The sequence below is a fragment of the Idiomarina ramblicola genome, from assembly GCF_003987255.1.
Lineage (GTDB): Bacteria > Pseudomonadota > Gammaproteobacteria > Enterobacterales > Alteromonadaceae > Idiomarina > Idiomarina ramblicola.
This window is the reverse complement of sequence record NZ_PIQC01000010.1, coordinates 1-57,176: the sequence shown is the minus strand read 5'-3', so window position 1 is coordinate 57,176 and position 57,176 is coordinate 1. Positions and strand designations below refer to the sequence as shown.

At 49.0% G+C, this 57,176-nt stretch carries 56 protein-coding genes (1 of these 56 running past the window's edge); 28 read left to right on the top strand and 28 right to left on the bottom strand.

Annotated elements, in window-relative coordinates:
- From CWI78_RS12415 to CWI78_RS12400, 4 genes are all read right to left on the bottom strand, one after another.
- On the bottom strand, positions 1-1,705 hold the 5' portion of the coding sequence (locus tag CWI78_RS12415) for a TonB-dependent receptor plug domain-containing protein (RefSeq protein WP_126783115.1). Its footprint begins 908 nt before the window's first position; 1,705 of the gene's 2,613 nt are visible here — the first part of the coding sequence; its start codon is at positions 1,703-1,705; its stop codon lies off the left edge, out of view.
- 156 nt (positions 1,706-1,861) lie between these two features.
- On the bottom strand, positions 1,862-2,047 hold the full coding sequence (locus CWI78_RS13005) for a YrhK family protein (protein WP_126783114.1): 186 nt from the start codon (positions 2,045-2,047) through the stop codon (positions 1,862-1,864).
- An 11-nt stretch (positions 2,048-2,058) separates the two neighbouring features.
- The gene (locus tag CWI78_RS12405; protein WP_126783113.1) at positions 2,059-2,511 is read right to left on the bottom strand and encodes a carboxymuconolactone decarboxylase family protein; all 453 of its coding nucleotides are present in this window, start codon (positions 2,509-2,511) and stop codon (positions 2,059-2,061) included.
- Between the two features lie 47 nt (positions 2,512-2,558).
- Positions 2,559-3,371 (bottom strand): helix-turn-helix domain-containing protein, encoded by an 813-nt coding sequence (locus tag CWI78_RS12400; RefSeq protein ID WP_126783112.1) that lies wholly within the window; start codon positions 3,369-3,371, stop codon positions 2,559-2,561.
- A gap of 224 nt (positions 3,372-3,595) precedes the next feature.
- Here CWI78_RS12400 and CWI78_RS12395 point away from each other — a divergent pair, with 224 nt between their 5' ends.
- From CWI78_RS12395 to CWI78_RS12375, 5 genes are all read left to right on the top strand, one after another.
- Positions 3,596-4,627 carry a helix-turn-helix domain-containing protein gene (locus tag CWI78_RS12395; protein WP_126783111.1) on the top strand — a complete coding sequence of 344 codons (1,032 nt, stop codon included), beginning with the start codon at positions 3,596-3,598 and terminating at the stop codon, positions 4,625-4,627.
- Positions 4,628-4,711: 84 nt separating this feature from the next.
- Positions 4,712-6,223: an amidohydrolase family protein gene (locus CWI78_RS12390; protein WP_126783110.1), complete on the top strand. Its 1,512-nt coding sequence runs from the start codon at positions 4,712-4,714 to the stop codon at positions 6,221-6,223.
- A 133-nt stretch (positions 6,224-6,356) separates the two neighbouring features.
- The gene (locus CWI78_RS12385) at positions 6,357-8,741 is read left to right on the top strand and encodes a TonB-dependent receptor (RefSeq protein WP_126783109.1); all 2,385 of its coding nucleotides are present in this window, start codon (positions 6,357-6,359) and stop codon (positions 8,739-8,741) included.
- A gap of 47 nt (positions 8,742-8,788) precedes the next feature.
- Complete coding sequence (locus tag CWI78_RS12380) at positions 8,789-9,469, top strand: response regulator transcription factor (RefSeq protein ID WP_476702815.1); 681 nt, start codon at positions 8,789-8,791, stop codon at positions 9,467-9,469.
- A 2-nt stretch (positions 9,470-9,471) separates the two neighbouring features.
- On the top strand, positions 9,472-10,704 hold the full coding sequence (locus tag CWI78_RS12375) for a sensor histidine kinase (RefSeq protein WP_126783108.1): 1,233 nt from the start codon (positions 9,472-9,474) through the stop codon (positions 10,702-10,704).
- Between the two features lie 13 nt (positions 10,705-10,717).
- Here CWI78_RS12375 and CWI78_RS12370 read toward each other — a convergent pair whose 3' ends face one another.
- Entirely contained in the window at positions 10,718-11,302 is a 585-nt protein-coding gene (locus CWI78_RS12370) for a LysE family translocator (RefSeq protein ID WP_126783107.1), read from the bottom strand.
- A 108-nt stretch (positions 11,303-11,410) separates the two neighbouring features.
- Between CWI78_RS12370 and CWI78_RS12365 the strand changes: the two genes are divergently transcribed.
- Positions 11,411-11,854 (top strand): Lrp/AsnC family transcriptional regulator, encoded by a 444-nt coding sequence (locus tag CWI78_RS12365; RefSeq protein ID WP_126783106.1) that lies wholly within the window; start codon positions 11,411-11,413, stop codon positions 11,852-11,854.
- A 511-nt stretch (positions 11,855-12,365) separates the two neighbouring features.
- Positions 12,366-12,683, top strand: coding sequence for a hypothetical protein (locus CWI78_RS12360; RefSeq protein WP_126783105.1), 318 nt, complete (start codon positions 12,366-12,368; stop codon positions 12,681-12,683).
- Positions 12,684-12,912: 229 nt separating this feature from the next.
- Here CWI78_RS12360 and CWI78_RS12355 read toward each other — a convergent pair whose 3' ends face one another.
- Positions 12,913-13,452: a DUF7010 family protein gene (locus CWI78_RS12355; RefSeq protein WP_126783104.1), complete on the bottom strand. Its 540-nt coding sequence runs from the start codon at positions 13,450-13,452 to the stop codon at positions 12,913-12,915.
- A gap of 271 nt (positions 13,453-13,723) precedes the next feature.
- On the opposite strand from CWI78_RS12355, the gene CWI78_RS12350 reads away from it, so the two are divergent.
- Positions 13,724-14,626: a DUF2971 domain-containing protein gene (locus CWI78_RS12350; protein ID WP_126783103.1), complete on the top strand. Its 903-nt coding sequence runs from the start codon at positions 13,724-13,726 to the stop codon at positions 14,624-14,626.
- 220 nt (positions 14,627-14,846) lie between these two features.
- Here CWI78_RS12350 and CWI78_RS12345 read toward each other — a convergent pair whose 3' ends face one another.
- The gene (locus tag CWI78_RS12345) at positions 14,847-15,353 is read right to left on the bottom strand and encodes a lactoylglutathione lyase family protein (protein ID WP_126783102.1); all 507 of its coding nucleotides are present in this window, start codon (positions 15,351-15,353) and stop codon (positions 14,847-14,849) included.
- Between the two features lie 93 nt (positions 15,354-15,446).
- On the opposite strand from CWI78_RS12345, the gene CWI78_RS12340 reads away from it, so the two are divergent.
- A complete protein-coding gene (locus tag CWI78_RS12340; protein ID WP_126783101.1) occupies positions 15,447-16,316 on the top strand; it encodes a LysR family transcriptional regulator in 870 nt (289 codons plus the stop codon).
- Between the two features lie 227 nt (positions 16,317-16,543).
- Here the strand turns inward: CWI78_RS12340 and CWI78_RS12335 are convergent, their stop codons facing one another.
- The 12 genes from CWI78_RS12335 to CWI78_RS12280 all read right to left on the bottom strand — a co-directional run bounded on the left by CWI78_RS12335 (position 16,544) and on the right by CWI78_RS12280 (position 27,240).
- A complete protein-coding gene (locus CWI78_RS12335) occupies positions 16,544-17,725 on the bottom strand; it encodes a BaiN/RdsA family NAD(P)/FAD-dependent oxidoreductase (protein ID WP_126783100.1) in 1,182 nt (393 codons plus the stop codon).
- Entirely contained in the window at positions 17,725-18,216 is a 492-nt protein-coding gene (locus tag CWI78_RS12330; RefSeq protein ID WP_126783099.1) for a peroxiredoxin, read from the bottom strand. Before CWI78_RS12330 ends, CWI78_RS12335 begins: the two co-directional genes overlap by 1 nt.
- Complete coding sequence (locus tag CWI78_RS12325) at positions 18,200-18,991, bottom strand: class I SAM-dependent methyltransferase (protein WP_126783098.1); 792 nt, start codon at positions 18,989-18,991, stop codon at positions 18,200-18,202. The genes CWI78_RS12330 and CWI78_RS12325 overlap by 17 nt, the downstream gene beginning before the upstream one ends.
- Positions 18,988-19,440 (bottom strand): GNAT family N-acetyltransferase, encoded by a 453-nt coding sequence (locus CWI78_RS12320; RefSeq protein ID WP_126783097.1) that lies wholly within the window; start codon positions 19,438-19,440, stop codon positions 18,988-18,990. Before CWI78_RS12320 ends, CWI78_RS12325 begins: the two co-directional genes overlap by 4 nt.
- The gene (locus CWI78_RS12315; RefSeq protein WP_126783096.1) at positions 19,437-20,309 is read right to left on the bottom strand and encodes a Dam family site-specific DNA-(adenine-N6)-methyltransferase; all 873 of its coding nucleotides are present in this window, start codon (positions 20,307-20,309) and stop codon (positions 19,437-19,439) included. The genes CWI78_RS12320 and CWI78_RS12315 overlap by 4 nt, the downstream gene beginning before the upstream one ends.
- 81 nt (positions 20,310-20,390) lie before the next feature.
- The gene (locus CWI78_RS12310; RefSeq protein ID WP_126783095.1) at positions 20,391-21,992 is read right to left on the bottom strand and encodes an AAA family ATPase; all 1,602 of its coding nucleotides are present in this window, start codon (positions 21,990-21,992) and stop codon (positions 20,391-20,393) included.
- A gap of 45 nt (positions 21,993-22,037) precedes the next feature.
- Positions 22,038-23,111 (bottom strand): 3-dehydroquinate synthase, encoded by a 1,074-nt coding sequence (gene aroB / locus CWI78_RS12305; protein WP_126783094.1) that lies wholly within the window; start codon positions 23,109-23,111, stop codon positions 22,038-22,040.
- Between the two features lie 18 nt (positions 23,112-23,129).
- A complete protein-coding gene (gene aroK, locus CWI78_RS12300; RefSeq protein WP_126783093.1) occupies positions 23,130-23,663 on the bottom strand; it encodes a shikimate kinase AroK in 534 nt (177 codons plus the stop codon).
- A gap of 137 nt (positions 23,664-23,800) precedes the next feature.
- On the bottom strand, positions 23,801-25,087 hold the full coding sequence (locus CWI78_RS12295) for a type IV pilus secretin PilQ (RefSeq protein WP_244213126.1): 1,287 nt from the start codon (positions 25,085-25,087) through the stop codon (positions 23,801-23,803).
- On the bottom strand, positions 25,084-25,911 hold the full coding sequence (locus CWI78_RS12290; RefSeq protein ID WP_126783092.1) for a hypothetical protein: 828 nt from the start codon (positions 25,909-25,911) through the stop codon (positions 25,084-25,086). Before CWI78_RS12290 ends, CWI78_RS12295 begins: the two co-directional genes overlap by 4 nt.
- Positions 25,904-26,428 (bottom strand): hypothetical protein, encoded by a 525-nt coding sequence (locus CWI78_RS12285; RefSeq protein ID WP_126783091.1) that lies wholly within the window; start codon positions 26,426-26,428, stop codon positions 25,904-25,906. The genes CWI78_RS12290 and CWI78_RS12285 overlap by 8 nt, the downstream gene beginning before the upstream one ends.
- The gene (locus tag CWI78_RS12280; RefSeq protein ID WP_126783090.1) at positions 26,416-27,240 is read right to left on the bottom strand and encodes a hypothetical protein; all 825 of its coding nucleotides are present in this window, start codon (positions 27,238-27,240) and stop codon (positions 26,416-26,418) included. The genes CWI78_RS12285 and CWI78_RS12280 overlap by 13 nt, the downstream gene beginning before the upstream one ends.
- A gap of 155 nt (positions 27,241-27,395) precedes the next feature.
- Between CWI78_RS12280 and CWI78_RS12275 the strand changes: the two genes are divergently transcribed.
- Positions 27,396-29,858: a penicillin-binding protein 1A gene (locus CWI78_RS12275; RefSeq protein ID WP_126783089.1), complete on the top strand. Its 2,463-nt coding sequence runs from the start codon at positions 27,396-27,398 to the stop codon at positions 29,856-29,858.
- Between the two features lie 25 nt (positions 29,859-29,883).
- On the opposite strand, the gene CWI78_RS12270 is transcribed toward CWI78_RS12275, so the two are convergent.
- Positions 29,884-32,325, bottom strand: a complete 2,442-nt coding sequence (locus CWI78_RS12270) for a bifunctional aspartate kinase/homoserine dehydrogenase II (protein WP_126783088.1) — start codon at positions 32,323-32,325, stop codon at positions 29,884-29,886.
- A 173-nt stretch (positions 32,326-32,498) separates the two neighbouring features.
- On the opposite strand from CWI78_RS12270, the gene metJ reads away from it, so the two are divergent.
- Complete coding sequence (gene metJ, locus CWI78_RS12265; protein ID WP_126783087.1) at positions 32,499-32,822, top strand: met regulon transcriptional regulator MetJ; 324 nt, start codon at positions 32,499-32,501, stop codon at positions 32,820-32,822.
- Here metJ and CWI78_RS12260 read toward each other — a convergent pair.
- A complete protein-coding gene (locus CWI78_RS12260) occupies positions 32,819-34,063 on the bottom strand; it encodes a malic enzyme-like NAD(P)-binding protein (RefSeq protein ID WP_126783086.1) in 1,245 nt (414 codons plus the stop codon). The two genes, metJ and CWI78_RS12260, sit on opposite strands and share 4 nt — an antisense overlap.
- Before the next feature lie 249 nt (positions 34,064-34,312).
- Positions 34,313-34,525, bottom strand: a complete 213-nt coding sequence (rpmE, locus tag CWI78_RS12255; RefSeq protein WP_054490333.1) for a 50S ribosomal protein L31 — start codon at positions 34,523-34,525, stop codon at positions 34,313-34,315.
- A 167-nt stretch (positions 34,526-34,692) separates the two neighbouring features.
- Here rpmE and priA point away from each other — a divergent pair, with 167 nt between their 5' ends.
- The 5 genes from priA to hslU all read left to right on the top strand — a co-directional run bounded on the left by priA (position 34,693) and on the right by hslU (position 41,315).
- On the top strand, positions 34,693-36,903 hold the full coding sequence (gene priA / locus CWI78_RS12250; protein WP_126783085.1) for a primosomal protein N': 2,211 nt from the start codon (positions 34,693-34,695) through the stop codon (positions 36,901-36,903).
- 92 nt (positions 36,904-36,995) lie between these two features.
- Positions 36,996-38,738 carry an arginine--tRNA ligase gene (gene argS, locus CWI78_RS12245; protein WP_126783084.1) on the top strand — a complete coding sequence of 581 codons (1,743 nt, stop codon included), beginning with the start codon at positions 36,996-36,998 and terminating at the stop codon, positions 38,736-38,738.
- Positions 38,739-38,744: 6 nt separating this feature from the next.
- On the top strand, positions 38,745-39,311 hold the full coding sequence (locus CWI78_RS12240; protein ID WP_126783083.1) for an SPOR domain-containing protein: 567 nt from the start codon (positions 38,745-38,747) through the stop codon (positions 39,309-39,311).
- Positions 39,312-39,394: 83 nt separating this feature from the next.
- The gene (gene hslV / locus CWI78_RS12235) at positions 39,395-39,952 is read left to right on the top strand and encodes an ATP-dependent protease subunit HslV (RefSeq protein WP_011235683.1); all 558 of its coding nucleotides are present in this window, start codon (positions 39,395-39,397) and stop codon (positions 39,950-39,952) included.
- Position 39,953: 1 nt separating this feature from the next.
- Positions 39,954-41,315 (top strand): ATP-dependent protease ATPase subunit HslU, encoded by a 1,362-nt coding sequence (hslU, locus tag CWI78_RS12230; protein WP_126783082.1) that lies wholly within the window; start codon positions 39,954-39,956, stop codon positions 41,313-41,315.
- 21 nt (positions 41,316-41,336) lie between these two features.
- Here hslU and CWI78_RS12225 read toward each other — a convergent pair whose 3' ends face one another.
- Positions 41,337-43,406 carry a putative bifunctional diguanylate cyclase/phosphodiesterase gene (locus CWI78_RS12225; protein WP_126783081.1) on the bottom strand — a complete coding sequence of 690 codons (2,070 nt, stop codon included), beginning with the start codon at positions 43,404-43,406 and terminating at the stop codon, positions 41,337-41,339.
- A gap of 161 nt (positions 43,407-43,567) precedes the next feature.
- Between CWI78_RS12225 and rraA the strand changes: the two genes are divergently transcribed.
- Both rraA and CWI78_RS12215 read left to right on the top strand, forming a co-directional pair.
- Positions 43,568-44,053, top strand: coding sequence for a ribonuclease E activity regulator RraA (gene rraA, locus CWI78_RS12220; RefSeq protein WP_126783080.1), 486 nt, complete (start codon positions 43,568-43,570; stop codon positions 44,051-44,053).
- On the top strand, positions 44,053-45,099 hold the full coding sequence (locus CWI78_RS12215) for a formimidoylglutamase (RefSeq protein ID WP_126783185.1): 1,047 nt from the start codon (positions 44,053-44,055) through the stop codon (positions 45,097-45,099). The genes rraA and CWI78_RS12215 overlap by 1 nt, the downstream gene beginning before the upstream one ends.
- On the opposite strand, the gene hutI is transcribed toward CWI78_RS12215, so the two are convergent.
- On the bottom strand, positions 45,050-46,276 hold the full coding sequence (gene hutI, locus CWI78_RS12210; protein WP_126783079.1) for an imidazolonepropionase: 1,227 nt from the start codon (positions 46,274-46,276) through the stop codon (positions 45,050-45,052). The genes CWI78_RS12215 and hutI overlap by 50 nt on opposite strands.
- 122 nt (positions 46,277-46,398) lie before the next feature.
- Between hutI and hutC the strand changes: the two genes are divergently transcribed.
- From hutC to hutH, 3 genes are read left to right on the top strand one after another with little or no spacing between them, the layout of a single operon-like run.
- The gene (gene hutC / locus CWI78_RS12205; protein WP_126783078.1) at positions 46,399-47,100 is read left to right on the top strand and encodes a histidine utilization repressor; all 702 of its coding nucleotides are present in this window, start codon (positions 46,399-46,401) and stop codon (positions 47,098-47,100) included.
- 3 nt (positions 47,101-47,103) lie between these two features.
- Complete coding sequence (gene hutU, locus CWI78_RS12200; RefSeq protein WP_126783077.1) at positions 47,104-48,780, top strand: urocanate hydratase; 1,677 nt, start codon at positions 47,104-47,106, stop codon at positions 48,778-48,780.
- A 9-nt stretch (positions 48,781-48,789) separates the two neighbouring features.
- Complete coding sequence (gene hutH / locus CWI78_RS12195; protein ID WP_126783076.1) at positions 48,790-50,325, top strand: histidine ammonia-lyase; 1,536 nt, start codon at positions 48,790-48,792, stop codon at positions 50,323-50,325.
- A gap of 9 nt (positions 50,326-50,334) precedes the next feature.
- On the opposite strand, the gene CWI78_RS12190 is transcribed toward hutH, so the two are convergent.
- The 3 genes from CWI78_RS12190 to CWI78_RS12180 are packed head-to-tail and all read right to left on the bottom strand — an operon-like array spanning position 50,335 to position 52,588.
- Positions 50,335-51,237, bottom strand: a complete 903-nt coding sequence (locus CWI78_RS12190) for a bifunctional GNAT family N-acetyltransferase/hotdog fold thioesterase (protein WP_126783075.1) — start codon at positions 51,235-51,237, stop codon at positions 50,335-50,337.
- A 4-nt stretch (positions 51,238-51,241) separates the two neighbouring features.
- Positions 51,242-51,679 carry a D-aminoacyl-tRNA deacylase gene (gene dtd, locus CWI78_RS12185; protein WP_126783074.1) on the bottom strand — a complete coding sequence of 146 codons (438 nt, stop codon included), beginning with the start codon at positions 51,677-51,679 and terminating at the stop codon, positions 51,242-51,244.
- 54 nt (positions 51,680-51,733) lie between these two features.
- Positions 51,734-52,588: a virulence factor BrkB family protein gene (locus tag CWI78_RS12180; RefSeq protein WP_126783073.1), complete on the bottom strand. Its 855-nt coding sequence runs from the start codon at positions 52,586-52,588 to the stop codon at positions 51,734-51,736.
- A 69-nt stretch (positions 52,589-52,657) separates the two neighbouring features.
- On the opposite strand from CWI78_RS12180, the gene CWI78_RS12175 reads away from it, so the two are divergent.
- The 5 genes from CWI78_RS12175 (at position 52,658) to CWI78_RS12155 (ending at position 55,369) form a co-directional block, all read left to right on the top strand.
- Complete coding sequence (locus CWI78_RS12175; protein WP_126783072.1) at positions 52,658-53,380, top strand: SDR family NAD(P)-dependent oxidoreductase; 723 nt, start codon at positions 52,658-52,660, stop codon at positions 53,378-53,380.
- A 70-nt stretch (positions 53,381-53,450) separates the two neighbouring features.
- Positions 53,451-53,690 carry a YqaE/Pmp3 family membrane protein gene (locus CWI78_RS12170; RefSeq protein WP_126783071.1) on the top strand — a complete coding sequence of 80 codons (240 nt, stop codon included), beginning with the start codon at positions 53,451-53,453 and terminating at the stop codon, positions 53,688-53,690.
- Positions 53,687-54,337: a DUF2959 domain-containing protein gene (locus CWI78_RS12165; protein WP_126783070.1), complete on the top strand. Its 651-nt coding sequence runs from the start codon at positions 53,687-53,689 to the stop codon at positions 54,335-54,337. Before CWI78_RS12170 ends, CWI78_RS12165 begins: the two co-directional genes overlap by 4 nt.
- Positions 54,338-54,349: 12 nt before the next feature.
- Positions 54,350-54,865: an NADPH-dependent FMN reductase gene (locus CWI78_RS12160; RefSeq protein WP_126783069.1), complete on the top strand. Its 516-nt coding sequence runs from the start codon at positions 54,350-54,352 to the stop codon at positions 54,863-54,865.
- A gap of 3 nt (positions 54,866-54,868) precedes the next feature.
- On the top strand, positions 54,869-55,369 hold the full coding sequence (locus CWI78_RS12155) for an MgtC/SapB family protein (protein WP_126783068.1): 501 nt from the start codon (positions 54,869-54,871) through the stop codon (positions 55,367-55,369).
- Here CWI78_RS12155 and CWI78_RS12150 read toward each other — a convergent pair.
- Positions 55,366-55,980, bottom strand: a complete 615-nt coding sequence (locus tag CWI78_RS12150) for a TetR family transcriptional regulator (RefSeq protein ID WP_126783067.1) — start codon at positions 55,978-55,980, stop codon at positions 55,366-55,368. The two genes, CWI78_RS12155 and CWI78_RS12150, sit on opposite strands and share 4 nt — an antisense overlap.
- A 179-nt stretch (positions 55,981-56,159) precedes the next feature.
- On the opposite strand from CWI78_RS12150, the gene CWI78_RS12145 reads away from it, so the two are divergent.
- Together CWI78_RS12145 and trhA are read left to right on the top strand one after the other, a co-directional pair.
- Complete coding sequence (locus CWI78_RS12145; protein ID WP_126783066.1) at positions 56,160-56,441, top strand: DUF3081 domain-containing protein; 282 nt, start codon at positions 56,160-56,162, stop codon at positions 56,439-56,441.
- Positions 56,438-57,103 carry a PAQR family membrane homeostasis protein TrhA gene (gene trhA / locus CWI78_RS12140; protein ID WP_126783065.1) on the top strand — a complete coding sequence of 222 codons (666 nt, stop codon included), beginning with the start codon at positions 56,438-56,440 and terminating at the stop codon, positions 57,101-57,103. The genes CWI78_RS12145 and trhA overlap by 4 nt, the downstream gene beginning before the upstream one ends.
- The last annotated feature ends 73 nt before the right edge of the window (positions 57,104-57,176 follow it).

Here is a 57,176-nt window from a genome sequence, read left to right as displayed (position 1 = left end):
CTTTAGGTGACCAGGCTGAACCAAAATCATCATAATGGTCATAACGGCCGGCCAGGTTTACGTTCAGGTTCTCGACAACAGGAACGTCTAGCTCAACAAAGCCTGCGGCAACTTGTCGCTTTCCTTTAACCAGGTTGATTGCCGGGCGCAGCTCGGTACCCGATAACACTTCCGGCGAAGTTCCCGCATCCATTTCTTCTTCACGCCAGTCGACCCCAAAGGCAACGCTTAGCGGCCCGTTATCCAGCTCTTTTAAAATGGTGCTGGCATTGGCGTTAATACTGTTTAACTCGTAAAAGCCCGGACGACGCGTATCAATGCGCAATGCCTCAATGGTTTCTGCGTCGTTATTGCCGTTAAAAAAGTCATACTCGCCGTTGGCCAGCACATTTTCAAAAGTGTAACGGTTTATAAAGTTATCAACGTACTCGCGCTGGCGGCTTTGTGAGTTCAGCACATTGACCGACCAGTCCCAGTCTAAGCCGCGGTAATTTACGCCGGCCAGAAAGCGATGAAAGTCCTGTTTATTGGCTTTTACGCGCTCGCCCACGTCAAAAAACGTGTATTCAAAAGGTAAAGGCTCTGAGCCCGGGTTGTCTGGATGCCCCACAGGTAATTCAACCGGAATATCGACTAAACTGCCGGTTTCCTGATTGTAAGCCCGCAGCCCGGCACCGACGCTTAGCGGTGCGCCAAACACATGGCTTGAACGGTTATTGCTGTACAGAAAGTCACTATACGCCTGTATGTCGTCGGTAAGCTGCAAAGTGCCCTGTAGTGAGAACTGATGTCGCTCAACTTCCGGCTGCAGCGTATTGTATGGCTGAGCGTTAAAGGCACACACCTGCCCGTCTGCCCCAGGGGTGAAATCGCTTCGGTCTCTTTTTTCAGACAGGCCCGGGCAGTTCTCAAAAGCCTGAGGGTTTTGCGGATCACTTAAATAATTACCGCCCTGAGACGACCAGCCGGCCAAGCGCCCGCCGGGCTTGTCGCGAAAGTCTCCGGAACGGGTAAAGTCGCGGTCATCGGCGTTTAAGCGCTCGCGGGTCAGATAATCGTAGCTGAATGTCAGGTTATAGCCGTCGTCTGCTACGTCGCCTAACCCACTGATAACGCCCGCGCTGTATTGCGTTAACGAACCTTCGCTGGCACCGCCGACACCCGCGCGGAACTGAGTGCTTTGTACGTTGTTGCGCAAAATAATGTTGATAACCCCGGCAATAGCGTCCGAGCCATATACTGCGGAAGCGCCGTCTTTCAGTACCTCTATTCGCTCTACCGCGCCTAAAGGTAACGCGTTTAAGTCAACGAAGGTGTCCTGAGTGCCCAGCGCAAAACCGTAGTTAGAGACCCGCTGACCATTCACCAGAATTAGCGTATTTTTCGGGCTTAAGCCGCGTAAGCCAACCGACGCCGACCCCGCCGAAAAGCTGCTGGTGTATTGCTCGTCGTAACTGTTACCGGTATTCACCGTTAAGTCACGCAGCAAGTCTGTCAGCGTAATTTCACCGCTGGCCGATATGTCGCTGGCATCAATAATTTGCAACGGTGTGGCGTCTTCATTCTGGGCCCGTTTAATGTAGGAACCCGTAACACTAATGCGTTCCAACTCGGAGCTAGCATCATTGGCTAACAGAGCTGGGGATGCCGATGCAGCGATAAGCCCAGCGGCAACAGTTGATAACGTAAAGAACTTTGATTTCATTAAATACCTCACAAAATGAACAAATAAGCCGTTTAGACGTCTAAACGGCCATTTAGCATAAGCGAGATGAGTGGTGGAGGTAAAGGGGAAATTATTGTTTAGGGGAAAGTTTATTTGGCTCTAAAGAAGAGCGCTAGGCGGATAGCTATTCACCCACTAATCATTTAGCGGGCGAATAATATCGATAAACATCAAGGCTGATCCGGTCATGAAGAGCCAAACACCTACTGTTGCATAGCTCGCGAAAGTGGGTAGAAAGAGCATACTTCCAAAAAAGAACGACAAGCTAGCTAATACCCCTAACGTGTTTTTTTGAAGGCGCTGTAAGAAAGTTGCTTTCATACTACGACCCATTACTTTATGTCGGGTTGGAAACGGAAACTTACCGCAATACGATTCCAGCTATTTATCTGTACTATGACCGTGGTCAATTCAATTAACCCACTTTCTCCAAAAGCGTCTAGTGCCGACTGAAAGACAGCATCTGTGATTTCTACTTGGTTGATTAGCGTTAGTGCTTCGGTCCATGCCAACGCAGCCCGCTCTTCTGCGGTAAAACACGATAATTCCCTCCATGCCGGAAGCACATCTAGCCTTGACTGAAGTTCACCATCAGCTCGGGCTTCATCGGCATGCATTTTCTGACAAAAGCCACAGTGGTTTAGTTGTGATGCGCGCAGTCTGACGAGGTGCAGAAGTTGCGGGGACAGATTTACTGATTCCGGTACATCGCCTAACGCGGTTAAATGAGTCACCAGGCGCGGGCATTGTTTATAAAGTGAAGATTGTGAAATTCGGTGTTGCATAATGTCCTCCAAAGATTAACTCAGGATACTTTAGGAACATTCGCTAGCTATCGATTGGAGATTTGCGACATTTTTCTTTGGCGGTATTGCAGTGGCGTTTCCAGGGTTTGCTCACGGAAAGCATTCGTAAAGTGCGCTTGATCGAAGTAGCCACAGGCAAGAGCAATGTCGCTGAGACTGTCTGGTGTCAAAATCAAATATTGTCGGGCGGCTCGAATTTGAGCAAAGCCGTGCAGCTGATTTGGTGTAAAACCTAAGTATTTGCGCAATTGCCTTTCCAGTGTGCGTCGACTAAATCCATTCTGTAACGCCAGTTGCTGAGGCGGTATTAAATCAGCAGACGCATGAGCCAATAAAGTCGACCACTTACGATTCGGTTCTTGAGCACGATAACTCAGCGTCAGTAACCAGTTTTGTACCGCCTGTACTTGCTGGTCTGCCGAGAGAGTAAGCAGCATGTCCATTAATGGCTGTAAACTGAGTTGTTGAGAAACGGGTGTGTCGAATAAATCTATTTCGATGTTCTGCGAATCATCGATATCCAGCCCCAGCAGTGCTTTCGCGCCTCCCGGGCGGAATCGTACGCTAATGTACCTTGTTGATATATCCCAACGGTGAGTAACGACTCGAGTATGGTGAAAATAACGTGCATTGATCCGAGTATTACGTATTTCAAAAGTTAAACTGGACCCAGCATCGGGATAGAGTTTTTCTTCAACATGGCGCGAACTGTTTTTTAAGTCATTATTAACCCACAAGCACTGAACCCAACTGGAGAGGCTTGGAAATGGCGGAATCATTTCTAACCCAATATTAGAAAAGCTGGCAGCAGGTATAATGTCAAATTTGCTGTGTGACATGCAGGCGACCTTCGAAGTGTACGTGAATAAATAATAACCGATTGGAACAAATAGCCCAAGCAGACAGCAACTACTGGCAATTACCGAATAGCTTTACACAGTCTGGACGGTGAGCTGATTTGGGAAGATAAAGCCGGGTTAGATTAATTTTCAGATTTTATCTCAAGGCTGGTTATAATCTAACTAAAGATACTGGCTTTCAGGACAGCCCAAGGCACAGGCTTATGTTATTGATTGACGCGTTTATCCGGTTTTCCGCACTGGGCTTGTTGCTGCTTATGACTGTGCTGACCATTAAAGACCAGCCGCGTTCCAGGCGTTGTACTTTAATGGTGGCTACAAACCTCTGCCTGGCAAGCTTTCTGCTTGGTTCTATGCCTGCTGAATTTGCGCTTCCTATGGTGTGGCAAGTTCCCTTTCGGTTACTGGATACTTTGCTTTTGCCGGTCACCTGGGTATTTGTGTTAACCCTTTTTCATCGAGATTTCAGGCCCGGGAAACTCCATTGGCTGACTTTAATTGCAGTTAGTGGCTCTATGCTGGCGGAGCGGGCTGTTTGGTTGGGCTGGTTGAATGAGCTGCCTGCGTGGTGGCCTGTTGTTATTATTACGCTGGCACTTTGTCTGGTGGCACATATGATGTTTGTTACGCTAAAAGGTCGTAATGACGACTTAATTGAAGCCCGGCGTACCTATCGACTTTATTTTTTGTTTATTATTTCAGCGTCTGTTTTGGTCGCGGTTTTGGTGGGCTCTGTTTGGTTGCAAAGCGCCCAGTCTACAATTAACGCGCTGAGCGTCTGGCTTCCCATTTTCTCCATGAGCCTTTGGGTATTAAAGGGCGACACGTCGGCGCTGATTTTTTATCGGAACGCGTCTTATAAAAAGCAATTGTCAGCAGCGGATAAAAGAATACTGGCCGAACTCGACAAGCTAATGACACAAGACAGAATGTATTTAGAAGAAGCTCTGACCATTGCTGATTTGGCCAAAAAGCTGGGGGTAGCAGAGCATAAATTGAGAACCTTGATAAACACCCAAACGGGCTTCACTAACTTCAGCCATTACATTAACTCTTTCCGGCTTAGAGGCGTGATGGACTGCTTCTCAAAACGAGAGAACGATCACCTTCCCATTTTAACCATTGCATTGAATAACGGTTTTAACTCTTTACCGCCTTTTAATCGTGCCTTCAAAAAAGAAACCGGAGTGACGCCGTCTCAATTTCGCAAAAACCTTCAGAATTTTCGAAATTGACGCGATATTTTTCATAATCGACCAGCTTTTGTTGGGTTGCCTTTCTATTCTGAATGCACTTATCAGAACCAAAGGTCGTTACCTATGAAAGCGTTAAACTTAAAGAAACTCGGTTTGTGGTTAATTGTTTTATTGCTTGTTCTCAGCGCGACTACTTTCGGTGTTATGTACTACCAGGTGAATAAAGCCTGGGGAGAATACGTTCCTGTTGTAGACCCCGCGCTTTATGCAAAAACTCAGGGTGCTTACGCCATTACCAACGCCAACGTTTTGTCTACTAACGGACAGAACATGCTGCCTAATCAGACGGTATTGATTCAAGAAGACAAAATAACAAAAGTGGGGAGCGAATTCTCGTTACCTGAGGATGCACAAGTCATCGATGGCACAGGCAAGTTTATAATCCCCGGCCTTATTGATGCGCATGTACACTTATGGCAAAGCCCGAATGACTTGTTGTTGTATCTGGCTAATGGCGTCACCCATGTACGTGAGCTCAATGGTAGTGAAGAGCAGCTGCAATGGCGTGCTGAAATTGCAGCAGGAAGACCGGGACCGGACTTATTTGTGGCAACTCGACGTCATAATAGCTCAAGTGGTATTGCTGGCTTGTTCGACCGTTGGGCAGCAAAAATAAACCCAGTAACCGATATCGACGAGATACCTGAGCGGGTAAATGAAATTAAAGCGACGGGCTACGATGCCATAAAAATTTATACGCTTTTAAGCAATGACCACTTCTTTGCTTTTAACCAGGAGGCCGGTAATAGCGATATACAAATTTTAGGGCATATTCCATATAACCTGCCACTTTCAGAGCTTTGGTCATCGAACCTGAAAGAAATAGCTCATGTTGAAGAGTTTGTTAAAGCCCTGGATCGAGAGTTTGGTGGCTATAACCGCGATAACACAGAGGCCTTTCTGGAATTTGTAGAAAAACGTAGTACCGACATAGCGAGCCGTCTGGCAGCGAATGATATGGCGGTGGCTTCTACTCTGGCGCTTGTCGAGAGCTTTCCTGTACAGAAAAAGAGCGTAGAAAATGCACTGAGTCATGTTCACGTAGAGCATGTAAACCGCGGAATTGCGGAGTCTCTACACCCAAGTATTAAAGTCATGGGGTGGCTGCCGGAGGTAAACATTTATCGCTTACCGGAGGACTATCCTAAAGAGCGCGTTCCTGGTAATCAGCGTTATTGGAAAGCTTACGCAAAAGCGAACCAGATACTTTTGCAGGCTATGCGCGATAATAGGGTCAAGGTTCTGGCCGGTACTGATGCAAATGTGCCGGTGATGGTGCCCGGATTTTCCATGCATGATGAGCTTGCCGCGCTGGTTCGTACCGGCTATACCCCAGCCGATGCGTTGAAAAGTGCGACGGTTGAAACCGCGCAGTGGATGGGGCTGCAAACTGGCGTAGTTGCCGCAGGCTACCAGGCAGACCTTGTGGTACTGGATAGTAACCCGCTAATGGATATTCACAATACGAGAGCAATTTCGGGTGTTATGTCTAACGGACGTTGGTATTCACCGAAAGACACTCAAGCTATGTTAAAAGCGGTTCGGGACGCAAACGAAGGGATTAATGTACAGTGATAGTAAATGAGCCAATGCAGAACAATGCCTTCGATGTAGCTTTCACATTACAGCGACTTTTTAGTCACATTAGCTTTGCTAACCTCGCAGCAATCCATCAAAAAATGACAGTGGATTTTTAGAGGGCAACAAAATGAGTAGACAATTCAAACAGGTATCGTGGTTAGCTCTGTGGACATTTCTGGTTAGCTTTCCATTTTTTACCCACGCAGCAGAGGCGCCCGGTGCGCTGACCGTTATAGTTAAAGATCAGAATACTGACCGGCCACTCTCAAACGTGCAGATCACGATCACTGAACGGGAAACCGATTCCACACAATCTGTAGAAACCGATGCACAGGGTCGCATCGTTGTTGAACAGCTCGACCCCGGTCTCTACTCGGTAAACGTTGCCAAAAGCGGGTTCGCTTCATTGTATGAGCCAAGCGTACGCGTGGTCACGCGCAAAAACATCAAGGTTGAATTCGAACTGACAGAAGTGGAAATTGAGAGAATGGTTGTTTTAGGACAGCAAACCGATGCATTTGCATCTGCTTCTAGCACCTATCTCGATAGAGAAGCGTTGCGAAGTGCTGTGGGCGGTGGCGCAGATCCACTCCTCTCGCTGGACGGTTTACCTGGCCTGGCGTCTGCCAGTGAATTCGCAAGCTTTAGTGTACGCGGCCGTGGTCCACGAGATAATTTGTTATTTGTTGATGACTTTCCCTTTGATAAAGCGGTGCACTTTGATGCTTCACTAGGTGAAGAGGAAGACGTGGGTGGTGGTGGCCGCTTCTCGATTTTCGCACCGAACGTTATCAGCGGCGCAGAATTCTCACCAGGTGGCTGGGGACCAGCTTATGGTGGCCGTGCCGCATCGCTACTCAAACTCGATGTCGCCGATGGCAATCCAAGCCCTTCAGCGAGTTTCCGCTACGACCTTGCCGGTTATGAAGTGGGTTACGACGGTCCTGCCGGTATTACCGAGGACTCGACTTTACTCGTTTCTGCTCGACGACTGGACTTCGGCGCTTTGTTTGAAACGATTGATGAGCTAGACATTGGGGAGCCTGTTTTAAGAGATGTCATCGTAAAGTCGGTCATACCAGTCAATCAAGATAACACATTTGAAATTCTACTGATCGATACACACGAGGACTACACTCGCGACGTGACTCACGTTTTTGAATCGCCGAACTTCGAAGATGCTTCGCTTCAATATTCTGAACAAGACAGTGATTTATATGGCCTGACATTGCGATCATTAGTCGGCGAAACAGGGGTCTGGACCAACAAGGTTTACTACCGCAAAAGCGACAAAATTAGTTCAGAGGGTGAAGCCTTTCCTGATCAAGCACCAGAAGGAGCGCCTGCGTCTAGTATTCCGGTGCGCGAGGACATTATTACCATCGGTGAAGGTGAAACGGAGATCGGCTGGCGCAGCGATTTTGAAGAAATAAATCAATGGGGTATGTTCAGTGCGGGTGTTCGTGTCACGCAAATAGACCTGGACTACAATACGGTTTTAGATGGTGATTGGAACCGGTTTGTCTACGACGACGATGATTTTAGACCAGACCCTGAACAGCGTTACATTGTGCTGACGCCCGAGAGTATCAATTCTTCGATAAGCCAGAAAGAAACCAGTTATGCTGGTTACGTCGATCAAGTTTTTGAGTTCGGGGAGTGGGATTTTAGTACGGGCTTAAGGCTCGAACGAGACGGTTTTGCTGACGAAAGCCTCGTCTCGCCCAGATTCAGCGTTAACTGGCAGCCAACTAAAACGGTTAGATATTTTGCGACCGCAGGGATTTTTCATCAGTCGCCACGGTATTTAGAGCTTGCCGCTAACGAGTCCAACGACCTAAAAAACGAAAAAATAACGCATGGGAGTGTTGGTTTAAAATTTTTCCCGAACAACAATTGGTCGGTGCTAACAGAGGTCTATTATCAAAACCTCGACGACCTAGTGGTCGACCTTGACCGGACAAACGGTACCTTTGCCAACATTGGTGACGGCACATCGTATGGCGCCGACATCGTGACTATGGGAACAATTAGCGATGGCCTTTACGCTACCGCAACCTACTCTTACAACGACGCTGAAGTCGACCGCAAAGATGGTCGCGGTGACGTAGCCGCTGAATTCAGTCGCGAGCATGTCGCTACCCTTGGTCTGACTTGGGAAATCAACGATCGCTGGAAAGTCGCTGGGCGCTACAAATATCTTTCGGGAACACCTGACGACAACTTTATTATTCACGAAGACGTACTGGGACCCGGGCAACCGTTACGCTACTCGAAAGAGATCACTGAGCGTAATATCGGTCGCAAAAGCGGCACCGGCTTGGTAAACCTTCGGGTTGACTATCGGCGCGCGATTGGACCTGTCGATGTCACGGCTTTTCTTGATGTCATCAACGTAACGTCTGCGGCCTCGGGTGACGAAGCCGAGTTTGACTACCGCCGTGGCGTTGAAGTGAAAGATGATGGCGAGGCAGAGCCACTGATTGGTTTACGATTCGATTATGCCTGGTAAATAGGTCTGGTAAGGGAGAGCAATAAATGGCAAATGGGCTTGGCGCAGTGCCGATTAGAGTCTTGATTGTCGAAGATAACCGCGACATTTGCGCGAATATCGCCGCGTACCTTGAAAAGCATAGCTATGTTTTGGATTTTGCCTATGACGGTATCAGCGCCATGCACCTGGCGCTGACAAACCCGTTCGACGTTATTGTTCTGGACCTGATGCTTCCACGGATGGATGGCTTAAGTTTCTGCCAAAAACTCAGAATGGATGCCGAAATAGCAACGCCGATACTGATGCTAACGGCGCGAGACACGCTTGACGATAAACTCAAAGGCTTCGCGGCAGGCGCCGATGACTATTTGATCAAACCTTTCGAGCTACAAGAGCTGCATGCGCGACTGCAAGCGCTTTACAAGCGCAGCCACGGCAAAACCGACAACCTGCTGACGGTTGGTGAGCTGACTCTGAATAAGTCCACGCTGCAAGTGCATCGGGCGGGCCAGCGCGTCGATCTCAACCCAGCAGGCATGAAACTACTGCAACGATTGATGGAACAGGCACCATCTGTGGTGACTCGCGATGCTCTCGAAACCTTGTTGTGGGCTGACGAGCGCCCCGATGGTGATGCGCTTCGTTCGCACATGTACAAGCTGCGGCAGGCTATCGACAGGCCATTTGATAGCCCGCTCATTCATACGGTGCATCGCATCGGCTATCGAATTTCAGAGGACGCATAGTTATGTACCGACACAGTTTGCGCAAGCGTGTCGCAATTGCCTTTGCGATCTGTGTTGCGGTACTCAGCGTGGTCTGGGGATTCGCCTTCTTAGCTGCGGTCAGGTTGAGTGAAGACCGTGTGCTAACGCAGCAGTTACAGCACGCTGCCGACAACTATCCTGCGCTGGAGACCAACTTACGCGGCTACGATAATGCTGAGAACTTGCCGGAATCACTGCGGGAATGGGCGCAGACAAACCCCGCCGAGGGGTTGCACGAATTCGAGGCCGAAGAGTTACATGTTGCGGTAATACCGACCGACAATGAACAGCGACCCGCCTTTGTGGTTTTCGACGTTGCCGGAATTGAGGCTCCATCGTCCGAAGATTGGTGGTACCTGCTGATTATTACCGGTGTCGTGGGCACGCTCGGTGTGCTTGGTTTCGGGCTGGGGGTTTTGGTGATGCGTCGAGCAATCGCCCCTGTAACGCAGCTTGCCAAAGCGGTTGAGAGCATCGACTTAGAGCATCTATCCGCCGAGGATTATAAACGCATTGAATCGAGCCGGTTTGGTGATGATGAGGTTGGTCTGCTCGCCGAAGCTATTGAAAAAACACTGGAGCGTATCAGTGCCTTTGTCGATCGGGAGCGATACTTTACCAGTTCTGCCAGTCATGAGTTACGCACACCAATCACGGTCATAACAGGGGCGCTTGAGCTTCTGGAACAAAGCGACCTGTCCGCGGCCGACGTGAAAACCTTAGATCGCGTGAGGCGTGCAACGCTCGACATGAAAAATACGATTGAAATGTTCTTGTGTCTTGTTCGCGAAACCGACGATGGGTTGTATGACGAGCAGTTTTTAGTGACGCCGCTGGTGAGCCAGGCCATAGATCAGCAGCGCTACCTGCTGAGTCGCAAATTCGTCGATGTTGATATCGACGAACTCGCAAAACCCGAAATCAGCGGACATCCACAGGCTTTTTATATTGTGGTCAATAATCTGGTGCGAAATGCGTTCGAACACACGCTCGACCGACAGGGACCCATCACGATTCGTATTAAAGAGCACGAGCTCTTGGTTACCAATGAGGTGAGTAGTGACGCCGATGAGCGGCACACGCCGACCGAGGCGTCATCGTCTCATGGGTATGGCCTGGGTCTGGGTATCGTGCAACGCCTGTGTGAACGCAATGGTTGGTCGTTCTCGCTGCTAGCTGACGAGAAGCGTGTAGTCGCCCGTCTTTCGTGGTGACGACGGCAGACCATTAAACCAGCATCGGCAAAGTAGAGCCGACCAAGATCAACGCCATACTCCAGTTAAAAAGCCGCATGTGCAATTCCTGTTTTAACACTCGACTGATTTTTTTGCCTGCGTATGCCCAAATAGAGGCGGAAGGCATATTAACGAATATAAACGCCAGTGTGACCAAAGTCAGTCCAAACAAACTTGCTGTCGGGTTATAAAGGCTCACCGCTGATAAAGCCATCGTCCAACCTTTTGGGTTTATCCATTGAAACAAAACAGCGGCCGAGAACGTCATCGGCTGATATGAAGCGCTCTCCACTTGCGGACGACTACGCGCAATTTTTAATGCAATGTAAACTAGAAACACGCCACAAATCACGCGCAGCACATCATGGATCCTGGGGAAAGTCTTAAAAACCTCGGCTAAACCCAGTCCCACTAAAAAAATCATAAGGCCAAAGCCAAAGATGACGCCCAACATATGGGGGATAGTCCGTCTAAAGCCTACGTTGGCACCCGAAGCCATGAGCATCATGTTATTAGGGCCCGGTGTAAAGGTAGAAACAAAAGCGAACAGCACAAGCGCCAGTAATGACTGATCCATGATAGCAACCTTTTTCAGTAAAACATGGCGCATAGAATAACTGGAATGCTATGAAATTTTGTGCTTTTATTGCCAATAATGCAGTAAATTAAGAAACGATATTCTCTTATGGATAAATTTGACGAAAAGATATTGCAAGAACTGAAAAACGACGGACGAATTTCCAATATCAAACTGTCAGAGCGTATTGGATTATCGCCGTCGGCAACATTTCGGCGAGTACAGGAACTTGAACGTAAGCGCGTTATCAAAGGCTATCGCGTAATTTTAGACCCTGAGCAGCTCCAAATCGGTTTTGTCGCATTCGTCACCATTGGCTTAAGTGATCACCGCAGAAGCTCGCAGCTAGCGTTTGAGCAACACGTTGCAGATGTACCCGAAGTCGTTGAGTGTCACAACGTAACAGGAACCCATGAATATCTGTTACGCGTTGAGGCAACTGACCTCAAACATTTTCAACGTATACACTCCAACGTGCTGGGTGAGTGCCCGCATGTCAATGCCATCACCACAATGGTTGTGATGGAGTCATCAAAAGATCAGCGCAGTTGAATTAGGTAGAAATCCGAGGTCCGTTGTTCGCTCTGAGCGAACTATCTGCATTCGCTAATTGTCGAGTGAAACTCGAAAGTCGTCCAGGTTGGCGATAGTATTAATGAAGTCACTGAAGATATTTAGTAAGGAGAATATATGAAAAGGCGGGATGGTGGAGACGCTGCTAATTATACCCTCGGAGTCACTGGCACCTCGACTCTCATTGCATTGTTTCAGTCTATAACTCGGTCAAAAGCTTTAACTATCATGTTTGCCTTAGGCTTAGTCGCTGTTATTAGCTTCCTATATTTTCTCATGGCAGGTTGAGGAGTTTTCTCTGAGGCAGTAACGCACTGAAAAGCTAATAACCTGGTATCACATAAACCTAATCCTAACCACATACACGTCCACAATGAGCGAACGGCGGAAGTTCGATTTATCCATCGCTTAAAAATTCAGTTCGTTGCGTCAGGCAAATGTGTCGATTAATATCAGGCTTTACCAGTCAACATTTGCCTGCGAGGTTGTAATGGAAATAGAAGTAATAAGACCAAAACAATATGCTGATATGGCTCGAGACTATCATTTGCTAGCGGACGGCGAAGAGGTGGCTGTTATAAAGCGTGGTGCAACACAAACAATAACTTTGCCTGAAGGTAGTAAGACGCTGAAGGCTGTAGTTGATTGGTGTTCGAGTCCTGACTTTGATGTTAGTGATATTTGCTCTGGAAAAGTTGTAGTGAAGAACTCATTTGGGTCTAACTTTTTCAAGTCTATATTTATGCCGCTGTATTACATTTCTTTAGGCAAGGAAAGATACTTAAAGATCGAGACCGGCCTAAAATAAACTCAGCACATCTTGCCTGTGTGACTGGTTCCAACGTGGGAACTAACCCGTATAAACGCTCTCCCTGACAATTATTTGTGAAGTGACAATAAAGTTTCCAGAAAACGTCCAGAGTGACAACGTGACAGTAGTTTGTACACTGAGTGGAGAGTAACACTAACTTCTTTGTTGACTGTTAAGCGCCAAGAGTGGACGCAAAAGTGAGCATCTCAGGTGCTTGCATTCATTCTCAACTAGCCGAGCATTCTTTACTTTGCCTATAAATAATTAGTGCAAACGCTATCTCAATAAACCCACCCACAAAAGCTGCAAGAGTAAAAGCCGAGGGGAAAATAGCAAGATAAAATCCAGAAATCATGAGTACACTACCCAGAGCCCAGTACACTTTCAAACCATAAAGTGTTTGAAAGGTTAAGTACCTGGCACCAATAATCACTAACATGATTGGATAAAACAGTAAGCCATTAAGCTGTGCCACAATGACAGCAATAAATAGGCCACCGAATAAAATACCCAGATTTTCTATAGCCAGTTTACCAAGCACATTAGTCGCCCCATGTTTACCGGTGGCCCCTAATAATCTTGAAAGTAAAAGGGATATGGGAAATATAAACATACCCCCAATAAGCAATGCTAGCATGCTGTTAAAGGGAGACGAATAAAGGCCAATCAGTCCAGCTGATAACCAAACTATTCCAGAAGCCAACGCTCCGGTTGCACCGCCATAATAAGCACGAGACATATCTTTTTGTGATTCATTGAAATCCATTTTCTTTGCAATCCGCTTTTTTAACATCTGACTGAGTGTCTTCGATGATAGCCGAGTCGCGCGAAGATGCGAAGAGATAAACGGTCCGCTCATCGCTCATAGCAGCCTGCGGTCTACCCCGTTATCACGGCAGTTTAAAATCGCACTGAACCAGCCAATATATTTACCTATACTAATTAAAATGACATATCACATTTCTTTGATACAGTTGTATTCTAAACAATCAAGCCTGATCAAAGAAATGCGCTCTCATATAAGGAAATAAAAGACTGTGGAGAGAATAGTTAGGTTTTTAGACTTAGTGCAATATAATGGCGACGAGCCAGATTACCAGTTCGCTCAAGACCTTATTGATGGGTTGTTGTTTTTTAAAGCGCCCAATCAGCTTAATGATCCCTTTGAAGTTTCTCCTGTCTTGGATGGGAGAGGTCTTGATAAAGCGACGACAAACCAGCTTATAAGTGTCGTTCGAGGCATGTTAAGCCTATCCTATGGCATAACTCCAGCGGAAGCAGAAAGAGAATTGCTAGAACGAATCTCTAAAATGGGTATTGAAGAGTATGCTCAGGTCCATAGAAAACAGCTAAAAACATTATATTTTGATTTGATGCGGCAGAATATGGAGTCTAACGGAGTATGCTGTTTTGTTCAGCCAAATGGCTCTTCTGAAAGTTTAGCCCATGAAAAGTTGATGTGGAGTTTGTATACGAATAAAGCGTCGGGCGTAAGGTTAGAGTTCGATAGAAATGCTTTAATCGACAGTATCGACACTTCAAATCTGGAGTCTAGCCGGGAAGATCTTTCCCGTGTCAGCAGACCAATTTCCTACCAAAAAACAAGACCTAAAATTGATGTTTGGCGGTTTTTTTTGGCTTTATCGAAATCGAGCAGTGAGACAGAACGCGAAAGAATCATGCTAAAAAAAATATTCAAGCCGTATCTGTTCACAAAATCTGAAGCTTGGAGAATGGAAAACGAGTTCAGAATTTCTATAGAAGGAGCTTCAAATAAGCTTTTGCCTTTTAACACAATGAGCTTTAAGACAATTTCTTTAGGCCCAAGATGTGAGGAAAAAGTAAGAACTGCACTTATAGAGGCTTTTATAGACAGTATTCCAATTTATGATGTACGAGCGTCGGATAGCTCGTATGCCTTGGTTAGTAAGCGTATTTAAAAATAGCGTTCTCGTTACCGATTGAACTAACAATTCTCCGTCCGCTAAGAGCGAACAGCAGACACTCGGGATAACTCCTTTTTCCTCAGCCTAAATCGTGCTTGATTATGAACCACGAGTGTTGTCGATGGTTTACTAAGCTTAATTGCATTGATACCGGATTATTTAATCGTTAAATTCAGGGGATTTCTCTGGCAGAATATCCCCTGAGTTTTCTTGGCTACTTTTGATAAGCGCCTTCGCTATAGATTAATTCGTAGCTGTGGCTATAAATCTCGACGATGTTGCCAAACGGGTCTTCCATATAAATCATGCGGTAGGGCTTTTCTCCCGGATAATAGTAGCGGGGCTTGTCCATGCGTCGTTTACCGCCAGCTTCGACAATTCGCTCTGCAAGCTCTTCGACGTTTGGATCCTGCACGCAGAAGTGAAAGACACCGGTTTTCCAGTACTCGAAGTTATCTTTTGGGTTGGTCTGGTTTTTAAATTGAAAGAGTTCCACGCCAACTCGATCGCCAGTCGATAAGTGAGCTATTCGGAAGGCTTCCCAGCCCGGGCCAAACACGTCGCTGCACATTTCACCAATGGCGCTCTCATCTTCCTGAATCTCGGTTGGTTCCATAATCAAGTACCAACCCATAACCTCGGTATAAAATTTTACGGCCTGCTCTAAGTCCGGGACAGAGATGCCGATGTGTGAAAAATTTCTTGGGTAAACGTTGCTCATAACCTTTCCTCTTTGATGAAACTGAGAGCAGGTTACTTAATGCCTGTAATCATGTAAAATTATGATTTAACATCAATAAGATTATATTTTGTCATGATAAATCCACTGTGGTTACGCACCTTTTGTACACTGATCGAGGTGGGGCACTTCACTCGGACGGCGGAGCGTCTGCACATGACCCAGTCGGGGGTTAGCCAGCATATACGCAAGTTGGAGGATCAACTCGGAACCGAGCTGCTGGTGCGTCGTGGCAAACAATTCTCGCTGTCCGGTTCGGGAGAAAGGCTTTATAACGAAGGCCAGAGTATCCTTGTCGCGTTATCAAACCTTGAGTCGACCGTCGGTGACGATCCGGCTTTCGAAGGTGATGTCAGTATGATGTCTCCCGGGAGTGTTGGGCTAAAACTTTATCCGCATTTGTTGGCTCTGCAGTGCGAGCACCCAAAACTTATCATCGATTACCGCTTTGCGCCCAATAAAGATGTAGAAAAGGCGATAATCGAATCGACGATTGATATTGGATTAATGACATCAAAACCTAATCTGGCTGATATCAGTTGTACACCCCTGGCTCAAGAGCCTCTTCGGCTGGTCACTCCTGCTGCGTTAACAGAACCGGATTGGGATACACTGATGAACCTTGGATTTATTGATCACCCTGATGGGGGACACCATGCCAGTTTGTTGCTTGGTGCGAATTATCCTGAATTTCATCACAGCGATATGTTTCCCAAAAAGGGATTCTCAAATCAGGTGAGTTTAATTTTAGAGCCGGTTAGTATGGGGTTAGGTTTTACCGTTTTACCCGCATATGCTGTTGAAGCGTTTGCTAAGCCCGATCACATAAATGTTCATAGCCTCGCTCATTCGGTTAGCGAAACCCTCTATCTTTGTGTGAATCGCCACCGGGTGCTTCATAAGAGAGCAAAAACGGTAATCGCAGAGGCCAAACGGTGGCTGTGAGGTACGTTCATGAGTAACTTTAATCAGGGTTGAAGAGCTGGATTAGGTTTTAAACCACTTAGAAATACCAAAACTAACCATTGCCGCTCCGAGAATAACGCTGAGTAAACCCAGGTGCACTGTGGGCCAGATTGTTTCCCTTGCTATCGTTTTGAATACAGATGCGCTTTATAAATTAACGTGCCGACATCCGCTGTTGGCACTTAACAGCCATCCGTAGTGCCCATTTACAACTCCGACCCACAAGCATAACCACTACTCCACGCCCACTGAAAGTTAAAGCCTCCCAACCAACCAGTTACGTCCAGCACTTCGCCTATAAAGTACAGGCCGGGTTGTTTCTGGCTTTCCATGGTTTTGGAGCTGATTTCGTCGACGTTAACGCCGCCTAAGGTGACTTCGGCGGTGCGATAGCCTTCGGTGCCGTTGGGTTTTAGCTGCCAGCGGTTAAGGTTGTCGGCTATAGCCTGAAACTGCGCGTTAGAGGTATCCGCCAGCTTGTTGCTCAGCGGCCACTGGTGGTGCTCTGCAAAGGCCGCAACCACTCGTTTGGGGAAGTGTTGCTGCAATACGGTATTGAGCTGGGTTTTGGGTTGCTGCTGTTGTTGCGTTTTCAGCCACTCAAAGGCGTCTAAGTCGGGCAGCAGGTTAATGGTCACGGCTTCGCCGGGTTGCCAGTAGGACGATACTTGCAAAATGGCTGGTCCGCTGACGCCACGGTGGGTAAACAGCATGGCTTCGCGGAAATAACCGTCGTGGGCTTCTGCACTTACGGGTACAGCTACGCCTGAAAGCTCGGCAAAGCGAGCTTTTTCGTCGTCTTGCAGGGTAAAAGGCACTAAACCGGCGCGGACCGGCACAATGGAATGCCCAAACTGCTCGGCAATTTGATACCCCAACGGGGTGGCGCCCAATTTGGGCATAGACAAACCACCACAGGCAACAACCAGTTTGTTGCAGCTATAATCACCACGGCTTGTTTCAATGCGGTAGTTGTCGTCGTAGTTTACCGACACAACCTCGGTACGTAACTGAACTTTGGCGCCGTGTTGGTCGCATTCGCTCATTAGCATACGCACAATGTCTTTGGCAGAGTCGTCGCAGAACAACTGGCCTAAGGTTTTCTCGTGGTAGGCAATGCCGTATTCAGCCACCAGGCCAATAAAGTCCCATTGGGTATAGCGGCTGAGTGCCGACTTGCAAAAATGCGGGTTGGAAGACAGAAAGTTCTCGGGGCCAGCGTACATATTGGTGAAGTTGCAGCGGCCGCCGCCGGAAATCAGAATTTTCTTACCTGCCTGCTTGGCGTGATCCAATACCAGCACCGACTGGCCGCGTTGTGCGGCATGGGCGGCGCAATGCAGCCCCGCCGCGCCGGCACCAATAATAATCACATCCCAGCTCGACATTATTTCTGCAATTGCTCCAGTATGTATTCGGCTTTGCTCACTTCAAAGGACTTGTCCTCTTCGACAAACACGCCTTTGACTTTGCCGTCGGTGATGATCATAGCGTAGCGCTTAGAACGGATGCCGCCGAAGCTGCCGGTGTCCATGCTCAGGCCCATTGTCTGGTTGTACGCGCCGTTGCCGTCGGACAATAACCGAACCTTTTCTCCGATCCCTAAAGATTCGCCCCAGGCCTTCATAACAAAGGCGTCGTTTACGGCCACACAATTAATGCTCAGAACACCCGCTTCTTTTAATGCTTCGGCGTGTTCTACGTAGCCGGGCAGGTGTTTCTCCGAACAGGTCGGAGTAAAGGCGCCAGGCACTGAGAACAGTACGTGTGTGCCTTTGGCAAAAATCTCTGCCGGGTCATAGTTCTGAATGCCAAGATCACCTTTGCTGGTCAGTGAACCTGATGGAATTTTATCGCCTTCTTTAATTTGCTGACTCATGAAAACCTCGTTTTATGTAAACATCAAAGCGATGCTTTTTACTCTTAATTTGACTGTTTGGTTCACGCCCGGCCAGAAAAGGTGCGCTGTTGGGGCGCTTTACTACGACCCTAAATTTGGCCAGAGCGAGGGCGGGTTCCAGCAGGGTATCGGCGTCTTCGTCACTGCCAACTAACTGCTGGAACATTTGCATGTCTTTTTTTACTTGCGCCTTCTGCTTGCCGGTTTTTGGGTACATGGGGTCTAAATAAACCACGTCGGGCTCGTGGGTGAAGCCTTTACCCGTATATAAGTTGTCGGTTCCGATTAAATGCATGCGCTGGCAGGTTTCGCCAATGAAGTCGGCTTCCTGCTGGGCTCTGTGCAGGCCGTTATCGAGCAGCGCAGCGACAACCGAGTGGCGTTCAATAAGCTGCACGTTACAACCTAAGCCGGCCAGTACAAAAGCGTCCCGCCCCAGGCCGGCGGTTCCGTCGACAACCGATGGTTTAAACTGCCCACTAACACCAACAGCTTTGGCTATAGCTTCATTCTTTAACTGCGTGTTTTGAGCGCGGTAGGCGGCTTTACCCTGATGAAAGTCCACCACTAAGGGCGACATTTTCTGTGGGCTTTGCAGCCAGTGCAGAGCCAGTATGCCATTGGTCAGCCAAAGCTGAAAAACGTCATTATCCGTGGTTTCAGACGTGAGTCCCCAGCGCTCGGCGATGGCTTTTGCCGCAACAGTTTCAGCATCGCTGCCTGCAAGAACGGGAACCCGAGCCAAAGTTGTCACTGCGCAGCCTTACGTTGCATATCAATGTGCGGAATATCGTCTTCCAGATATTCTTCGCTAATGGCTTCAAAGCCGAAGCTTTGGTAGAACTTCAGCAGATAAACCTGAGCGCCCACCCGAATTGGGGCTTTGGGGGCATACTCTTCAAGATAGTCGATGCTGCGTTGCATGACTTCTCTACCCAGCTTTAGGCGGCGCACTTTTTCGTGCGTTATTACCCGGCCAATACGAGAATAGCCGGTATCGGCGGTGGACAGGTACAAACGAGCGTAGGCGACCATCTCACCAGCATTGTTTCGAGCGTACAAATGCAGGGCCTGCTCATCGGCGCCGTCGGCGTCCAGGTATGGACAGGTTTGCTCCACCACGAACACTTCTTGTCTAAGTTTCAGTAAGTCGTAGAGATCGTGTAGCGAAAGGTCGTTAAATGCTTTTAAATGCCAGTTCATGTGCCTACTTTCTTCAATGAGTTGCTAAGAGAAACCACGTTGCTTTTATTGACTTCGCTATCATACAGGGCGAGTAGCTCGGCTACGGGTTTGCGACCGTCGCCTTTTTGACTGATGCTGCGCGACACCGACAAGCTGCTGAGTTCGGCTTGTTTGTAGAGTGCGCGGGTCAGTTCGGTATCGTGATTGCTTATCAGTACCGGAATGTGCCGCTTCTTCGCAACCTGCACTGCACGACGGGCCAGTTCGCCCTGGTCGGTCAGCCCAAAGCCACCGGTGGCGTAGCTGGTAAAGTTCGAGGTCTGATCCAGCGGTGCGTAGGGCGGATCGCAGTAAATCACATCGCCTTGTCGGGCACGCCGAAATACTTGTTCAAACGGACGGCAAATAAACTTGGCTTTACGCGCTTTCTCGGCAAAGTGTTCGAGCTCTTTTTCCGGAAAATACGGTTTGCGGTAGTCGCCAAACGGCACGTTGAAAATGCCTTTGCTGTTATAACGACACAAGCCGTTGTAGCCGTGGCGGTTCATATACAGAAACAGCAGGGAGCGAAAGTACGGGTCGCTACTGGCATTAAAGGCGGCGCGTAGGGCGTAGTAAGCATCGGCCTGGTTGTTACGGTCAACGAACAGTTTGCGGGCGTCCTGAATAAAAGTTTTAGGACGGCGCTTCACAAACTGATACAGGGTAATGAGGTCCTGATTAATGTCGTTCAGCAGGTAGCTGTCGTAGTCGGTATTCAGAAAAACTGAACCGGCGCCCACAAAAGGCTCGATGAGCTTTTTACCTTGCGGCAAGCGTGCTGTTATCGGCTCGATAAGTGAGTACTTACCGCCTGCCCATTTTAAAAATGCCCGATTCTTCTTCATGCGCCGGCCGTTGGTGGATCCTCAAGGGATTGTAACCCAAAGGCCGGGGGATGAAAATTGCTGACTGCGTGATTCGTCCCGCTACTGGCTATTAATGTCGCTTTGTACACTGGCAAACGACTTAGCCCAGGGTTCCATTTGCTGCACTTCAGTTGGCAACTGCGTGGCGGCTGCACGTGCTTGCTCAATGCTGGGGTAGCTGCCAAAAATAACCACATAACGTTGGTCAGCCCGTTGATACACCTGGGTATTAGCGGCAATATCGTAGTCGTTACGGAAATTGCGCAGTAGCTGCGGGTCGCTGATAATGCTGATTTGCAGTGTGTAGTTGCTGGCGTTCTGATCCTGTGCCCACTGAGTCTGGAATGGCAGTGCCTGAGGTTGAGACTGCTGCGGTTGTGGCTCAGGTTGTTCTGCCTTAACTTCTGGCTCCGGCTCGGCCACAACGGTTTGAATACCGGCTTCGACTGCCGACGGCTCGTTCGACGAACCAACAGGCTCGGCTTCCTGTGGCTGCTTTTGTTGCTTAATGAAACCGAGTGAGATGTCGCCCTCTGTCACTTCGGAAGCTGCCACGGTGTTTAATGTACCTAACGCATTGCGGTAAGACGCGGCCAGTTCCGCAGGAACCAGTTCTAAAGAGCGCTCGGTTAGCGGTTCAAAGCTGGGCAAACTGGCGGTCTGCTCGGTAGCTTCTGCTGCGGTTTCATCTGCGGCTGTTGAGGCACTATTTGCCTCACTGTTTTCGGCCTCGGTTTCTGCAGCTGCTGCTGATTCAGGGTTCACTTGTTGCCAGAAAGCAGTCAGCTGCTCTTTATTTAGAAAGCCGGCAAAAGCCAGACTAATAACCGCTGCAATTAAAATAATAGGCCAAAGGCGCATTTTGCGGCGGTTGTTCTGTTCTGATTTATGGTTCGCTTTGCTCTGTTCGCTGGCATCGTTATTGTCAGAATTCTCTTTAGCATTCTCTTCAGCGTTGGTATCGCGGTAGCGTGCTGCCTGAGTTGTTAAAGTTAACTGCAGACGTTGCTGAATTTCGCCGGGAAAGCCATGAATCGAGTTCAGGAATTGCTGAATACGCTCCAGATTCCAGAAGCTGCGTTGCTTCTCTGGTAGAAGAGCCTGTACGAAGCGAATTTGTTCGTCATGGTTAAGTGGCTGAATTTCTATCATGGTGGGCCCCTGCACACGCAAATGCGGTGCCGGACGCTGCTGCTGAGCCCAGCGACTGTCGCCGGTAATGACAATGCTGGTACGCTGGCCAATAGCGCTGAGCTGAGTGACGGTAGAAATGCACTCGGCTAAAAAGCTTTCGGTCAGTTGTTCCCCGTTATCAATCACAATAATGGCGTGGCTAAGCGGACGCTGGCGTTGCATCTGACGACTCAATGACTCGTCGTTAATGCTAATGGTACCAAACAGTTGATTCAGTATTTGTGCGCGGACGCGGTCATTGGTGGAGCGTTCATTGGCGCTGATAAAAGCCACTTCCGCGTATTCGGAGGCCTGCTCAAGAAAGACTTCAGCAATGGTGGTTTTGCCGCTGCCTTCTTTGCCGTGCAGCATAATAAGCGATACGCTTTGCTGGCATTGTTGATGGAGCTGGTCAATAACCTGTTGTTGGCTCGGTTTGGTTTTTACCGGCGCGGCAACAATATGTTGTGTGGTTGCAAGTGCTTGCATCTGTCTGTTCCTGTCTGTCAGCCGAATAGAGATAACGCGATGGCGTTAGCAACATTCAGTGATCACAGCAGCAACGGTATCGTGTTCGATAGTACTGACAACTTCAGCCTGACCAATAGCGACCGGAAGAACAAAGTGCAACTGACCGTCTTTTACTTTTTTGTCGCGCTGCATGTAGTCTAACCAATCCTGCCAGGGCATTTGTGGGCCCTTCGTCGGCAAGCCAAGTGCCAGCAGTAAATCTTTGATGCGTCGAAAATCTGACGAATTGAGCCGCTGTGTCACTTCTGACAGCTTAGATGCAATTATAATGCCAGCAGCCACAGCCTCGCCGTGTGTCCATGCGCCGTATTCGGTGGCTGCCTCAATGGCATGGCCAAAGGTGTGGCCTAAATTCAGTAATGCCCGCAGCCCTTTCTCGCGCTCGTCTAAAGCAACCACTTCGGCTTTAATTTCACAGCTGCGCTGAATGGCGTAGGTGAGTGTCGCCGGATCTTGCTGATTTAACTCGGCGGTATGGCGTTCCAGCCATTGGAAAAAGTCGGCATCGTAGATAACACCGTACTTAACGATTTCGGCTAAGCCGCTGCGGTAGTCCCGCTCGGTCAGCGTTTGCAGGCAGTCAATGTCGATAACCACCGACTTAGGCTGATAAAAAGTGCCAATCAGGTTTTTGCCCTGGGGGTGATTAACCGCGGTTTTTCCGCCGACGGAGGAATCAACCTGCGACAATAAGGTGGTCGGAATTTGGTAAGAGTCGACACCGCGTTGAAAAGTTGACGCGACAAAGCCTGCTAAGTCACCCACCACACCACCGCCGAGTGCGATAATGCCGCAGTCACGATTAAAGCCAGCATTAATCAGAATATCCATGGCTTCGGCGTAGCTGTCCAGGCTTTTAAACTGCTCACCGTCGCGCATCTCAAAAATCTCGATCTGGTGACCCGAAAGCGTATTTAATAAGGGTTTTAAATAGTACTGACTGATGGTCGGGTTGGTGATGATCAGCAGTTGCTGGTTGAGCTTGTGCGGAAGGTTTTCGACGTAGTTTGATAACAGGGCGTTACCAATGTAGATAGTGTAGCTGCGTTCACCTAAAGAGACGTTAACCTCAGCCATGAACGCAGCTCCTGATACTTACCCGAGACCGTTGATGGATTCGAGTTGATCGATGATGTCGTTGACCACGAATTTTGCACTTTGATCATCGGTTTGTACCGTGATGTCGGCAATTTCTTCGTACAACGGATCGCGTTCTTGTGCCAGTTCTTCTAACACTTTACGCGGGTCGTCAGCTTCTGCAATCAAAGGCCGGCGTTTGTCACGCTGGGTACGGGCCAATTGCTTCTCGATAGGCGTTTTTAAATAAACAACCACACCCCGTGCCGATAGACGGTTACGGCTTTCTTTGCTCATGACTGAGCCGCCACCTGTCGCTAAGACGATGCCCATATTCTCGGTAAGCTCTTCGATCACTTTTTCTTCGCGTGCGCGAAAGCCTTCTTCACCTTCAAGCTCAAAAACCCAGCTGATTTCGGCACCGGTGCGGCGCTCAATTTCAGAATCTGAGTCGTAGAACTCTAAATGTAATTGTCTGGCGATTTGACGGCCAATCGTACTTTTGCCAGCCCCCATGGGCCCAACAAGAAAAATATTACGTTTCTCAGCCATATTCCTGCTTACATCATTGGTTAAAATTAGCTGTAACTCACGAATCCGGAGTGTCTGGAGACGTCCCCCAACCCAACGAAAAGAAGCGCGATTATCGCAACTTGAGCCCACTTTAGCAATAGTAATCCGCTTTTGGACTAAGTTTGTGGCAATATCGTTGGTGTAACGAAAATCATCAGCTCCCGCTTTTCATTGCGCTGCTGCTGATGTGAGAACAAATTCCCGAGTAACGGCAGCGAACCTAAGATGGGGACACGACGGTCATCATTCAAGTTATGTTCCTGAAAGATTCCTCCTAAAACGATGGTTTCTCCATTTTTTGCCAGTACCCGTGTCGACATTTCCTGAGTGTCGATAGCGACCGCCGGTCCGGTGGGTGTGGCAACGGTATCGCCGCGGGTATTCTGAGTAATGGTCAGCTCCATTAAAACATGGTCATTGGGTGTAATTTGCGGGGTAACGGTTAAGCCCATCACCGCTTTCTTAAATTGCACGGCGGTGGCGCCGTGAGCGGCGGTTTCGACATAAGGTATTTCGGTTCCCTGCTCAATGTAAGCTGACTGCTGATTGGAAGTGAAAATTTTCGGACTGGTGATAATTTCTGCTTTGTTTTCCTGCTCCAACGCGGTTAGTTCCAGATCCAACAAAATATCGTCGCTGAGTCTGGCCAGGTTAGCGGAAAAGGTGCCGGCAGGATTGGTCGCGGGCAAATCCACCTGCATACCTTTAATAAAACTGCTCGCGTCTTCAGGTACAGTCAGTCCGTATTCCGTTGCACCCCAGCGAATGCCCAGCTCTTTACTGACATTGGCTTTTACGGTGACCATGCGCGCTTCGATAAGCACTTGCTTGACCGGCACATCCAAATCGTTGACCAACTGACGGATGGTGGCCAGTTGCTCTGGCGTGTCTCGTACAATGAGTGTATTGGTGCGCTCATCGACACTCACTGCACCGTTCGGCGAGAGAAAACTCTGTTGTTCATTTTTTAATAGTTTGGCTAGGTCACTGGCCTTAGCAAAGTTAACGCTCAATAGAATTGAGCGGTGGTTGATATTGTCTGTGGTGTTTTCATCAGCGACATCTATGCGCAGCATAGCGCCTTGTAAGCGAACTTCTAAACCATGACTGTCGAGTAAGGTTTCAAAGGCATCCTGCCAGGCAACATCGTTAAGTTTGAGGCTGGACTCGCCGCTTACCTTATCGGTAATGAGGATGTTCAATTGGTGTTGGTCGGCCAACAACTGTATGAGTTCCCGCAAGGGCACTTTATTGGTATTGAGTGAAACCAACTGGCGTTGTTGCTCCTCGCTAAGCAAACTTTGCCAACTATTATCGGCCGCATGGCTTTGCTGTAAGGGCAGCATGAGAATAAAAAAGAGAGTAATACTGAGACTACAGAACGAGAATCGAATGTGCATCATTGCTGGTTAGTATCCTTGGTTAAAAAGAGTTTTCGACTTTGTGCTGACCAGCAGCCTGCTTCTTTTTGCCAGTGTTGAAACGCTATGTGGTCACGTTTTATGTTTTGCAGTTGCATCAGCGGGCTGGCTATCCAGTCATGTTCGGTCAGAGTTAGTAACGGCTGCCCGGGTATGCTCAGCAGGGCTTTTTTCAGCGGTGAAGTTTGGGTGGCCAGTAGCTGCACTGACGCCCAGTCAGTGATTCGAATGTCGCTTAGTATGCCGGGTTTGCCCAAGCACTTAAGCGGCTCTGCCAACATGGGCGGAAAGTCAGTTTTAAACAGCGGTTTACCGTTGACGTCGGGCGGCGCAGAGTCTTTAGCCGTTAGCCAGAGAAACTGCCAGCTAAGCTCACCCCTATGTGATTCGCCGTCTTGCCATTTGAGTGTTTGTGTAAATGGAAAGGCCTGCAGTGACTCTTGCTGAGTTTGCAGAATGGAGGCAATAAACCGGATGGCGTTTTGATAAGTACCGCTAATGCCAACCAGCCACTGCTCTGAGTGTTCCGGACTTTGCTGGTAATGTAAGTCGACCTGCTGTTGCTTTGCCGCCTGAGTGAGTAAAGATGCGACATCAACCGCTGGCGGCTCCGGCAAAGTGGTGTCGTGCGCCTCAGGAATTTGAGGGGCCGGCTGTTGCAGTTGTCTGTTTTGGCTCTGCAGGGTGTTTTTCAACTGATTTGCCTGATAGCCAGTAAGAAAATAGCTGACTGCTATAGCCACAACCGTGAATACCAGCACGCTGGCACCCCAGCACCATAAAACTTTCTGTATTGGTTTAACCATTCGATTCGGTCTCATTCAAGTTGCCGACGTAATGGAAAAGCACCCGTTGCTGCGGTAACAGTTGTTGCTTTATTCCCGGGGAGGCTAGCTGGCGTTCTAACCACACATAGTGATCATTAACGTCATCTATTTTTTGGTATTCGGCGGCTAGCGTGAGCTGCGAATGACCTATGCTCAACTCACGCTGCTGAAAGAAACTCTGGGTTTTATTCAGCAAGGCGAAGAAAGCATTGAGTCTGCGCTGGTCATTGTGCTTGCGCTGCATAAAGGCTTGCCGCGCTTGCTGTTGTCGTTGATATGTAAACCAACGTTGCTGCTGGTGTTTCCGTTCTTCTAAAGCGAGATTCTGCTCAGCGACCTGCTGCTGCATGTACCTAAGGTATTCGCTGTAAGAATTGACCCACTGGACTGCAAAAAAACTGACAGCCAACAGCATTAAAACGCCCAGACCGTGAAGCCCACGATAACGTCGCCATAAGCTCTGCTCCCGCCATTGAAGAAGATTTAGCGATGCCATTGGCTAAACCCCCGCAATGCCAGACCTAATAACGCCATTTCGTTATCTAAAGCGGCAGCGATTGGCGCGACGTTGTTGCTGAAAAAAGGGGCGGTTGAGAGAACCAGGTGTCTTAGCTGAGGTTGTTCCGCAAGCTGTCGCACAAGTGATGACTGCATGGCTTTGTCGCCAAAGCTCATCAGCCAACTGTCTTCAGTCAGGAATTGAGATGACAACAAAAAGGGAATTAAATTGGACGAGTTAACATACTCCAGCCGCTGAAAAACGCCATTTCTGCAATACAGCAGAATAGATTGTGGCTGACGCAGTTCCACAATCACCCATGTCATTGGATCGTTAAAAATCGTATCACTCGGCCACAGGTACGGAAGCACGGCATTGGTGGCACGCACAACTGACTGGTAAACCGGCTCGACCACTTGCACCGGCATGTCCAATGGTGCTAGCAATGTCAGTAAATTTTCAAGCGCTGAGCGTTGGCCGATAACGGCTTCTGCTTCGGTATCACCGTCGTGAGTTAAATAGTCGTAGCTGATGCCCGCATGGGTTTTTAATTGCGGCGGCAGTTTTTGCAGTAGCTGCTCTTCGACCTGCCTGTCAGCTCCTAGTGGTACTTTTTGGTAATGCGTTGCGCTATATTCCAGCGCCGAAACAATGCCGTCCTTTTTTAACCCTTGTTGGCTAAGGCTGCTGTGGTGCTGCTGGGAAAAGTGTTCGACAACAAAGTGCTGACCTTGTCGTGATAACTGTAAAACCAAACAACTTTCACGATTAATTTGCACAGCAACCGGTTGCTGGCGAAGTAATGACATTAGACAATATCCTTATTGTAGAAAAGCCAGTTGCAAGCGTAGTGTTGTGAACAAAAATCCGCCATAATAGTCAGTAAGAGTTAAGAGCTAATTTATGTCGGCTATTGCGGTTTCAGCACGCTGGCGGAATATCAGTGCGGTTATGGAGCAGATAATTGAAGTGGTTTAAGCGGCTAATCTACACCTTGCTGGTGTGTCTTATTCTTGGCGGGGTAACGGTTGGCAGCCTTTATCTATATGTAAAACCCGAATTACCCAGCGTGGAAACTTTACGGGATGTGCGTTTGCAGACACCAATGCAGGTGTTCACAGCAGACGGGGAACTGATCTCACAGTTTGGTGAAAAGCGCCGTATTCCGGTAGATTTGCACGATGTTCCTCAACCGCTTATCGATGCCTTTCTTTCAACCGAAGACAGCCGCTTTTATCAACATTTTGGCGTTGACCCTATTGGTGTTGCGCGTGCGTTTAGTGTGTTGCTGACTACCGGTGAAATCCAGGAAGGCGCCAGTACCATCACCATGCAGCTGGCGCGAAATTTCTTTTTGACCTTTGAACGTGCGTGGATGCGCAAAGTAAAAGAAGCTTTTATTGCCGTTCACATTGAGCAGCTATTAAGCAAAGATGAAATTCTGGAACTTTACCTGAACAAAATAACCTTCGGACACCGTGCTCATGGTGTTGGGGCTGCCGCTCAGGTTTATTACGGTAAGCCGTTAAGTGAGCTGACCTTGGCTCAGATGGCAACCATAGCGGGTTTACCTAAAGCGCCGTCAAATCTGAACCCAATTTCAAACCCTATTGCTTCTAAAGCGCGTCGTCGGGTCGTTTTATTGCGCATGCTGGATGAGAACAAAATTTCCCAGGCCGAATTTGAAGAAGCAGCTAATGCGCCGGTGACCGCGCGCCGTCATGGAGCTGAAGTGACGGTTAATGCGCCTTATCTGGCGGAAATGGTGCGTCAGGAAATGGTCGACCGTTATGGTGAAGAAAAGGCGTACAACGAAGGCTACAAAGTTTATACAACTATAAGAAGCGACGTGCAGCTGGCTGCGCGAAAAGCGATTTGGGATAACCTTCATAATTACGATGAACGTCATGGTTATCGTGGGCCGGTTAGTTTGCTGTGGTCTGCCGAAAAAGAAGATGACCCTGTTGAAGAGCCGGCTATCCGGCAATATCTGGAGCAATTACGTGTCATTGGTGCGGTCACTCCCGCCGTTGTGACAGCGGTTGACGAGCAGTCTGCCGAAGTGATGGTTAAGGGAGAAGGTAAAATAACCTTACCCTGGAAAGCGATGCACTGGGCTCGCGAGTACCTGAATGAAGAACGTCAGGGGCCGCCGCCGGAAACGGCAGCAGAAATCATGCAGCCGGGACACGTTATTTGGTTGCGCCGAGTCAATGACGACAGCGCCTGGCGGCTGGCTCAAGTTCCTGAACCGAGCTCGGCTATTGTTTCGTTAAGGCCCGATGATGGTGCTGTAGCCGTTGTAGTCGGTGGTTACAGTTTCCAGTTGAGCCAGTACAACCGAGCTTTGCAAGCTGAACGTCAGGTAGGTTCGAATATTAAACCGCTGATTTACTCAGCCGCATTTGAAGAGGGCTTAACCCTTGCGACGCTGGTTAACGATGCGCCTATTAACCAATGGAACCCGGGTTCCGGCATTGCCTGGCGTCCTAAAAACTCACCGGAAGTTTACGAAGGGCCTATTCGCCTGCGTAAAGCGCTGGCTAAGTCTAAAAACGTGGTGTCAGTGCGATTAATCCGAGAAGTGGGCGTGAAAAAGGTGGCTGACCACCTCGCCAAATTTGGTCTGGATCGCTCAAAAATTCCCGAGAACGAGTCTCTCTCGCTGGGTTCGTTGTCAATGACGCCGATGCAGGTGGCCAGAGCCTTCGCGACTTTCTCAAATGGTGGCTTTTTAGTTGAGCCTTACTTTATTAAGCGCATTGAAGATGCCGAGGGTAATGTTTTAGACGAAACTGACCCGGTACGCGCTTGTTTTGACTGTGAGAAACCGGCTCCGCAGGTTATCAGTGAACAAAATGCATTTTTGGTTGAGCAAGCGATGAATTCGGCAGTCTGGGGCGGTGGTAGCTGGGCTAATGGCACGGGCTGGAATGGTACTTCCTGGCGTATTCAGCGTTCTAAACCTATTACCGAAGCCGTTGGCCGCAACATTGCCGGTAAAACGGGTACCACCAACGATGTTCGCGATACCTGGTTCTCGGGCTTTACATCAGACCTGGCGACCACGGTTTGGGTTGGTTTTGATGATGTTTCCAGAAAGTTGGGTCGCACGTCTAAGCATCCTGAAGTGGATTCCAGTCAGCAGGCTATAACGGGTGGTGAAGCGGGTGCAAAAACGGCATTGCCGGGTTGGATCCTGTTTATGGAAAAAGCGTTGCCACTGTATCCATCACGTGAATTTGGTATTCCGCCGGGCGTGGTGAATGTTCGCATTGACTTAGAAAGCGGTAAGCTTTCACACAAAAGCGATTACACCACCCGCTTTGAATACTTTATTCGTGGAACCGAACCGACGGAATATAGCCGCCAGAACGGTAACTCCAACGGTGATATTTTTGAAGACGATGACGACGACTTATTCTAGTTGGGAGCACAAGCGAATGGGAGCGTTAAGCTCCCACGGCCAGTTTACTCAGTAGCTGGTTCAAGTCGGACTGCACACCACCCGCGGTAACGTGTTTGCCCGCGCCCGGACCACTGATCACTAACGGCATTTCGGAGTACCAGTCGGTGTAGATAACGAAAATGTTTTCACCGGGTATCAAGTTCGCCAGCATATCGCCTTCCGGAATGTACTCAATGCCAACCTGAGCCGTAACCCGCTGTTCATCACTGACGGTAAAGCTGGCCAGTAGCCGTGGTACTTTGCCGTCTTTGGCGGCTTCGTCGAGCATGGCTGTCATGGGCTTATCAAGTTCCGATAAGCGCTGCATAAACTCGCTAAGTGGCAAGTCACGTAAATGTTCCGGCACCAGGCTTTTTACTTCAATGTCCTGCCAGTCCAGTTTTAAGCCAATTTCGCGTGCCAGAATCAGTAATTTACGCACCAAGTCCTGACAGGATAGGTCTTCACGAGGGTCAGGCTCGCTGTAACCCCGTTCTTTGGCTTCTTTTACCAATGAACTGAAAGTGACACCTTTGGTGAAATTCTCAAACAACCACGACATGGTTCCGGAGAAAATACCGGAAATGCTGCGAATTTCATCGCCGGAATTACGCAGGTCATTAATGGCGTAGTTTAAGGGGAGCCCTGCACCCACTGTGGTGTTATAGAGCCACTCGCGTTCGTACTCATGCTGGATGGTACGAATTTCACGGTACAGTGCTTCGTCGGCCGAGCCCGCGCGTTTGTTGGCACTGATAATGTGCAGGCCGTTCGCGAACAGACTGGGGTATAACTGTGCCACTGGTTTGGCATCGGTTAAATCAATCACCACCAGTTCGTCGTAAGGGGCATTGGGTAATTCGCGCAGCAATTCGGTTAACACATAAGGTCGCGCCAGACGGTCGAAGTCATCTGCCCACTGGCTCAGTTCGACGCCGTTGTAGTCCAGCCATAAACGGCGGGAATTGGCTATGCCAATAACACGCACATCCATCACCTGGTTAATGCGGTCCCGTTGTTGTCTGAACAGCTCCAGCCAGGCTGTACCAATATTGCCGCGACCAATAACCAGCACACCCAGACTGCGGCGGTAGTTAAATAATTGGCTGTGCAGTCGGTTCAGAAGGCGGTTGTCGAGTTTCTGCTCCAGAATAGCGACAGCGGAGTCACCGTTTTGGGTTAACGCAAAACGCCGCACTTTTTGTTCGGAAAGCTGTAACTTAAAGGTCGAGAACTGGTCGGTTTCCTGAATGCGATTACCGACAATGGCGACCATGGAGTAACCACGCATTTGGGTGATAGCATCGCCCGCGCCCAGACTGTCCAGCCAGCCTGTCAGGTAATCTAAATGGTTTTGGTGAAAGACCAGATACTGTTGATGATTTTCTGGTTCTGTCCAGCTCACCAGCGGCTCTAAATCCAGTTCGTCCAGGCGTTTTACTAACGCTTTGTCCTGCAACTCCACTTTAAACAGAACCACTTCAGACAACGACGTGAAAACCTTTCCGCGAGGTTGAGTATTCTGGAACTGGCCAATGCGAGTTTGCTGATTTTCTACTTTCAAACTGGAACGTACGGAAATGACCATGCGTTGACGGTCGACCGGTTGAAAGGTTCTGGGGTGCAGAACCGGGCTGCCAAGTCTGGCCAGCTCTTCGGCCTCGGTCCAGTCTAATGTCGGTAAACTGACAACTCGTTCAACTTTACGCGGGTCTGCCGAGTAAACACCCGCAACGTCCTTCCATATGGTGACCTGGCGAGCGTCCAGCAAACTGCCAACCAGTGTGGCAGAGTAGTCACTGCCGTTGCGGCCCAGAGTTAAACTTTCACCGTTAAAGCCGCGTGCAATAAAGCCTGTAACAATAAAACGAGTGCCGGAATGAGGTGCAACCCGTAGTAAGAGCTTTTCACGTGAGTGTTCAACCTGAATGGCGGGCTCAGGAGCGTCCGCGGCCAGTAAAAAATCGCGGGCATCAATGTGGTCGGCCCGGGTGCCCTGCTTTTGCAACAGTGCGGATAACAAGCGGGCGGACCAAAGTTCCCCGTAGGACAGTAACTCGGCATGATGAGTAATGTCTTCGTCACCGGCCAACCAATGACGCCAGCGGGTAAAATCTTGTTGTGATTGCTGCAGTAGCTGCTTTTGCAAATCACCGCTTAGTAACTCAGTGATGAGCCCTTGCTGAAAACTTTCCAACTGATCGAGTAGAATACTGGCGGTATCGCCGGGTTGTGCTTTGGCGTTTATAATGGCCAGAATTCGGTTGGTGGTATCACCAGCGGCGGAAACCACCACCAAGTCACTCGCACCAGCGTATTCCGTCACAATTCGGGCGACGCGGCGATAACAAAAAGCATCGGCGAGACTGCTGCCGCCAAACTTGTGTACCTGAACACTGTCGGCAACGGCCTGCTTTTGCTCTTCTGTGAGCTGGTTTTTTGTCATTCCGCCTTCCTTAACGACTCGCATGGATTAGGTTACTGCTACTAAGGCTAAAATATTGTCAGGCAAATGTCAGCAACTTTTAGCCATCTAGACGGATAAAATTTGACGGGGTCGTTCATTCGGGTACAATTCATTATAACTTATGTGGTTTTGTTATATAGCAGGCAATAGCAATGAAATGGAATGGCGAATACATTTACCCTTATGCTGAACATGGTCGTAAGAGTCAGCAGGTGAAAAAAGTTACGGTCTCAATTCCTACCCGGGTATTAAAAGTACTGACTGATGAGCGGACCCGTCGCCAAATTAATAACCTTCGTCATGCTACCAACAGCGAACTGCTGTGTGAGGCATTTTTACACGCTTTTACCGGTCAACCGCTGCCGGAAGATGAAGATTTGCAAAAATCCAACAGCAATAAAATACCCAAAGCTGTGCGAGAAGAGTTGGAATCGCGAGGCCTGCCGATCCCAACTGACGAAGAATTGGACGATTAATCCTGCATATAATTTTTCGGTAAGTCGATTTTAGCCGCGCCGGATTTCACCGCGGCTTCGGCAACAGCACGGGCAACGCGCTGGCACAAACGCGGATCAATAGGCTTAGGAATGATGTAGTCGCGGCCGAAGTTTAACTCTTTTACATCGGCGGCTTTTAGCACAGAATCCGGCACCGGCTCTTTAGCCAATTGACGAATCGCTTCGACAGCGGCCACTTTCATTTCATCGTTAATTTCTGTTGCCCGAACATCCAGCGCTCCCCGGAACATAAACGGGAAACACAGCACATTGTTCACCTGATTTGGATAATCTGAACGGCCGGTACCCATAATCAAGTCATCCCGTGCGGCCATGGCAACTTCCGGTTTAATTTCAGGATCCGGGTTCGAGCAGGCAAAAATCACCGGGTTCGGTGCCATCAGTTTTAATTCATCTTCATTCAATAAGTTGGGCCCTGAAACCCCGACGAAAATATCCGCACCGTCGATAACGTCTTTTAGCGTGCGCTTATCGGTGTTGTTGGCGAACAGTTGCTTGTATTCGTTTAAGTCGTCCCGGCGGGTATGAATAACGCCTTTAGAGTCGAGCATGTAAATGTGTTCGCGTTGCGCACCGCATTTAATCAGCAGCTCCATACAGGCAATGGCTGCAGCGCCGGCACCCAGGCAGACAATGCGTGATTCGGCCAGTTTTTTGCCCTGAATTTCCAGTGCGTTAAGCATACCGGCTGCGGTAACAATGGCGGTACCGTGCTGATCATCATGGAATACCGGTACGTTACAACGCTCTATTAAAGCTTGTTCGATTTCAAAGCACTCGGGTGCTTTAATGTCTTCTAAATTAATACCACCAAAGGTATCAGCAATATTGGCAACGGTATTGATAAAGTCCTGCGTGGTGCGATGGCTGACTTCAATATCAATGGCATCGAGTCCGGCAAAGCGTTTAAACAACAGTGCTTTGCCTTCCATAACCGGTTTTGACGCCAGTGGTCCTAAATTACCCAGGCCAAGAATGGCCGTTCCGTTGGTAATAACAGCAACCATATTGCCTTTAGCCGTGTACCGGTAAGCGTTATCCGGATCTTGTGCGATTTCTCGAACTGGCTCTGCAACTCCCGGGCTGTAAGCCAGCGCTAAGTCTTTGCTGGTTTCTGCAGGGGTGGTTAATTCAACGGAAATTTTACCCGGTGTTGGGTATTCGTGGTAATCCAGTGCCTGTTGGCGAAAGTCTGTCATGCGGTGATACCTGGGTCTGGTGATCAGAATGCTAATCAGTCTATCGCTTTTGTGTTAATAAACAAATCTTACCTCCGCCTTTTGACGTCTAAAGAGTTGAGTAAAATTTTTGAGGTGTTCAAAAGTACACCGGTTAACTTTTCTTTAACAATAGGGCTCTCAGCAGAGCAGGCACAAAAAAAGGCGCTGTTTAGCGCCTTTTTCTTAAAATCTGCTGTTAAGCAGCGTTTTCTATAGGTTTTCTTAGGCTTATTTCTTGCCCAGAGCGCCAAAACGCTTCTTAAATTTGTCAACACGACCACCCGTGTCCATGACACGTTGCTTACCAGTGTAGAACGGGTGGCACTCTGAACAGACGTCCAGGTGAAGATCTTCTGAGCGGGTTGAACGCGTTTCGAACGTGTGACCGCAAGAACAGCTGACTTTTAAAGTCTCGTACTTAGGATGAATACCTTGTTTCATGGGGTTACCTCAGTTATGGGCCGCATCGCCATTCGATCCAAAGCCGAACACCATGCGCAAAAAAACATCAATGAATTAAGAGCCGCGCATTTTATGTGATCCTGGGCTTCTGATCAAGCAGAATCTGCTGCCTTGTATTCTGCGCGGTAGCGTTCCAGAATAGAGCCATGAAGCAAGCCAACAAGGGCAGCGAACGACGTTATAAAGTCGCGCTGCCGTTACCTCTCAGACAAACCTATGATTATCTGTGCAAAAGTGCCGAGCCACTGTCGCAGGGAGTGCGCGTGCGCGTGCCATTTGGGCAGCGTCAGTTAGTGGGGTACGTGGTTGCCGAAGCAACTGATGAACCACCGACTTTTGAACTTAAATCGGTTGCGTCGGTGCTGGATGTGCAGCGGCTGTGGCCGGATGATATCTGGCAGCTGGTGCGTTGGTCCTCTGACTATTACCACCATTCGTTGGGTGACGTAGCCGCGAACAGCCTGCCGGTTTTATTGCGCAAAGGCGATGCGCCTGAGTATTTGACTGAAACGTTTTATGCGTTGACAGACTTAGGTCTTGCGCAGTCGATTAACGATTTAAAAGGAGCCGCGCGGCAGCAGCAAGTGCTGGCAGCGCTCAAACATCAACCTCTTAGACGCAGTGACTTGACCGATATTGGGGTGACTTCGGCGGTGCTCCGCACCCTGCAGGATAAAGGCTGGATTGAAGTGCGCGAACAAGCGCCGGCGAAGCCGCAAAGCTGGCAACAGCAGTCCTCGGTGTTAAGGGAGCAGGGTCATGCGTTAAATACCGAGCAGGCGGTGGCCGTTTCGACCATTAATCAACAGCAGCAACACAGTACATTGCTGTTGGAAGGCGTTACCGGTAGTGGTAAAACCGAAGTGTATTTGCAGGCCATGGAGCCGGTACTGGAGCGCGGCGAACAAGTGTTGGTGCTGGTACCGGAAATAGGCCTGACACCACAAACCTTGCAGCGCTTTAAAGAACGCTTTGATGCGCCGGTGGTGATGCTGCATTCCGGTATGAGCGACAGAGAGCGACTGAATACCTGGCTGGATGCAAAACACGGGCATGCAGCGATTATTATTGGCACCCGCTCGGCGGTGTTCACGCCTTGCCAGAAACTCGGCCTTATTGTGGTCGATGAAGAACACGACTTGTCCTACAAGCAACAGGACGGCTTTCGTTACCATGCCCGTGACATAGCCATTAAACGGGCGGCGTTATTGAATATTCCATTGGTGCTGGGTAGTGCAACGGCCTCGCTGGAAACTCTGAACAACGCGGTCAGCAAACGCTTTCACTGGCTTAAACTGGGGCAGCGTGCTGGCGGCGCGCAAATGGTTAAACACGAGCTTATTGACCTTAAGCAGCAACCGATAAAAGCCGGTATTTCTAAAATACTGCAGGAACAAATTCAGGTAGAAATTGAACGCGGTAACCAGGTATTGCTGTTTCTTAACCGCAGGGGGTTTGCGCCGGCATTAATGTGTCATGAGTGTGGCTGGCTGGCGCAATGTCATCGCTGTGATGCTTATTACACGGTGCATAAAACGCATCAGCAGCTGCAGTGTCACCATTGTGGCAGCCAGCAACGGATACCGCGCCAGTGTGGTTCTTGTGGCTCGCCGCAGATGATCTCTCATGGTGTGGGCACTGAGCAGTTAGAGCACAGCCTGAAAGAGATGTTTCCCGGCCGCGGAGTGCTGCGCATTGACCGCGATTCGACCCGCCGTAAGGGGCAGTTAGATGATTACCTGCAAAAAGCCACCAACAATGAGTATCCGTTGCTGGTGGGTACGCAGATGCTGGCAAAAGGTCATCACTTTCCGCATGTGACCTTGGTGGCGCTGCTGGATGTTGATGGCGCGCTGTACAGTGCGGATTTCCGGGCAGCAGAGCGTTTAGGCCAGCTTTATACTCAGGTGGCCGGTCGTGCCGGGCGGGAGCACAAAGCCGGGAAGGTGGTACTGCAAACCCACCATCCGGAACACGACTTAATTCAGGACTTACTCAACAACGGCTATTCGCATTTTGCGCTAACAGCCTTAGCCGAGCGTCAACAAAGTGAATTGCCGCCGTTTTCGTATTTGGCGCTATTTCGTGCTGAGGCAACAGACAGAGATTCGGTGGTGCAGGCCATGACTCAAATTCAGCAGTTGATGCCGCAGGTGGATGGTGCGTTTTTGTTGGGCCCGATGCCAGCGTTGATGGAGCGTAAAGCCGGTCGTTACCGCTACCAATTGCTGTTACATTGTCAGTCACGGAAACTACGTTTTCAGTTAATTGAGCACTTGCTGCCGCAGATTAACGCCTTGCCGTTATTGAAGAAAGTGCGCTGGTCGCTGGATATTGATCCACAAGACTTCAGCTGATTAACAACTAAGCGGTTTTTTTTATCGGGCGTAGCGATTAAACTAAGCGCTTTGAATTTCCTCTTCGATTTTTCATACAGGTAGTCGCATTAATGAAAGAACAACTTGAACAGTTACTGGCCGAAGCCATTGGTCAACTTAAAGCACAGGGCACAATTCCGGCAGATCATTCAGTAAATATTCAGTTGGATCGCCCACGCGACAAATCGCACGGTGACTTTGCGACAAACCTGGCATTGATGCTGGCAAAACCAGCAAAATCGAACCCGCGCCAGTTGGCGGAAGCCATTGTTGCTGCGGTTCCGGAAAATTCTTTACTGTCAAAAATGGACATTGCGGGTCCGGGTTTTATTAACTTCACCATTTCGCAGGATCAGCTTAAAGACCAGCTAACGGCCATGCTGAACAGTGACAGCCTGAATGTTGATGTGGCTAAAGAGAGCAAAACCATTGTTATTGATTATTCCTCGCCTAACCTGGCGAAGGAAATGCACGTGGGACACTTACGCTCGGCCATTATAGGTGATGCGGTGTCGCGAGTGTGTGAGTTTTTAGGCCATAAAGTGGTGCGTCAGAACCATGTGGGTGACTGGGGCACCCAGTTCGGTATGCTTTTAGCGTATATGGAAGCGCTGGATAACCAGTCGGCAGAATATGAGCTGAGCAACCTGGAAACTTTTTATAAAGCGGCCAAACAGCGTTTTGACGACAGCGAAGAGTTCGCTGACCGTGCACGACAGTTGGTGGTGAAACTGCAATCGGGCGATGAATATTGCTTAAAACTGTGGAACCAGTTTATTGATGTGTCACTGAGTCATTGCCAGGAAGTTTATGACCGTTTAGGTGTTAAGCTGACCCGTGCTGACGTAATGGCAGAAAGTGCCTACAACGACAAGTTACCGGGTGTCATCGAGCACCTGCGGGGGAAAGGCTTGTTGACCGAAGATCAGGGCGCGCAATGTGTGTTCCTGGAAGAGTACAAAGGCAAAGAAGGCGAACCACTGCCTATTATTGTGCAGAAAAAAGGCGGTGGTTATCTGTATGCCACAACCGATTTAGCCGCTATTGAATACCGTCAGAAACAGTTGGGCGGCGATCACCTGATGTACTTTGTCGATGCCCGTCAGGCACTGCATTTTGACCAAATTTTTACCCTGGCGCGTAAAGCAGGCTTTGTCGAAGGGGAGATACAGCTGGACCATTATGGTTTTGGTACGGTGATGGGCAAAGACGGCAAACCCTATAAAAGCCGGGATGGTGGTGTGACTAAGCTGGCTGACTTACTCGATGAAGCGGAACGTCGGGCATTAGAGTTGTTGCAGCAAAAAACCACTGACCTGACCGAAGAGCAGCAGAAACGCGTTGCTGAAGTGGTGGGTATCAGCTCGGTCAAATACGCGGATTTATCGAAAAACCGCACCAGCGATTACATTTTTGACTGGAACCACATGCTGACTTTTGAAGGCAACACGGCGCCTTACCTGCTGTATGCTTACACTCGTGTGAACAGTATTTTTTACCGTTTAGGCGATACCGCTTTTGACCGTGATGCAGACATTATTCTGAACGACGAGCGCGAGCTGGCGCTGGCGAACCAGCTGGTGCGTTTTAACGAAGTGTTGCACCAGGTTCAGGATAAAGCGATGCCGCACTTCTTATGCGGTTATTTGTTTGACCTGGCGGGGCGTTTTTCGAGCTTTTACGAAGCTTGTCCTATTTTGAATCAGGAAGACGAAGCCCTGCGTAACAGCCGCCTGAAGTTGTCGATGTTAACGGCCAATGTGCTGAAGCAAGGTCTGGATTTGCTGGGCATTCCCACCCTGGAGAAGATGTAACGCACTATGGATTACGCGAATCGTAAGCCAAAGTCGCCCAAACGTAAGCCGACTAAGAAAAAGGGAAGCAATAAGAAGCAGCAACGTGGAGCAAAACCCGTTGGTGAGCGTAAAGCTGTCCCTTGGTTCGTGGTTATTATTGCCATTGGTTTAATTGCCTTATTTACTTATATTCTGGTGCAAATAAGCGGTAAGTCAGAGGAAGTCGAGCAGCCGCATGTGCAGCAGCCACCGGCCGACTTACTACCCGAAAAATCGGCGGAACGCTGGCGCTATATTGAAGAGCTGGAAAGTAAAGAAGTGGAAGTGGATGTCCCCGAACGCGAAGTGGGGCCACCGAAGCTGATGCAATGCGGCTCTTTTCGTCAGCAGGCTGATGCAGAAAGGCTGCGTGCGCAAATTGCGATGGCGGGGCTGGAATCTCAGGTCCGCGCGACCGAAGGCAGCAACGGTCTTTGGTACCGGGTTATTCTGGGTCCTTATGAAACCAAACGCGACGCTGAACGCGATAGGCATAAACTGCAGCGTAATCAGGTGTTTGGCTGCGCGATATGGAACTGGAACATCGATTAGTCGATATTAACCATTGAAAAATGCGATAGAGACCCTCAAATACTTGTCATTGATGTCACAAAGACAAAAAAGAGGGTCTTGATTTGACTACTATCGTATCTGTTCGCCGCGGCGATAAAGTTGTTATTGGCGGTGATGGCCAGGTTTCTTTAGGCAACACCGTAATGAAAGGCAATGCACGCAAAGTGCGTCGTCTTTACCACGATAAAGTGCTGGCAGGCTTTGCCGGCGGAACCGCCGACGCTTTCACACTGTTTGAACGTTTTGAATCCAAACTTGAGCAACATCAGGGCAACCTGATGCGTGCGGCTGTGGAGCTGGCAAAAGACTGGCGTACCGACCGGGCTTTGCGTCGATTAGAGGCGCTGCTCGCGGTTGCGGACAAAGAAACCTCACTGATTATTACTGGTAACGGCGACGTTGTGCAGCCTGAAAATGACCTGATTGCGATTGGCTCCGGCGGACCTTTTGCCCAGTCAGCGGCGAGAGCGTTGCTGGAAAACACCGATTTAAATGCCCGCGATATTGTGCAAAAAGCACTGACCATAGCCGGAGATATTTGCGTGTACACCAACGGCAATCAGACCATTGAAGAAGAAGAGTCTATTGCTGAAGACAAAACAAAGCAGGGGAAAAAATAAGATGTCTGAGATGACCCCAAGAGAAATTGTAGACGAATTAAACCGACATATTATTGGTCAGGATAAAGCCAAACGCGCTGTGGCCGTTGCTCTGCGTAATCGCTGGCGCCGGATGCAGCTGGATGACGAGCTGCGTCAGGAAGTCACGCCTAAAAATATCTTAATGATAGGCCCTACGGGTGTGGGTAAAACCGAAATTGCCCGTCGCCTGGCCAAACTGGCCAAAGCGCCTTTCATTAAAGTGGAAGCGACCAAATTCACGGAAGTGGGTTATGTGGGTAAAGAAATTGAATCCATTATTAAAGACTTAACTGACGTGGCAGTGAAGCAAACCCGTGAAGAGATGATGCAAAAGGTACGTTATCGCGCTGAAGAAGCGGCGGAAGAGCGTATTCTGGATGTATTGCTGCCACCGGCGAAGAAGTCTTCTTCTGGTTGGGCTCAGCAACAGCAGGAAGACGGTGAAAACACAGGCAATGAAGATGAGCGTGGTACGCGTCAGATATTCCGTAAGAAGTTGCGTGAAGGCCAGCTGGACGACAAAGAAATTGAAATTGATTTAGCCATGCCGCAAATGGGTGTCGAGATTATGGCACCGCCGGGCATGGAGGAAATGACGTCGCAATTGCAGAACATGTTCCAGAACATGGGCAACGACAAAACCAAGGCGCGCAAAATGCGCATTAAAGACGCTTACAAACAGTTGGTTGATGAAGAGGCGGCCAAGCTGCTGAATCCTGACGACGTAAAAGAAGCGGCGATTGAGTCCGTTGAGCAGAACGGCATTGTCTTTTTAGATGAAATTGACAAGATTTGTAAGCGTGGTGATACCAGTGGCCCGGACGTTTCCCGCGAAGGTGTGCAGCGCGACTTACTGCCTTTGGTTGAAGGCACAACGGTGAATACCAAGCACGGTATGATCAAGACCGATCATATTCTGTTTATTGCTTCTGGTGCTTTCCAGATGAGTAAGCCGTCTGACCTTATTCCGGAACTTCAGGGCCGTCTGCCTATTCGGGTTGAGCTGGAAGCACTGACCAGTGGCGACTTTGTTCGCATTCTGACCGAGCCGAGTGCGTCGTTGACCACTCAGTATCACGCTCTGCTGAACACCGAAGGGGTTGAGGTAAGCTTTACTGAAGAAGGTATTCAGCGTATAGCCGAAGTGGCATTCCATGTGAACGAAACCACAGAAAACATCGGTGCGCGCCGTTTACACACAGTACTGGAACGGTTGATGGAAGAAATTTCGTTTCATGCAACTGACCACAATGGCGAAAAGCTGACCATTGATGCGGATTACGTCAATGAGCATGTCGGTGAACTGTCACAGGACGAAGATTTAAGCCGCTTCATCCTGTAAACGCGCTGATTGCTAAGAAACTTAAGCCGTTGCAAACTCTCCCGGAGGCAACGGCTTTTTATTGCTCTGAATTTGGCGCTCAATGAATTGCTCGGCGAATTGCAGGCGCATTGGCGGTGAGTAAAAATAGCCCTGCATCATGTCACAGCCCAGCTTTTGCAACATATCCTGCTGTTCTTCGGTTTCAATTCCTTCAGCAATCACTCGTTTTCCTAAACCATGAGATAAGCGGATCATGGCTTTTAAAATAGTCGCATCGTTGTTGTTTTGTTGCAGTTCACTGACAAAGCTGCGATCAATCTTAATTTTATTGATGGGCAGGGAGCGAAGGTAAGCCAGAGAAGAGTGGCCGGTACCGAAGTCGTCAATAGAAATACCAAAACCCATTTCCCGTAGGCGCTGGATAACACTCATGCCGTTGTGTAAGTCCGACATAGCGACGTTCTCGGTAATTTCGAGCTCCAGCCATTCGGGCGAAATATTGTAGTCTTCCAGTAACCGCTGCATTTTTTCAATCAACTGAAAATGCTGAAACTGCGGCGCCGACAGGTTAACGGCGATGGGCCAGCAGAAACCGAATTTCTGTTTCCAGGAGGTAAGAATGGCCGCCGCCTGATTCAGCACCCAGTCATCCAGTTCTGTTGAGAGCCCTAACTGCTCAATGTAAGGCAGGAATTCTGCCGGGCTGAGTAAGCCTCGTTCAGGGTGTTGCCAGCGAATAAGAGCTTCAAAACCACAAAGTTGTTGGTGGTCGAAGTCAAACTGGGGCTGAAGGTACAAAGTGAACTCATTTTCCCTCATGGCCTTACGCAAAACTGGTTCCATATCAACCAGGTAGGCGTACATTTCATCCATTCCGCGCTCGTAGACGGTAATGGTCGGCTGATGTGACTGCTTAGCCTGGGTTAACGCAATGGTGGCTTTATTGAGTAAGACTTCTGAGCGACTGCCGTGCTGCGGATAGCGCGCAATACCAACGCCAGCGGCAATGCTGAGTGTCTTTTCGCCAACTTCGATTGGCTCGTTTAGCGTGTCCTGAAGCTCGGTCGCCAGGTCTTGTATGAGACTCCGGTTTTTGAGGTGATCAAAGGCAATGGCAAAAACATCACCGCTAATGCGTGACACCGTCAGCGGCTGTTTATTGAAATTTTGCAGGCGCCGGGCAATTTCTTTTAACACCTGATCGCCACCACGAATACCGATGTTTTCATTCACCACTTTAAAACGACTAACGCCCACCAGCATAATGGTTAAATGACGATTATTGCTGCGGCAATATTCAATGAACAATGGAATTTTGCTTACCAGTTGGGCGCGGTTGGAGACCCCGGTAAGAGCATCGTGTGTGTGCAGGTATTCGGCTCTCTGGATGGCGCGGACGGCTGTATTGCGCTCAGATTCCAGTAACCAGATGATGACGCCAACGATAACCACCGCAATAATGATAACCGTTAACAGCGCCTGAAAACTTAAAACCCAGTCAACGGCGTTGGCGGGTAGTGACAGTATGACACTGAGCACCAAAAAGTTTTTTATACCAATGCTGAAAAAGCCGCCGGATACCAGTTTAGGACCAATTCCGCTTCCTAATTTTCGCCACATAAATAGGCCAATAATCAGCAGAGCCGCGCCGGTGACCAAAAAGCGCATAAAGCCGGCATTAGGCGTACTGCCAACGTAGCTAATTGTCGGTTCCAGCCAAAAATAAGAAATAATGCCGCTGATGAGCGAGACCGCGTAAGCGACGTATTGCCAGTATGTTTGCGGCCTACTGTTAAAGGCAGCACAACTTGCGCCCAGAGCAATGAAAGCAATGGCAAGATACTGGAAAGTTAATGCAACGCCTTGTAAACCGCCCGACCAGCTAAGAGCTGACTCGGGAGCGATCATTGCACTACCGGCAAGAGCGGCCCGGATCAATTCGCTGGGGCCAAAAGCAAAACAGGCGAAGGACCAGTAGCGCAGGTAATCACGCTGGTAGTAGCGATGGTAATACATTAACAGCGACGCGAATCCGATAAGGAAAATTGCCTGTATGGCATGCGCAAACGTCTCTATCGCCAGACTGGTCATTAGGTCAAGCTGAGGCATGAAAATAGTGATTCACTTTATTATTATTATAGTGAGTTAGATTAAACGGGTTTTTATTCTATAATTCAAGGGTTTCGTTACCTCTGTCTGACGTGCTTTTGTCCTTGCCGGATAGCAGGTATACTGCCAGTTACTGCTATAGCAACGTCAGGAATACAATCATGGAATACAACACTTCAGAACTTTGCGATTTATACCCCGATATGGTCGATGTCGTTGAACCCATGTTTGAGTCTTATGGAGGCCGCGGTTCTTTTGGCGGTCGTCTGGTTATTATTAAATGCCATGAAGACAAAGGACTGATTGAAGAAACTGTCGCTGCCGACGGTGGTGGTAAGATTTTGCTGATTGACGGTGGCGGCTCGTCACGCCGGGCGCTGATTGATGCTGCCATAGCAGAGCAGGCCATGGATAACGACTGGGAAGGCATCGTCTGTTATGGCGCGGTGCGCGAAGTCGACGCACTGGAAGAGCTGGATATTGGTATTCTTGGTGTTGCTTCGATTCCTGTGGGTGCGATTAGCGAAGGTGTTGGTGAGCTGAATGTGCCAGTTAACTTTGGTGGCGTCACCTTTTTGCCCGATGATCACCTCTACATTGATACCACGGGTGTCATCTTGTCTCCGGAACCATTAGATATTGAATGATGAGTGAGATTTCTTTTTTAGAACTAACCGACCCGGCAAAATGGGTGACGGTACGCGAGCAAGAAACAAAAATTGGTCAGGCTATCCGTGTTCTGTCTGAACAGGGAACTTATGAAGAGAGTCTGGTTTCAGCCTGGGAAGATGGTCAGCGCGTTGCCTTAGTCGGCATTCCGGAAAGTATTGGTGTGCGCGCGAATCTTGGCCGCGCAGGTGCTGACGATGGCTGGCAGTCATTTCTAAAGAGCTTTTTGAACCTGCAGAAAACCGGCTTGCTTTCCACGCATGAATTGCTGCTGGTTGGTGCCGTTAACTGTGACGACTTAAATGCCCAAGCCGCTGAACTGGATGCCTCAAACGCACACGATTTAGCAACTTTACGCGAACTTTGCGCGCAGGTTGATGCGCGGGTGGAAAAAGTGCTGACGCCGCTGTTTGAGCAAGGTTTTGAAGTGATTGTTATTGGCGGTGGCCACAATAACGCTTACCCACTTTTAAAAAGCCTGCATAAAGTTACCAATGAGGCCTGTGGTGCAGTGAACTTAGATCCGCATGCAGACTTTCGTCCGCGTGAGGGCCGCCATTCCGGTAACGGCTTTAGCTACGCTTATATGGAAGGTGCGCTGGAGTTTTATCATATTGTTGGTCTGCATCAGGGCAAAAACTCCGCCAGTAGTCTGCGCCAACTGCAGGACGCTGGTATGCGTTACCATACGCTGCACCGCTTATACGAACGTCCATTTGCTGAAGTGATGGACGAAGTGGTGGCAAAAGCGGTGTCCTGGCAGCGTCCACTGGGCATTGAAGTGGATGTGGATTCGTTAAATGCGGTGCCTGCCAGCGCCGTGAATTATGTCGGTTTGAGTCTGGGGCAGGGTTTTCAATATGTTAAACGCCTGGCTGAGGTGAGCGAAGCACGTTATCTGCACCTTGCAGAAGCCGCACCGTCATTGTGCAGTGCGGGCTTCGACGAAGGCATGAAAATTTGCGGACAGTTGCTTAGCGAGCTAACCACGGCTTACTTACACGGTCGTGAGCGACGCCGTTAAACCATAAGGTTTGTAGCGGGTTTACGCCAAACTGGTAAGTGAGCTCGGCGGCGTCCTGACAACCCCATAGTGCTAAATCAGCAAAACAACCTTCGGCAATAACACCGCGTTTTTTCTCGCCTAAGGCCTTGGCAGCATTAACCGTTACTCCGCGCAAGCATTCTTCCGGTGTCATGTGGAAGAAGGTAGCGGCCATTTGCAGCATTAACGGTAGGTTGTGAATAGGCGAAGAGCCCGGGTTTGCATCGGTAGCGATGGCCATGGGAACGCCGTGTTTTCGCAGTAATTCAATCGGCGGCTTTTGGGTATCGCGCAGAAAATAAAATGCGCCCGGCAATAACACCGCTACCGTATCATTGGCGGCCATGGCCTTAACGCCCTCTTCATCGAGTTGCTCGAGGTGGTCAGCCGATAACGCCTGGTAATCTGCGGCCAGCTTTGCGCCTTTTTGATTCGTGATCTGCTCTGCATGAAGCTTAATAGGGAGCCCCAACTCTTTTGCGGCTTTAAACACTTTTTCAGTTTGTGCCGGGCTGAAGCCGATACTTTCGCAGAAAGCATCAACGGCATCGACCAGGCCTTCGTTCGCCAGAGTTGGCAGAATGTTTTGGATAATTTCATCGATATAACCGTCGGCGTTATCCTTGAACTCTGGCGGCACGGCATGCGCTGCCAGTAGCGTGGTCTTTATGTTCACCGGTAGCTGTTCGGCTAACTGACGCGCTACGGTTAATTGTTTACGCTCGTTTTCTAAGTCCAGCCCGTAACCGGATTTCACTTCAATGCTGGTAACGCCTTGCGACATCAGCGCTTCCGCTCGTTCTAAAGCCAGTGTTAATAGCTTTTCCTGTGACGCCTCGCGAGTGGCTTTAACGGTGCTTTTTATGCCGCCGCCCTGCTCGGCAATTTCCTGATAGCTGGCACCATGCAAGCGTTGAGCGAATTCGTTCGCACGCGAACCGGCCCACACCAAATGGGTATGGCAGTCGATGAGTCCCGGGGTCAGCAACCCGCCGTTCCCGTCAATAACTTGCGCCGTTGGGGTGGCGGGGGCCTCAAAAGCGGCACCCACAAACTCAATTTTTCCTTTATTGATAATGACTGTAGCGTCCTGGATCAGGCCATAGCCCTGGTCACCGGTCATGGTTGCTGCGTTGATATTTTCTATGCGTTGCATAACAGTCCTTAAAGGTTGGTTCTGATAAAAGAATAGCAAAAGTAACTTGTATAGACAATTATTCTGAACTAGACTTTTACCCTCAAACGCATCGTGTCGTATCATTCATTGTTGGGGTCGGGATGAATAAATTTTCAAAGATAAAACAGCACATTTATCTGAAGATAGAATCCGGTGAGTGGCCTGAAAACCACCCTGTCAGTTCTGAAAATGCGTTATCTACGCAGTTCTCGGTGAGTCGCATGACCGCTCGTAGAGCGTTGCAGGAGTTAGCGGATGAAGGTTTGGTGATAAGAACTCAGGGGTCAGGCACTTACGTTGCCCCAATAAAGTCACAAACCTCGTTTATGGCCATTCGCAACATCGCCGATGAAGTGCGTTCGCGCGGGCACGGTTACCGTGCCAAAGTACACCTGCTAAAAGAGCAGCCAGCAACCGTTCAAATAGCCGAAGCGCTGGAACTGGAAGAAGGCAGCCCGGTTTTTCATTCGTTGATCACCCACTATGAAAACGACCAGCCGGTTCAGCTTGAAGAGCGTTTTGTGAACCCGAAACTGGTTCCCGATTATCTTAAACAAGATTACAGCAAGGTCACTCCGCACGAATATTTATGCGTAGTCAGTCCGCTGACCGAAGCCAGTCACCAAATTGAAGCTATTCTGCCGGTCAGCACGATATGCCAATACTTAAATATCGACCGTCACGAACCTTGTCTCAGAATTTTGCGCCGTACCTGGAGCTCAGGCGGTGTGGTCACCTTTGCCACACTGACTCACCCTGGTTCCCGGTTTAAGTTAGGCGGCCATTTAACCTTTAAGGAGTAAGTCATGTCATTCACCCGTCTGGATAAAAGTCGCAAGATAAGCGCACCTCATGGAACTGAGCTAACCACCTGCAACTGGCAGGTAGAAGCTGCAAAGCGGATGCTAATGAACAACCTGGATGACGAAGTTGCCGAACACCCACAGGCACTGGTCGTTTATGGTGGTATCGGGCGTGCTGCGCGCAGCTGGGAATGCTATGACAAGATTATTGAGACGTTAGAGCGAATGAAACCTACCGAGTCGCTGCTGATTCAGTCCGGTAAGCCGGTGGGGGTTTTCCCTACGCACGAAGACGCGCCGCGTGTGCTGATTGCTAACTCTAACCTGGTGCCGGAATGGGCGAATTGGGAGCACTTTAACGAGCTGGATAAAAAAGGCCTGATGATGTACGGCCAGATGACCGCCGGCTCATGGATCTACATTGGTTCGCAAGGCATTGTGCAGGGTACTTACGAAACCTTTGGTTCGGTTTCGCGTCAGCACTTTAACGGTGATGCCAAAGGTAAGTGGGTACTCACTGGCGGTCTTGGTGGCATGGGCGGTGCTCAACCATTAGCGGCAACTATGGCCGGTTTCTGTATGCTGGCGGTTGAATGTGACGAGTCGCGCATCGACTTCCGTTTGCGTACCGGCTATGTGGATCATAAGGCCACTAATCTGGACGATGCGTTAAAGCTGATGAATGACGCCATGGCGAAAGGCGAAGCCATTTCAGTGGGGTTACTGGGTAACGCCGCTGACGTTTATGCGGAATTACAACAGCGCGGCGTAACGCCGGACGTGGTCACTGACCAGACCTCTGCCCACGACCCTCTGCATGGTTATTTGCCACAGGGCTGGACACTGGATGAATACAAAGCCAAGCAGGAAAGCGATGCCGGCAGCACGGTAAAGGCGGCGAAAGAGTCCATGGCGGTGCAGGTGCGGGCTATGCTGCACTTCCAGAACGAAGGCGCTGCGGTACTGGATTACGGTAACAACATTCGGCAGATGGCCAAAGACGTTGGTGTGGATAACGCCTTTGACTTCCCGGGTTTCGTGCCGGCTTATATTCGTCCGTTGTTCTGCGAAGGTATTGGTCCCTTCCGCTGGGTGGCTCTGTCGGGTGACCCGGAAGACATCTACAAGACCGATCAGAAAGTGAAAGAGCTGATCCCGGATAACGAGCACTTACACAACTGGCTGGATATGGCCAAAGAACGGATTAGCTTCCAGGGCTTGCCGTCACGTATTTGCTGGATTGGCCTGAAAGACCGTGCCCGCATTGCCCGCGCGTTTAACGACATGGTTAAAAGCGGCGAGTTAAAAGCGCCGGTCGTTATTGGTCGTGATCATCTCGATTCTGGCTCAGTTGCCAGCCCCAACCGTGAAACCGAAGCAATGCAGGATGGCTCTGATGCAGTATCGGACTGGCCGTTGCTGAATGCGTTGCTGAATACTGCCGGCGGCGCGACCTGGGTTAGTTTGCATCACGGCGGTGGCGTGGGTATGGGTTACTCACAACATGCAGGTGTGGTGATTGTGGCCGACGGTACCGAAGAAGCCGACAAGCGCTTAAGTCGCGTGCTGTGGAACGACCCGGGTACGGGCGTTATGCGCCATGCCGATGCCGGATACGATATTGCGAAAAACTGCGCCCGCGAACAAGGGCTCGATTTACCCATGCTGGATACGAAGTAAGGAGGTTGCATGAGTCATTTTGAATTACAACCAGGACAACTGCAGTTACATGAACTGCGTAGCTGGTTTTATCAGCATCAGACGTTAAAACTTTCTGATGAAGCGAAAGACAACATTGCGACTTCGGCGAAAACCGTTGCCGATGTGTTAGAGCAAGGACGTGTGGTTTACGGTATTAACACCGGCTTTGGGCTGTTAGCGAATACCCGTATTCCTCCGGAGCGCCTGACTGATCTTCAGCGCCGCATTGTGTTGTCGCATGCGGCCGGCACCGGTGACTTAATGGAAGACGCCGTGGTGCGTTTAATGCTGCTGTTGAAAGTTAACTCTCTGTCGCGTGGCTTTTCCGGTGTGCGTCCGGTGTTGGTTGACGCACTAATCAAACTACTGAATGCCGAAGTGTATCCGTGCATACCGGAAAAAGGCTCTGTGGGCGCGTCTGGTGATTTAGCGCCATTAGCGCATATGGTATTGCCGCTAGTGGGTGAAGGCACGGTCCGCCATAACGGCGAGGTGCTTAGTGCCGAAGAAGGTCTGAAAATAGCGGGTATTGAGCCCTTTGAACTGGCGCCAAAGGAAGGTCTGGCCTTATTAAACGGTACCCAGGCATCAACCGCATTAGCGCTGGCAGGCTTGTTCCGCATTGAGCGTAATTACCATGCCGCTATTGTTGTGGGTGCAACCTCCGTTGAAGCCGCAATGGGTTCGCGAGCGCCGTTTGATGAGCGTGTACACGCCGTGCGCGGACAACCAGGGCAAATTAAAGCCGCGGAAATGCTGCGTTATGTGCTGACAGACAGCTCAGAAATTGCTAAAGACCACGAAGACTGCGAAAAAGTGCAGGACCCATATTCGCTGCGTTGTCAGCCTCAGGTAATGGGTGCGGTGTTAGACCAAATTGAGCATGCTTCGGGTATTTTAGTGCGCGAAGCCAACGGTGTTACTGACAACCCACTGGTGTTTAGCGAAGAGCAGGATATTATTTCCGGTGGTAACTTCCACGCAGAGCCAGTTGCTATGGCCGCCGATATTCTGGCTATTGCAGCGAGCGAAATTGGCGCTTTATCGGAGCGTCGCAGTGCCCTGCTCATTGACAGCCATTTAAGCAAATTACCCGCGTTTTTGGTGAATGACGGTGGAGTCAACTCGGGCTTTATGCTGGCGCAGGTTACTGCCGCGGCATTGGCGTCAGAAAACAAAACCTTGGCGCATCCGGCCTCGGTGGATAGCCTGCCAACCTCTGCTAACCAGGAAGACCATGTGTCGATGGCAACTTTTGCTGCCCGTCGGTTGACGGACATTGCTAAAAACGTCAGTGATATTATTGCGATTGAGTGGCTAGAAGCGGCACAAGGCCTGGATTTCCGTCGTCCTTTAAAAGGTGCGGCTGCGGTTGAAACCGCATTTAACTGCTTGCGTGAGCAAGTGGCATATTATGCGGAAGACCGTTTCTTTGCGCCGGACATTAAAGCGGCCAGTGACCTGATTCAACATGGTGAGTTAGCGGCAGTGGTGCAACTACCACATATTTTATCTGAAGCTTAAATCTACGGGTTAATCCCGTTTAGCAAGCACCACAAAGCGGCCGGTAAATTCTGCTACCGGCTGCTCTTCATCCAATATTTGCGCTTTTAGTGTTAAACGGGCGTTTTTGCCTTGTTTTAACGCCGAAAAATCACCGGTAACGTCACTGAGTCGAGCAATTGCCCGAGGTTCCTGAGTAACCGGTTTATGGTAATGAATGTTGCCGTCACCTAATACCACTGACCCTTCCAATTCCCGCTCCAATAGTTGCAAATGCAACAGTCCCCAGCAGGTTAAGGTACCCAGTGAATAAATGCTGCCGGCAAACATGGTGCCGTGCACGTTAATGTTACGGGAGAGAACCGCGCGGGTTTCGAACACACGCCCGGTGTATTGATGAATTTTAATGCCCATGGCATCGGAAATAGGAATGTCTTCCTGCCAGGTTTTCTGTAACTCTGTACACCACTCAGGCCGATAGATAATACGGTTGTACTCAGTGAAGGACTTACGTAAATGATGTTCAGCCATCGGGTTGTTTACAGTATCGGCTTCTTCCGCTACGTCGTAACCACATTTCTTATAAAAGCCAATGGTATTGTCGCGTGAGTTGATCACGACATGCGTTGCGCCTTCTTTGCGCGCAGCAAGCTCAAGCGCGTAGATAATAGCGACCCCATGACCTTCACCTCGGTATTCAGGTGCAACCGCCATAAAGCGTATTTGTGCTTCTTCCGGGCTGTTAAAATGCAGCCGGCCAACCGCAACGGCTTCGTCAGCCTCATTTACCACCATTCGGTGATGACCCACCTGGTCGTACTCGTCTTGTTCAGAGCCTAAAGGGCGTTGAAAAGGCTCGCGCAGAACCCGCCAGCGAAGGTAGTAGTAACGCTCAATTTGTTCTTCTGTTTCTGGTGTAATAACGCGATACATTAAGTTATACCTTTAATTCAAATGTGACCGGACCATCATTGACCAGCTCGACTTGCATATCGGCCGCAAAACGACCGGTTTCTACCGGAACGCCCTGAGCAGCTAGTTTATCGCAAAACACCTGATATAAATGCTGAGCCTGATCGGGGGTTGCTGCCGATGAGAAACTGGGGCGACGACCTTTACGGGTATCTGCTGCCAGTGTGAACTGAGAAACAACCAGCACTTTGCCTTGTTGATCGACAACGCTGTTATTCATTTTGCCTTCGGCGTCACTAAAAACGCGATAATGGGCAATGCGCTGAGCTAACTTTTCTGCACTGACTTCGTCGTCTTGATGTTCCACTCCCAACAAAACCAATAGCCCGTGGTCGATGGCGCCGACAACCTCATCGGCGACAGTGACCTTGGCACGACTAACGCGCTGAATCAGTCCTATCATGATATGTACCCTTCAAAAACAGAACGGCTATGTTCGGCGAAAACGCGAAGCAGGTCAATCAGACTTCGGCTCAGGCTGTTGTAACTGATACTCCTCTAAGCTGACGGTTAATACCGCGCCAATAAGTACAATCAACCAAGACAGGTAAATCCACACAATGAGAATAGGGATGGTTGCCAGTGCGCCGTAAATGGCCTGATAAGTCGGGAAAAAAGTAATGTACAAAGAAAATAACTGTTTACTCAGTTCAAACAGAAGTGCCGCAATAACCGCACCAAAAGCGGCATAGCGGAACTTAACCTGGCGGTTAGGCACCAACTGATACATGAGCACAAAAAACACAAAAGAGGTTACAATGGGTACGAACCACAACACAAGGTTCTGTATACCGGAAACATATTCATCAGCAAACTGACTGAGCGAGATCAAATAAGACGTCGCTGCCAGGCCGGAACCGATAAGCACCGGTCCGAGTGTCAGTAGCATCCAGTAAACCGCAAAAGACACTAACCAATGTCTGCTGCTGGAGTCTCGCCAGATATTATTCAGTGCTTTATCAATGGCTGACATGAGCATGATGGCGACAATGAACAGAAAGCCAACGCCAATGGCTGTCATTTTTGAGGCATTGGTCACGAACTCATTCAGGTATTGCTCCAGTTGTTCGCCCGAGGTGGGGAGTAAATTAGCAAACAACGCCTGCTCAAGGTTTTCCTGTAGCTCTTCAAACATGGGGAAAGCAGAAAAAACCGTAAACATGACCACTAACAGCGGCACGAGCGACAGCATAGAGACATAAGTTAAGTGCCCGGCGGTAATATTCGTATTGTCACTGTTAAACCTTTGCCCAAAGTACTTGAGAAAGCCTAAGGTGTGTTCGAAATACGATTTCCAGTCAAGTTGCATCATGGTGTACTGAGCTAATCCAGTTTAAATAACGTAGGGAAGTATAAACTATCATGATAGAGAGTAGCGCAAATGGCAATGGTGGTATTGGGTGCCGGTGGTGGATTAGGCCAAGCCTTAACACTGGAATTACACAGTCAGTTTCCTGATGAAGAGATCATTGCGTTGTCTCGCCAGCCTCAAACTGGGTTATTTGACTCGGGTAAAATTACCTACTGCCAAATTGATGACTACAGTGAAGACTCGTTGAGTGCGTGGGTGAGTGACTTTAAAAGTGGCGGTAAGCAGCTGACGGGAGTCATTTCAACTATTGGTATGCTGCATGATGAGCAGACGTTTCCAGAAAAAAAGTTATCAGATATTACGGCGGACAACCTGACTAAGTTGTTTTCTGTTAATGCGATAAAACCGTTATTAGCGCTAAAAGCGTTTGTGCCAATTCTGGATCGGAAGAAGACGTGGTTCTGGGTTCAGTTGTCGGCGAAAGTGGGCAGTATTGAAGATAATTATCTGGGCGGTTGGTATGCTTATCGCTCGAGCAAGGCGGCGTTAAATATGTTGCTGAAAACCGCTTCTGTCGAGTTGAGGCGAACTCATAAAGAGCTGTGTGTAGCAGCAATACACCCGGGTACAACCGATACCGAATTATCGAAACCGTTTCAGCAGCGGATTGCCGCCAATAAACTGTATTCGCCGGAATTGTCAGCAGAACGAATAGTCGAAGTAGTGAAACACTTGAAACCTGAGCAGTCCGGTGGGTTATGGCACTGGGACGGTTCCGCTTTACCTTATTGATTTAATTTGCTTTTAGTTAAGGAATGTCTCTTAATTGGAAAGAGGTGTCATTCAATGCAAGGAGAACACGATGTTGTATATTTTAGCGATTTTATTTCCTCCAATTGCGATTTTACTGACAGGTAAAATATTTCAGGCAATTTTTAATGCAATAATTGCCGTGGTTGGCGTGGTTTTGTTTATTTTTACGCTTGGTGCTTTCGGGGTTGTTTACCTCATTGCCATCATTCATGCCATTATCGCGGTGCATGGTTACCACAAGGACAAACGCGATGAACGTTTAATTAAAGCTGCACGAGGTGACAAATGAAAAAATGGACACTGCCGTTAGTCGCGGTATTTATGCTGTCAGCATGTCAGAGCGCTTACTACGGCACAATGGAAAAATTTGGCGTGGAAAAACGCGATATTTTAGTCGATAGAGTCGATGATGCGCGCGATTCGCAAACCGATGCTCAGGAAGAGTTTCGATCAGCGTTAGAGCGTCTGGATGAGATGCTGAATATTGATGGTGGCAAGCTGGAAGAACAATACAATGCATTGAGTGGCGATTACGAAGACAGTAAAGACGCTGCGCAGAAGGTTCGCAGTCGTATTGATGAAGTCGATGAGGTGGCCAATGACTTATTCGACGAGTGGAGCGAAGAACTGAGTGAATACAGCAATGACACGATGCGCCGCGAAAGCGAGCGACAGTTGCGCGAGACTGAACGTCGTTATGCCGAATTACTGAGGGTGATGGAGCGTGCGGCAGACAAGATGCAGCCGGTGCTGGATAAAATGCAGGACAACGTGCTTTATCTGAAGCATAACCTGAACGCGAAGGCGATTGATGCCATTCGTGGTGAATTCAGTAATCTGCAAAACGACATTTCCGTATTAATAAAGGATATGGAAGCAGCAGTAACTGAGTCAAACCGCTTTATTGAAGCCATGCAAGATTCTCAATCTGACTGATTAGGAGATACTATGACTGTTTTATTTATTGGAGGCAGCCGCCGTAAAGATTCGCTTAATACCAAGCTAAAGCACCGTTTAGCAGAAGTGGCAGATAAAAACGGTATTCGCTACGAGCTGGTTGATGCTGATGCGCTGGATGCTCCAATTTACCATGGTGATTTAGAAGCCGCAGACGGAGTGCCTGAGCCAATGAAAAAGTTGGGCGAGAAAATTCAAGCGGCATCGAAAGTGGTTTTGGTAAGCCCTGAATACAACTCGTCGGTATCGCCGTTGGTAAAAAATGCGATTGACTGGGTATCAAGGCTTGATACGGGCGCATGGTCCGGTAAAACCGTGTTATTGGCTGCTGCCTCTCCTGGCGGTTTAGGCGGCTTGCGCGCGGTCAGTCACTTGCGCGACATACTGGCGAATGTAAAAGCGTGGACGGCTCCTGTGTGCGCCAGTTGCCCTAATGCCAGCGCTGAAGCTATTGCCGCAATGGATGAAAGCTTTTTAAAAAGCTTCCTGGAGCAGGGAAAGGACTGATTCGTGATTGACTGGAAAATCGTTCAGGAGTTGGGCCCGTACTCCTGGGAAGGGATAGGCACCGCACTTTTGTGTGGTGCTATCGTGGGTCTGGAAAGACAAATTCGTGGTAAGCCGGTTGGTATCAGAACCTCCGCGTTGATTATTCTAGGCACTTACCTATTTTTGGTGGGCGGTTCTTCTGTGGTCAGCCAGGGTAGCGATCCATCGCGGGTGATAGGCCAAATTATTACCGGTATCGGCTTTTTGGGGGCCGGTGTCATGTTGGCGCGCGACGGTGTGGTGGTTGGCGTCACATCGGCTGCAACTATCTGGGCTTTGGCGGCCATTGGTATTGCTGTTGGTCTCGGCATGTATGGTGTGGGGATTGTGTTGTCGCTGGTTATTGTCGGTGTATTGCTCGGCGTTGACTTACTTGAAGACACGTTCCAATCGTTAACCCGTGGTGTTCACCGAAAATACAGCGGTTGGCGTCGTCGCCGCGGCGACAGCAACGAGCTCTAACGTATTAAGCCATTAATGTAACTGTCGATGGCTTTGTTCCCGTACTCTACTAAAGGAAAATAGTCTGGTGCGAGTAACCAGTTATAAATCAGTCCGTCGACCAAAGAGAAAAGACCAATGACGGCAATTCGGGCATCTACTGTTGTGGCTAAGTCCCCTTTCTCAATAGCCGATTCAAAAAGTTTTTCAATATCACAGATGCATTCATTACGACCGCTTACGTGTCGCAATTTAATCGGGTTTACTTCGTCAATGTATTCGCATTTATGCAGTAAAATACTGGCCAGAGAACGGACTTGAGGGTCGTCCTGAACGCGACTGATAAACTCTTTTGAACGCCCTTTAATTTCCACCATAGGATCAAACTCGGAACCTTCAGCGATTTGCTCACGCATTTCATCAATAGGCAGTTTGACGCGTCCCATCAGTGACTCAATGAGATCCATCTTATTCTCAAAGTGATGGTAGATAGCACCGCGAGTGACACCAGCTTTTTCGGCCACTTGCATCATAGACGTATGGGTCACTCCGTTCTCACTGAATAAAGCTTCAGCAGCATCCAATAATTTGGCGCGGGTCTCCATTGCGTCTTCTTTTGTGCGTCGAACCATTTGGGGCTCCAGTTTCTTAACATTCGTTCATTATTATAACGGCTTTTGTTTAATCATGCATCAATGTATGTATATTCTAATACAAGGTTTTCGAAACAATTAGGTAAAAGCGGTTGTGGAATGGGATTTCCGCCCTAATAATAAAGGTATACATTTAGTAAAAAATGCTGAGGTGTGTGATGAAAAACGAACTTGATAACAAACTGATGTTGGATGCGTACGAAAAAATACACACTCATGGTGAGGCACGTCAGGGGCGTCACTATTTAGAAGGAATTGAAGCTTACACTGACCACGATGGGTATACCGTTTTTTTAGAAGGGCATGGAGTGAAGCTGACGTTGCAATTTCATAACTCGTATCACCTGAATTATGACAACGAGAGACAGTACGATCAGTTTATACGGGCCCTTAAAAATATCAGTAAAGGCTATGAAACCCCCGGGTTGGAGAGAGGATGAGCCAACATAAAGCCTATTCGGCAATGGAAGAAATTGCCCACGCTCTGACCCATGGCGTGGGTGCTGTTTTAAGCGTAGCTGCTTTGGTTGTTATGCTAGTGTGGACTTCAACTTACGGTGATGCTTTCCACGTGGTCGCAGTGAGTGTCTACGGTGCGAGTCTTATTCTGCTTTATACGGCCTCTACGCTTTATCACGCATTCCCCTGGCCAAAAATTAAAGCGGTGTTCCAGCAGCTGGATCATGCGGCTATTTACGTACTGATAGCCGGTACATATACGCCATTTGCGCTTATTAATCTCAGAGGCGCCTGGGGCTGGACATTATTAGGTGTCGCCTGGAGTATCGCATTGTTAGGTGTGATTCTTGAACTTGGTATGAAAAAGCGAATAAAGTGGCTGTCGCTAAGTTTGTATCTTGGCATGGGCTGGATGGCACTTATCGCGATAAAGCCCATGATAGACAATGTTGATACTGGTGGTTTGATGCTGCTTGTCGCTGGCGGTTTAGCGTACACCTTCGGTGTTATTTTTTATGTGTGGAAAACGCTGCCGTATCACCATGCCATTTGGCACTTGTTTGTACTGGCGGGCAGTGTGTTTCACTTCTTTTCGATCTTCTATTTCGTTCTGCCACAGCCGGAGTTGCTGAGCCTAAGGTAATTTCTTCGCTGAATATCAGACAGAAAAAAGCCCGCTGATTTTTGAAGTGACCCCATAAAGTTGGACTCATTTC

Coding starts and splice junctions, on each gene's coding strand:
- CWI78_RS13005 (WP_126783114.1), bottom strand. CDS start 2,047: ATGAAAGCAACTTTCTTACAGCGCCTTCAAAAAAACACGTTAGGGGTA.
- CWI78_RS12405 (WP_126783113.1), bottom strand. CDS start 2,511: ATGCAACACCGAATTTCACAATCTTCACTTTATAAACAATGCCCGCGC.
- CWI78_RS12400 (WP_126783112.1), bottom strand. CDS start 3,371: ATGTCACACAGCAAATTTGACATTATACCTGCTGCCAGCTTTTCTAAT.
- CWI78_RS12395 (WP_126783111.1), top strand. CDS start 3,596: ATGTTATTGATTGACGCGTTTATCCGGTTTTCCGCACTGGGCTTGTTG.
- CWI78_RS12390 (WP_126783110.1), top strand. CDS start 4,712: ATGAAAGCGTTAAACTTAAAGAAACTCGGTTTGTGGTTAATTGTTTTA.
- CWI78_RS12385 (WP_126783109.1), top strand. CDS start 6,357: ATGAGTAGACAATTCAAACAGGTATCGTGGTTAGCTCTGTGGACATTT.
- CWI78_RS12375 (WP_126783108.1), top strand. CDS start 9,472: ATGTACCGACACAGTTTGCGCAAGCGTGTCGCAATTGCCTTTGCGATC.
- CWI78_RS12370 (WP_126783107.1), bottom strand. CDS start 11,302: ATGGATCAGTCATTACTGGCGCTTGTGCTGTTCGCTTTTGTTTCTACC.
- CWI78_RS12365 (WP_126783106.1), top strand. CDS start 11,411: ATGGATAAATTTGACGAAAAGATATTGCAAGAACTGAAAAACGACGGA.
- CWI78_RS12360 (WP_126783105.1), top strand. CDS start 12,366: ATGGAAATAGAAGTAATAAGACCAAAACAATATGCTGATATGGCTCGA.
- CWI78_RS12355 (WP_126783104.1), bottom strand. CDS start 13,452: ATGGATTTCAATGAATCACAAAAAGATATGTCTCGTGCTTATTATGGC.
- CWI78_RS12345 (WP_126783102.1), bottom strand. CDS start 15,353: ATGAGCAACGTTTACCCAAGAAATTTTTCACACATCGGCATCTCTGTC.
- CWI78_RS12340 (WP_126783101.1), top strand. CDS start 15,447: ATGATAAATCCACTGTGGTTACGCACCTTTTGTACACTGATCGAGGTG.
- CWI78_RS12335 (WP_126783100.1), bottom strand. CDS start 17,725: ATGTCGAGCTGGGATGTGATTATTATTGGTGCCGGCGCGGCGGGGCTG.
- CWI78_RS12330 (WP_126783099.1), bottom strand. CDS start 18,216: ATGAGTCAGCAAATTAAAGAAGGCGATAAAATTCCATCAGGTTCACTG.
- CWI78_RS12320 (WP_126783097.1), bottom strand. CDS start 19,440: ATGAACTGGCATTTAAAAGCATTTAACGACCTTTCGCTACACGATCTC.
- CWI78_RS12315 (WP_126783096.1), bottom strand. CDS start 20,309: ATGAAGAAGAATCGGGCATTTTTAAAATGGGCAGGCGGTAAGTACTCA.
- CWI78_RS12310 (WP_126783095.1), bottom strand. CDS start 21,992: ATGCAAGCACTTGCAACCACACAACATATTGTTGCCGCGCCGGTAAAA.
- aroB (WP_126783094.1), bottom strand. CDS start 23,111: ATGGCTGAGGTTAACGTCTCTTTAGGTGAACGCAGCTACACTATCTAC.
- aroK (WP_126783093.1), bottom strand. CDS start 23,663: ATGGCTGAGAAACGTAATATTTTTCTTGTTGGGCCCATGGGGGCTGGC.
- CWI78_RS12295 (WP_244213126.1), bottom strand. CDS start 25,087: ATGATGCACATTCGATTCTCGTTCTGTAGTCTCAGTATTACTCTCTTT.
- CWI78_RS12290 (WP_126783092.1), bottom strand. CDS start 25,911: ATGGTTAAACCAATACAGAAAGTTTTATGGTGCTGGGGTGCCAGCGTG.
- CWI78_RS12285 (WP_126783091.1), bottom strand. CDS start 26,428: ATGGCATCGCTAAATCTTCTTCAATGGCGGGAGCAGAGCTTATGGCGA.
- CWI78_RS12280 (WP_126783090.1), bottom strand. CDS start 27,240: ATGTCATTACTTCGCCAGCAACCGGTTGCTGTGCAAATTAATCGTGAA.
- CWI78_RS12270 (WP_126783088.1), bottom strand. CDS start 32,325: ATGACAAAAAACCAGCTCACAGAAGAGCAAAAGCAGGCCGTTGCCGAC.
- metJ (WP_126783087.1), top strand. CDS start 32,499: ATGAAATGGAATGGCGAATACATTTACCCTTATGCTGAACATGGTCGT.
- CWI78_RS12260 (WP_126783086.1), bottom strand. CDS start 34,063: ATGACAGACTTTCGCCAACAGGCACTGGATTACCACGAATACCCAACA.
- rpmE (WP_054490333.1), bottom strand. CDS start 34,525: ATGAAACAAGGTATTCATCCTAAGTACGAGACTTTAAAAGTCAGCTGT.
- priA (WP_126783085.1), top strand. CDS start 34,693: ATGAAGCAAGCCAACAAGGGCAGCGAACGACGTTATAAAGTCGCGCTG.
- argS (WP_126783084.1), top strand. CDS start 36,996: ATGAAAGAACAACTTGAACAGTTACTGGCCGAAGCCATTGGTCAACTT.
- CWI78_RS12240 (WP_126783083.1), top strand. CDS start 38,745: ATGGATTACGCGAATCGTAAGCCAAAGTCGCCCAAACGTAAGCCGACT.
- hslU (WP_126783082.1), top strand. CDS start 39,954: ATGTCTGAGATGACCCCAAGAGAAATTGTAGACGAATTAAACCGACAT.
- CWI78_RS12225 (WP_126783081.1), bottom strand. CDS start 43,406: ATGCCTCAGCTTGACCTAATGACCAGTCTGGCGATAGAGACGTTTGCG.
- rraA (WP_126783080.1), top strand. CDS start 43,568: ATGGAATACAACACTTCAGAACTTTGCGATTTATACCCCGATATGGTC.
- CWI78_RS12215 (WP_126783185.1), top strand. CDS start 44,053: ATGAGTGAGATTTCTTTTTTAGAACTAACCGACCCGGCAAAATGGGTG.
- hutI (WP_126783079.1), bottom strand. CDS start 46,276: ATGCAACGCATAGAAAATATCAACGCAGCAACCATGACCGGTGACCAG.
- hutC (WP_126783078.1), top strand. CDS start 46,399: ATGAATAAATTTTCAAAGATAAAACAGCACATTTATCTGAAGATAGAA.
- hutU (WP_126783077.1), top strand. CDS start 47,104: ATGTCATTCACCCGTCTGGATAAAAGTCGCAAGATAAGCGCACCTCAT.
- hutH (WP_126783076.1), top strand. CDS start 48,790: ATGAGTCATTTTGAATTACAACCAGGACAACTGCAGTTACATGAACTG.
- CWI78_RS12190 (WP_126783075.1), bottom strand. CDS start 51,237: ATGTATCGCGTTATTACACCAGAAACAGAAGAACAAATTGAGCGTTAC.
- dtd (WP_126783074.1), bottom strand. CDS start 51,679: ATGATAGGACTGATTCAGCGCGTTAGTCGTGCCAAGGTCACTGTCGCC.
- CWI78_RS12180 (WP_126783073.1), bottom strand. CDS start 52,588: ATGATGCAACTTGACTGGAAATCGTATTTCGAACACACCTTAGGCTTT.
- CWI78_RS12175 (WP_126783072.1), top strand. CDS start 52,658: ATGGCAATGGTGGTATTGGGTGCCGGTGGTGGATTAGGCCAAGCCTTA.
- CWI78_RS12170 (WP_126783071.1), top strand. CDS start 53,451: ATGTTGTATATTTTAGCGATTTTATTTCCTCCAATTGCGATTTTACTG.
- CWI78_RS12165 (WP_126783070.1), top strand. CDS start 53,687: ATGAAAAAATGGACACTGCCGTTAGTCGCGGTATTTATGCTGTCAGCA.
- CWI78_RS12160 (WP_126783069.1), top strand. CDS start 54,350: ATGACTGTTTTATTTATTGGAGGCAGCCGCCGTAAAGATTCGCTTAAT.
- CWI78_RS12150 (WP_126783067.1), bottom strand. CDS start 55,980: ATGGTTCGACGCACAAAAGAAGACGCAATGGAGACCCGCGCCAAATTA.
- CWI78_RS12145 (WP_126783066.1), top strand. CDS start 56,160: ATGAAAAACGAACTTGATAACAAACTGATGTTGGATGCGTACGAAAAA.
- trhA (WP_126783065.1), top strand. CDS start 56,438: ATGAGCCAACATAAAGCCTATTCGGCAATGGAAGAAATTGCCCACGCT.